Origin of the sequence: Laspinema palackyanum D2c (assembly GCF_025370875.1) — a bacterium.
GTDB lineage: Bacteria > Cyanobacteriota > Cyanobacteriia > Cyanobacteriales > Laspinemataceae > Laspinema > Laspinema palackyanum.
Map to the genome: position 1 here is coordinate 86053 of NZ_JAMXFD010000011.1, position 57671 is coordinate 143723.

At 47.5% G+C, this 57671-nt stretch carries 49 protein-coding genes (2 of these 49 only partly in view); 26 read left to right on the forward strand and 23 right to left on the reverse strand.

What is annotated here, in order from left to right; genetic code table 11:
- Nucleotides 1-511 carry the 3' end of a histidinol dehydrogenase gene (gene hisD / locus NG795_RS14725; protein ID WP_367289417.1) on the forward strand. The gene continues 791 nt to the left of window position 1, outside the view, so 511 of the gene's 1302 nt are visible here — the last part of the coding sequence; the start codon falls outside the window, past its left edge; it ends in the stop codon at nucleotides 509-511.
- Nucleotides 512-877: 366 nt separating this feature from the next.
- Nucleotides 878-1321 (forward strand): universal stress protein, encoded by a 444-nt coding sequence (locus tag NG795_RS14730; protein WP_367289418.1) that lies wholly within the window; start codon nucleotides 878-880, stop codon nucleotides 1319-1321.
- 54 nt (nucleotides 1322-1375) lie between these two features.
- Here NG795_RS14730 and NG795_RS14735 read toward each other — a convergent pair whose 3' ends face one another.
- Nucleotides 1376-1771 (reverse strand): hypothetical protein, encoded by a 396-nt coding sequence (locus NG795_RS14735; protein WP_367289419.1) that lies wholly within the window; start codon nucleotides 1769-1771, stop codon nucleotides 1376-1378.
- Nucleotides 1772-2054: 283 nt separating this feature from the next.
- Here NG795_RS14735 and hslO point away from each other — a divergent pair, with 283 nt between their 5' ends.
- The 4 genes from hslO (at nucleotide 2055) to NG795_RS14755 (ending at nucleotide 11546) form a co-directional block, all read left to right on the forward strand.
- Entirely contained in the window at nucleotides 2055-2951 is an 897-nt protein-coding gene (gene hslO / locus NG795_RS14740) for an Hsp33 family molecular chaperone HslO (RefSeq protein WP_367289420.1), read from the forward strand.
- A gap of 603 nt (nucleotides 2952-3554) precedes the next feature.
- Nucleotides 3555-5864: a hypothetical protein gene (locus NG795_RS14745; RefSeq protein WP_367289421.1), complete on the forward strand. Its 2310-nt coding sequence runs from the start codon at nucleotides 3555-3557 to the stop codon at nucleotides 5862-5864.
- A gap of 992 nt (nucleotides 5865-6856) precedes the next feature.
- A complete protein-coding gene (locus tag NG795_RS14750) occupies nucleotides 6857-9718 on the forward strand; it encodes a zinc-dependent metalloprotease (RefSeq protein ID WP_367289422.1) in 2862 nt (953 codons plus the stop codon).
- Nucleotides 9719-10028: 310 nt separating this feature from the next.
- A complete protein-coding gene (locus tag NG795_RS14755) occupies nucleotides 10029-11546 on the forward strand; it encodes an MBOAT family O-acyltransferase (RefSeq protein ID WP_367289423.1) in 1518 nt (505 codons plus the stop codon).
- A gap of 230 nt (nucleotides 11547-11776) precedes the next feature.
- On the opposite strand, the gene NG795_RS14760 is transcribed toward NG795_RS14755, so the two are convergent.
- The 4 genes from NG795_RS14760 to NG795_RS14775 form a co-directional block, all read right to left on the reverse strand.
- The gene (locus NG795_RS14760; protein ID WP_367289424.1) at nucleotides 11777-12241 is read right to left on the reverse strand and encodes a hypothetical protein; all 465 of its coding nucleotides are present in this window, start codon (nucleotides 12239-12241) and stop codon (nucleotides 11777-11779) included.
- Nucleotides 12207-12440, reverse strand: coding sequence for a toxin-antitoxin (TA) system antitoxin (locus NG795_RS14765; RefSeq protein WP_367289425.1), 234 nt, complete (start codon nucleotides 12438-12440; stop codon nucleotides 12207-12209). Before NG795_RS14765 ends, NG795_RS14760 begins: the two co-directional genes overlap by 35 nt.
- A 228-nt stretch (nucleotides 12441-12668) precedes the next feature.
- Nucleotides 12669-12761, reverse strand: coding sequence for a hypothetical protein (locus tag NG795_RS14770; protein WP_367289426.1), 93 nt, complete (start codon nucleotides 12759-12761; stop codon nucleotides 12669-12671).
- Between the two features lie 29 nt (nucleotides 12762-12790).
- A complete protein-coding gene (locus NG795_RS14775) occupies nucleotides 12791-12997 on the reverse strand; it encodes a type II toxin-antitoxin system HicB family antitoxin (RefSeq protein WP_367289427.1) in 207 nt (68 codons plus the stop codon).
- A gap of 635 nt (nucleotides 12998-13632) precedes the next feature.
- On the opposite strand from NG795_RS14775, the gene NG795_RS14780 reads away from it, so the two are divergent.
- The 6 genes from NG795_RS14780 to NG795_RS14805 all read left to right on the forward strand — a co-directional run bounded on the left by NG795_RS14780 (nucleotide 13633) and on the right by NG795_RS14805 (nucleotide 22096).
- Nucleotides 13633-15156: a SulP family inorganic anion transporter gene (locus NG795_RS14780; protein ID WP_367289428.1), complete on the forward strand. Its 1524-nt coding sequence runs from the start codon at nucleotides 13633-13635 to the stop codon at nucleotides 15154-15156.
- Between the two features lies 1 nt (nucleotide 15157).
- On the forward strand, nucleotides 15158-16021 hold the full coding sequence (locus NG795_RS14785; RefSeq protein ID WP_367289429.1) for a universal stress protein: 864 nt from the start codon (nucleotides 15158-15160) through the stop codon (nucleotides 16019-16021).
- 49 nt (nucleotides 16022-16070) lie between these two features.
- Complete coding sequence (gene bicA / locus NG795_RS14790; RefSeq protein WP_367289430.1) at nucleotides 16071-17783, forward strand: bicarbonate transporter BicA; 1713 nt, start codon at nucleotides 16071-16073, stop codon at nucleotides 17781-17783.
- A gap of 41 nt (nucleotides 17784-17824) precedes the next feature.
- Complete coding sequence (prfC, locus tag NG795_RS14795) at nucleotides 17825-19453, forward strand: peptide chain release factor 3 (protein ID WP_367289490.1); 1629 nt, start codon at nucleotides 17825-17827, stop codon at nucleotides 19451-19453.
- A 122-nt stretch (nucleotides 19454-19575) separates the two neighbouring features.
- Nucleotides 19576-20886: a RuBisCO small subunit-like domain-containing protein gene (locus tag NG795_RS14800; protein ID WP_367289431.1), complete on the forward strand. Its 1311-nt coding sequence runs from the start codon at nucleotides 19576-19578 to the stop codon at nucleotides 20884-20886.
- Nucleotide 20887: 1 nt separating this feature from the next.
- The gene (locus NG795_RS14805) at nucleotides 20888-22096 is read left to right on the forward strand and encodes an anion transporter (protein ID WP_367289432.1); all 1209 of its coding nucleotides are present in this window, start codon (nucleotides 20888-20890) and stop codon (nucleotides 22094-22096) included.
- A 151-nt stretch (nucleotides 22097-22247) separates the two neighbouring features.
- Here NG795_RS14805 and NG795_RS14810 read toward each other — a convergent pair whose 3' ends face one another.
- The 10 genes from NG795_RS14810 to NG795_RS14855 form a co-directional block, all read right to left on the reverse strand.
- Entirely contained in the window at nucleotides 22248-23489 is a 1242-nt protein-coding gene (locus tag NG795_RS14810; RefSeq protein ID WP_367289433.1) for a glycosyltransferase family 4 protein, read from the reverse strand.
- 103 nt (nucleotides 23490-23592) lie between these two features.
- Nucleotides 23593-24360, reverse strand: coding sequence for a class I SAM-dependent methyltransferase (locus NG795_RS14815; RefSeq protein ID WP_367289434.1), 768 nt, complete (start codon nucleotides 24358-24360; stop codon nucleotides 23593-23595).
- A gap of 64 nt (nucleotides 24361-24424) precedes the next feature.
- The gene (locus NG795_RS14820; protein ID WP_367289435.1) at nucleotides 24425-25171 is read right to left on the reverse strand and encodes a sulfotransferase domain-containing protein; all 747 of its coding nucleotides are present in this window, start codon (nucleotides 25169-25171) and stop codon (nucleotides 24425-24427) included.
- Nucleotides 25172-25371: 200 nt separating this feature from the next.
- Nucleotides 25372-26625, reverse strand: coding sequence for a class I SAM-dependent methyltransferase (locus NG795_RS14825; protein ID WP_367289436.1), 1254 nt, complete (start codon nucleotides 26623-26625; stop codon nucleotides 25372-25374).
- Nucleotides 26626-26678: 53 nt separating this feature from the next.
- Complete coding sequence (locus tag NG795_RS14830; RefSeq protein WP_367289437.1) at nucleotides 26679-28556, reverse strand: glycosyltransferase family 2 protein; 1878 nt, start codon at nucleotides 28554-28556, stop codon at nucleotides 26679-26681.
- Nucleotides 28557-28690: 134 nt separating this feature from the next.
- Nucleotides 28691-30079 (reverse strand): glycosyltransferase family 2 protein, encoded by a 1389-nt coding sequence (locus NG795_RS14835; protein WP_367289438.1) that lies wholly within the window; start codon nucleotides 30077-30079, stop codon nucleotides 28691-28693.
- Between the two features lie 12 nt (nucleotides 30080-30091).
- Nucleotides 30092-31138, reverse strand: coding sequence for a sulfotransferase family protein (locus NG795_RS14840; RefSeq protein ID WP_367289439.1), 1047 nt, complete (start codon nucleotides 31136-31138; stop codon nucleotides 30092-30094).
- 127 nt (nucleotides 31139-31265) lie between these two features.
- On the reverse strand, nucleotides 31266-32669 hold the full coding sequence (locus NG795_RS14845) for an ABC transporter ATP-binding protein (protein WP_367289440.1): 1404 nt from the start codon (nucleotides 32667-32669) through the stop codon (nucleotides 31266-31268).
- A gap of 186 nt (nucleotides 32670-32855) precedes the next feature.
- Nucleotides 32856-33671 (reverse strand): ABC transporter permease, encoded by an 816-nt coding sequence (locus NG795_RS14850; protein ID WP_367289491.1) that lies wholly within the window; start codon nucleotides 33669-33671, stop codon nucleotides 32856-32858.
- Nucleotides 33672-34173: 502 nt separating this feature from the next.
- Nucleotides 34174-34710, reverse strand: a complete 537-nt coding sequence (locus tag NG795_RS14855; protein ID WP_367289441.1) for a sll1618 family protein — start codon at nucleotides 34708-34710, stop codon at nucleotides 34174-34176.
- 101 nt (nucleotides 34711-34811) lie between these two features.
- On the opposite strand from NG795_RS14855, the gene ruvB reads away from it, so the two are divergent.
- Entirely contained in the window at nucleotides 34812-35924 is a 1113-nt protein-coding gene (gene ruvB, locus NG795_RS14860; protein WP_367289442.1) for a Holliday junction branch migration DNA helicase RuvB, read from the forward strand.
- Nucleotides 35925-36049: 125 nt separating this feature from the next.
- On the forward strand, nucleotides 36050-36913 hold the full coding sequence (locus tag NG795_RS14865; RefSeq protein ID WP_367289443.1) for a tetratricopeptide repeat protein: 864 nt from the start codon (nucleotides 36050-36052) through the stop codon (nucleotides 36911-36913).
- Nucleotides 36914-37071: 158 nt separating this feature from the next.
- Here NG795_RS14865 and NG795_RS14870 read toward each other — a convergent pair whose 3' ends face one another.
- Nucleotides 37072-37881: a TIGR01548 family HAD-type hydrolase gene (locus NG795_RS14870; protein ID WP_367289444.1), complete on the reverse strand. Its 810-nt coding sequence runs from the start codon at nucleotides 37879-37881 to the stop codon at nucleotides 37072-37074.
- Between the two features lie 278 nt (nucleotides 37882-38159).
- Between NG795_RS14870 and NG795_RS14875 the strand changes: the two genes are divergently transcribed.
- From NG795_RS14875 to NG795_RS28500, 10 genes are all read left to right on the forward strand, one after another.
- A complete protein-coding gene (locus NG795_RS14875; protein WP_254567253.1) occupies nucleotides 38160-38459 on the forward strand; it encodes a 30S ribosomal protein PSRP-3 in 300 nt (99 codons plus the stop codon).
- Between the two features lie 175 nt (nucleotides 38460-38634).
- Nucleotides 38635-39354, forward strand: a complete 720-nt coding sequence (locus NG795_RS14880; RefSeq protein ID WP_367289445.1) for a Mo-dependent nitrogenase C-terminal domain-containing protein — start codon at nucleotides 38635-38637, stop codon at nucleotides 39352-39354.
- Between the two features lie 91 nt (nucleotides 39355-39445).
- A complete protein-coding gene (gene obgE / locus NG795_RS14885) occupies nucleotides 39446-40486 on the forward strand; it encodes a GTPase ObgE (RefSeq protein WP_367289446.1) in 1041 nt (346 codons plus the stop codon).
- A 305-nt stretch (nucleotides 40487-40791) separates the two neighbouring features.
- Nucleotides 40792-41445 carry an ATP-dependent Clp protease proteolytic subunit gene (locus NG795_RS14890; protein WP_261200323.1) on the forward strand — a complete coding sequence of 218 codons (654 nt, stop codon included), beginning with the start codon at nucleotides 40792-40794 and terminating at the stop codon, nucleotides 41443-41445.
- Nucleotides 41446-41522: 77 nt separating this feature from the next.
- Nucleotides 41523-42116 carry an ATP-dependent Clp protease proteolytic subunit gene (locus NG795_RS14895; protein WP_367289447.1) on the forward strand — a complete coding sequence of 198 codons (594 nt, stop codon included), beginning with the start codon at nucleotides 41523-41525 and terminating at the stop codon, nucleotides 42114-42116.
- Between the two features lie 147 nt (nucleotides 42117-42263).
- Entirely contained in the window at nucleotides 42264-42869 is a 606-nt protein-coding gene (locus NG795_RS14900) for a J domain-containing protein (RefSeq protein ID WP_367289448.1), read from the forward strand.
- Nucleotides 42870-43012: 143 nt separating this feature from the next.
- Nucleotides 43013-44764: an SUMF1/EgtB/PvdO family nonheme iron enzyme gene (locus tag NG795_RS14905; RefSeq protein WP_367289449.1), complete on the forward strand. Its 1752-nt coding sequence runs from the start codon at nucleotides 43013-43015 to the stop codon at nucleotides 44762-44764.
- A 100-nt stretch (nucleotides 44765-44864) separates the two neighbouring features.
- Nucleotides 44865-45239 carry a diversity-generating retroelement protein Avd gene (avd, locus tag NG795_RS14910; RefSeq protein WP_367289450.1) on the forward strand — a complete coding sequence of 125 codons (375 nt, stop codon included), beginning with the start codon at nucleotides 44865-44867 and terminating at the stop codon, nucleotides 45237-45239.
- Nucleotides 45196-46254, forward strand: coding sequence for a reverse transcriptase domain-containing protein (locus NG795_RS14915; protein ID WP_367289451.1), 1059 nt, complete (start codon nucleotides 45196-45198; stop codon nucleotides 46252-46254). The genes avd and NG795_RS14915 overlap by 44 nt, the downstream gene beginning before the upstream one ends.
- Complete coding sequence (locus NG795_RS28500) at nucleotides 46251-46403, forward strand: SUMF1/EgtB/PvdO family nonheme iron enzyme (RefSeq protein ID WP_495855881.1); 153 nt, start codon at nucleotides 46251-46253, stop codon at nucleotides 46401-46403. The genes NG795_RS14915 and NG795_RS28500 overlap by 4 nt, the downstream gene beginning before the upstream one ends.
- 320 nt (nucleotides 46404-46723) lie before the next feature.
- Here the strand turns inward: NG795_RS28500 and NG795_RS14920 are convergent, their stop codons facing one another.
- Together NG795_RS14920 and NG795_RS14925 are read right to left on the reverse strand one after the other, a co-directional pair.
- A complete protein-coding gene (locus tag NG795_RS14920; protein WP_367289452.1) occupies nucleotides 46724-47146 on the reverse strand; it encodes a type II toxin-antitoxin system VapC family toxin in 423 nt (140 codons plus the stop codon).
- Nucleotides 47143-47406 carry a hypothetical protein gene (locus tag NG795_RS14925; protein ID WP_367289453.1) on the reverse strand — a complete coding sequence of 88 codons (264 nt, stop codon included), beginning with the start codon at nucleotides 47404-47406 and terminating at the stop codon, nucleotides 47143-47145. Before NG795_RS14925 ends, NG795_RS14920 begins: the two co-directional genes overlap by 4 nt.
- Nucleotides 47407-47448: 42 nt before the next feature.
- Between NG795_RS14925 and NG795_RS14930 the strand changes: the two genes are divergently transcribed.
- Nucleotides 47449-47631: a hypothetical protein gene (locus NG795_RS14930; protein ID WP_367289454.1), complete on the forward strand. Its 183-nt coding sequence runs from the start codon at nucleotides 47449-47451 to the stop codon at nucleotides 47629-47631.
- Between the two features lie 83 nt (nucleotides 47632-47714).
- On the opposite strand, the gene NG795_RS14935 is transcribed toward NG795_RS14930, so the two are convergent.
- Both NG795_RS14935 and NG795_RS14940 read right to left on the reverse strand, forming a co-directional pair.
- A complete protein-coding gene (locus tag NG795_RS14935; protein ID WP_367289455.1) occupies nucleotides 47715-48728 on the reverse strand; it encodes a serine/threonine protein kinase in 1014 nt (337 codons plus the stop codon).
- A gap of 340 nt (nucleotides 48729-49068) precedes the next feature.
- Nucleotides 49069-50040, reverse strand: coding sequence for a RusA family crossover junction endodeoxyribonuclease (locus NG795_RS14940; protein ID WP_367289456.1), 972 nt, complete (start codon nucleotides 50038-50040; stop codon nucleotides 49069-49071).
- A 373-nt stretch (nucleotides 50041-50413) separates the two neighbouring features.
- Between NG795_RS14940 and NG795_RS14945 the strand changes: the two genes are divergently transcribed.
- Nucleotides 50414-52036, forward strand: coding sequence for an IS1634 family transposase (locus tag NG795_RS14945; RefSeq protein WP_367289457.1), 1623 nt, complete (start codon nucleotides 50414-50416; stop codon nucleotides 52034-52036).
- A gap of 246 nt (nucleotides 52037-52282) precedes the next feature.
- Here the strand turns inward: NG795_RS14945 and NG795_RS14950 are convergent, their stop codons facing one another.
- The 3 genes from NG795_RS14950 to NG795_RS14960 all read right to left on the reverse strand — a co-directional run.
- Complete coding sequence (locus NG795_RS14950; RefSeq protein ID WP_367289458.1) at nucleotides 52283-53410, reverse strand: hypothetical protein; 1128 nt, start codon at nucleotides 53408-53410, stop codon at nucleotides 52283-52285.
- 15 nt (nucleotides 53411-53425) lie between these two features.
- Nucleotides 53426-54898: an MBOAT family O-acyltransferase gene (locus tag NG795_RS14955; protein WP_367289459.1), complete on the reverse strand. Its 1473-nt coding sequence runs from the start codon at nucleotides 54896-54898 to the stop codon at nucleotides 53426-53428.
- A gap of 374 nt (nucleotides 54899-55272) precedes the next feature.
- On the reverse strand, nucleotides 55273-57671 hold the 3' portion of the coding sequence (locus NG795_RS14960; protein ID WP_367289460.1) for an SGNH/GDSL hydrolase family protein. The gene runs 538 nt beyond the window's last position; 2399 of the gene's 2937 nt are visible here — the last part of the coding sequence; its start codon lies beyond the right edge, outside the window; it ends in the stop codon at nucleotides 55273-55275.

Below are 57671 nucleotides of genomic sequence, written 5' to 3' on the forward strand. Positions count from 1 at the left end.
CCCCCTCGCCGCCGCCATTCTGATTACCACCGATGCTCAGATTGCTCGCAAGGTTGTCGCTGAAGTCGAGGACCAACTGATTGATCACCCACGTCGGACCCTCACCGAAAAGGCGATCGCCCATTACGGTGTCGTCATTGTGGTTGATTCCCTGCAAATTGCCGCCGAACTCTCCAATGAATTTGCCCCAGAACACCTAGAACTCGAAGTCAGCGACCCTTGGGATTTACTGGAGTCGATTCGTCATGCTGGTGCCATCTTCCTCGGAAACTCCACCCCTGAAGCTGTCGGCGATTACCTCGCAGGCCCTAACCATACCCTTCCCACTTCGGGATCGGCTCGTTATGCCTCAGCTTTGGGGGTGGAAACCTTTATGAAACACTCCAGTTTGATTCAATATTCTCCCAAGGCACTGCAAAAGGTCGCCGGTGCGATTGATGTGCTCACGAAAGCTGAAGGTTTACCCTCTCATGGGGATTCGGTCCGCAAGCGCATCAAAGATGGCCTTTAATTTTTCTCGTCGATGGTTTTCACCCAAACCCCAGGGGCGATCGCCTCTGGATAACCCGAACCATCGACTCTATATCTTTTAGATCCTTTAGATAATTTTCTGCCGACCTTGACAGGTCGGCTTTTTTATGGTGTAGACCTCCCGAACCCTAGGCGATCGGCCCAAGTCTTCAGGCGATCGCGCAAACCTCCCCAGATGACCGGGCTCTTAAAAAAAATTCCAATGGTTTCGGACTAAGCATTCCCACTCTAATGCCGCTAAACTAAGCGTTGAGGCCATTTTCTCCAGGAAATAGTTTTTCCCGTAGGATTGAAGCCGGTTGCCCAAACTTGAAGGCTGCGAATAGCGAATTAGGAGATCGGCATTGTGATTAATACCATTCTTGTAGCACTTGATGGCTCGGATTTATCAGAGCAAGTGATTGCCACCTTGCATAACCTGAAGCTCGAAACCATGACTCAAGTCATTCTGGCTCATGTCATATCCAAACCCACATCGGATTTAGATGTGGTGGCGGATAGACCCCAAGTCGAGACGGAAGATATCCCGTATCGGGCTATTGAAAAAAAACTTCAATCCTATCAAGAAAAAATTCCTTGTAAAACTGAACTCGAAATTGTCACCGGCGATCCGTCCGAAGAAATTGTGCGCTTGGCTAATATTTATCAAGCTGATTTAATTTTAATTGGCAGCCGAGGCTTAACCGGAATGAAGCGAATTTTACAGGGTTCGGTAAGTTCTCAAGTGGTAACGGATGCCTGTTGTTCTGTTCTAGTTGTTAAGCCAGTCTTACCTGCTCAGGAAAAATAAGAAACCGGATTTCTTGCCCAGAAACCCGGTTTCTGGGAGGACTAAAAGGAGGGTTTAGGGGGAAACAGCCTTAGTCTGAGCGACAAACTCTCGCAGACGCAATAAATTCATGGTATGGCTTAAATTCAGTGGGAGTAAAGAGACTCCTTCGAGGCGGGACTGTACCCACCCCTCCCCCCAGTACCATTCGTGGAATCCATCAATGCTGCCACTTAATAACAGTCGCAGACAATTCGAGTCAGCACGTTCTACTTGATGTCGAACCGCCAAGGGACCCACAGAAATGGTAAAGGTGGTACCGGAGTGCAACTCTTCCGGCAGGGGTGTAGAGAAGCGTTGGGTCCATAACCATTGTTGGAGGCGATCGCGACGCAGGAGACTGTCACGAATCACTGTTTCTGGTGCATCGACTTCGATTCTCAGATGAGCTTGTTGAAAACTGCCTAACATAGTTGAGGTTGAGTGCCTGTGGTGGTTTTCCCTTTCAGTATGGCAGACCAGTTGAGGGAAGGATGAGGGATGAAGGATGAAGGATGAACAAGCAAGGGAGGGGATAACGACTGAAGTCGTTACTACAAACATCGGAGGATTGCCAACTCGCTTAAAACATTAAACTGATACCCCATCTTCCCCATCTACCCCATCTACCCCATCTTCCCCATCTCCCCCATCCTCCCCATCTCCCTTTTACAATAAAGTTTAGATGAGTTGTTAAGAATTGTAAGGTTTTGGCATGGTAGATCAACTGATTAGAGCAACGGCAGCGGATGGAGGGATTAGAGCAGTTGGGGTGATTACGACGCGGTTGACGGAAGAGGCGCGTCAGCGGCATGGTCTCTCTTATGTGGCAACGGCGGCCCTAGGACGTACTTTGTCATCAGGATTACTCCTGGCTTCCAGTATGAAGCGACCGGGATCGCGAGTGAATATTCGGGTTAAAGGCAATGGACCTTTAGGCGGCATTCTGGTGGATGCGGGATTAGATGGAACAGTGCGCGGGTATGTGGATAATCCCGAGATAGAATTACCTCCGAATGCGATCGGGAAATTGGATGTAGGGGGGGCAGTCGGGAATGATGGCTATCTCTACATTGTCCGTGATGTGGGATATGGTTACCCCTATTCCAGTACCGTGGAACTGGTTTCGGGTGAAATCGGGGATGATATTGCTCATTATCTGGTGACTTCAGAGCAGACGCCTTCGGCCCTAGTGGTGGGGGTCTTTGTAGAGGCGGCAGGGGTCCAAGCATCCGGGGGGATTTTGTTGCAGGTGATGCCGAAAGCGGCAACGGATGAGGAACTTGTGGCGCTGTTGGAATCGCGGGTGGCCAGTTTGTCGGGATTTACACCGTTATTACAAGCGGGTAAATCCCTGCCAGATATTTTCGAGCAACTGCTGGGAGATATGGGATTGAATATTTTACCGGAGAGACAACTGGTGCGCTTCCACTGCGGATGCTCTCATCAACGGATGTTAGGGGCGTTGAAGTTGCTTGGTGAAGACGAACTGCTGGACATGATCGAGAAAGATGATGGTGCCGAGGCGATTTGTCACTTCTGTGGGGAAGTTTACACAGCCAGTCGCGATCAACTTACAGAACTGATTGGGTCCTTGCAAGCGGAGTCGTAAAAGGGGCGATCGCCTAATCATTACTAGACCCCCATCCATCAACCTCATGGCGAGTATGGGGGTCCAGTAACGGTGAGAAACGGGGTTTTTTGACAGAACCTGGGTTTCTAACCTCTAGAGAATGCAGTCCTAGGGGGAAGTTTTTTTAAAAGTGGGGATCGCCACTGAAAATAACATGAGAAGATAAGAAGCAAGGAATCAATCTGATTACCCACTCCACAGTAGAATTGATTGTTCTTCCTTGTGGGATGCGCTAACTCTCAAAACCTGGAATAAGCTGTTTTCCAGGATTCGATCTACTGTGTTAAGGTATCGGGGTGCTGGGAATCTACAGATTGTCAAGGACAAGAAGGATAGAGAAAACCGGAAAGGCGGGGGGTGCAGATGTAGATCCGCCTAGAAGGAAACGGTAGATCAGCGAACGGCGTTGCCAAAAAAGCTCTAGCACTCTTAACCTAAACAATTCTTGGTGCTAGATTTAGGAAAATATAACCGGCTCTTGTCGAACCTAATACTTAGGTTTTGGAACTGTGGCCGAATTGTTAAACCTGTCTTTCTAAAACAGCCAAGCAAGACTGACGCAAGAGTGTTTTCGGGTGGGCTATGACTAAAGATCGCAAATTTCCAGAGCAGTGGCCTAAAGCCCAGCCGTCGGAGTCGGGACAATCGGACTCGTCGGCGAAAATGCCTGCATCGTCCCTGTCTGGGTTCCGCAGGAGTGCTGCTGGGGCGGGTTCGCGGCAGGGTTCGGGTCTGCACCTGCCGTCTTCGAGATCGGATGTATTTTCCACAGGAGCCGCAACCGATCGCCCGGGATCTGGCAACCAGAAGCGCTTCAGACAGAGTAAGAGGGCAGACGAAATGTTAAATCCACAGGTTCGAGATAGTAGGTCGGGCGATCGCAGTCTGCATGGGTGGCTCAAATGGCTAACGAATTGGCAACTCTGGGCGCTGGTTACGTTTCTGTTGACGGGAGGACTGGGAGCAACAGCGTTACTGACGTTATTGCGCCTTCCCGAAACGCCCAATTGTGGAGAGAGTGCCTGGACTTCGGGTTCGGAACATCTGTACTGTGCTCAACAAGCAGCGAGTGAGCGAACGGTAGATGGGTTGTTGCGGGCGATCGCTGAGGTCCATCAACTTCCTGAAGACCACCCCTTACGTCCGGAAATCAATCGTCAGATTGAAAAATGGGCAGGACAGCTACTGGATTTGGCTGAGAAAATCTTTAATGAAGGCAAGCTCACCGAAGCGATCGCCTCCGCCCGTCAGATCCCCAGCAATACGACTGCTGCCGGTTTAGTCCAAGAGCGAATTACTCGCTGGCAGTCCATCTGGAATGAGGCGGAAAAGCTATATAAAAATGCTGAGTCTGAGTTAGAAAAGGAAAATTGGAACCAAGCTCTGGGCTATATGCGACAACTGCTTTCCGTGGAAAATACTTACTGGGAAACGGTGCGCTATGATAGCCTGAATGAACTGATCCGGGTGACTCAGCAAGAAGGTCAAACCTTGAACAAAGCCCGCAGTTTAGCGGAACAAGGAGAACTCAAAAATATCACCGAAGCGATCGCCCTGGTCGATAAAATTGAACCCCAGAGCAAGTTATATAAAAAATCTCGGTCTTTAGCCACTGACTTTTCCAAGCAAATGCTGGCATTAGCTCGCAAAAATGGTGAGGAGCAAAAGTGGGAAGATGCCATTTACATTGCTCGCCAAGTTCCCGGCAACAGTTCGGTTAAAAAAGAAGCAGAAGATTTCATCGAACTGACTCGGGCAAGATCCATTGCTACTCGGGTAACGGTCCGCTCTTTGGAAGATGCGATCGCTAAAGCCCAAGTGATTGGCCCCGATCGCCCTCTGCACTTGGAAGCCAAACGGTTAATCTCTCAGTGGCAAGATAGCATCAAAGATGTGGCCTACCTAGAACAGGCACGGAATCTGGCGATGGCGGGGAATGTTAACAATTTGCGCTCGGCGATCGCGCAAGCTCAACTGGTCAGTCGCACCAATCTGGTCTGGGATCGAGCGCAGGAAGAAATTAACGATTGGCAAAGTCGGATTGAGGAGACCGAAGACGGGCCCTATCTACGACAGGCTGACCAACTTGCCAGTTATGGCGATCGGGCTTCGTTGCAAGCCGCGATTGATACCGCTAGGAAGGTGGGGTCAGGGCGGGCCTTGTATGATGAAGCCCAGGAGAAAATTCAGGAGTGGAATCAGGAAATTCAACGACTTGAAGACCAGCCTATCTTAGACCGCGCCTGGAATTTGGCACAATGGGGAAATATCAATGGGGCGATCGCTACAGCCCAAGGCATTCGTCCCGGTCGATTGCTGTACAGTGAGGCCCAGTCGGCGATTCAAACCTGGCAGCAGGAAGGTCGCGATCGCCAACTCCTGGACCGCGCCTATCAGCTTGGAGATGTTTCTCAAAGCCCGGAACGGTTGATTCAGGCAATGGATTTGGCAAATCAAGTCTCTTCTAAGTCTAATTTACGCTTTAGCGCCGATGCAGCGATTCAAGACTGGAGTCAACGGATTTTGGCCCTGGCTCAACAACGGTCTTTGGAGAATCTTCCGCAGGCGATCGAAATGGCTCGGATGATTCCATTTTATTCCAATCTATATAACCAGGCACGGCGAGAAGTTGAGGCATGGGAAACCATTCTGAATCCGCCTCCGGTGCAAGTCCAGGAACCGAGTCCGGCGGCGACGGGCCCCAGTCCCACTCCTACGCCCTTCCCCCAAGAAAGGCCGACAGATTCGGTAAATCCGCCCGTCTCCCCCTCGGAACCTACAACGACCCCAAATGGTTTCCCGGCCACTTCTGCGCCACCTATACCCATCGAACCCATTGAGGCCCTGGGGAGAGATTCTCAGAATCCGCCCCTAATCCAACGAATAGAGTAATTAATCCATGAGGATGGGGTTACTTGTGGTCCTCTTCCCCCTATACAGGGGAGAGGAGCGCAAGTTGTTCGGGGCAGAAAAACCCACACCCATCCCGGGTGGAGGCTCAGAGGACTTCCTTCGTCCCACGGAGGCGATCGGGCGCTCTCCTGCCTCAGTGGGGGAATAGGGGTTTTCAATGCTTCCGGAGCTTTAAAAATTCTTTACAATAAAATTGAGAGTTAAATCGGTAAACTCGGGTATAATATTAAGATTATAGATAGCAAATTTACGGTTAAAATCTCACCTAAAAATCATAATGCCGCAGGTTGAATCAGTTAGAAAGCCTGCGGATTTTGCGATATAAAAAATAGGGGTGCTTCCGGTGGTGATACAGGGAGAGAAATCTAGTCCAGCTTAGGGGGATGTCGCTCATGTTGCAGCAGTTGGATAATAACGGTCTGGGGCTTTTCCACGGAAGAAGGCCCCTCTGTTGTCTGCGTGAATGAAACTCCTACTCACAGAGCAGAACAGAGTAGAGGGGAAGTAGGGAAGCGGGTGCAGCCCGGTTGAGGAAGGGTAGGGATGAGAGTCCTCAATCCACCGCGCGATCGCCATCTGGGTTGGAGAAGAGTGCAGTCGGCCTAAATCTCTCGCTATTTTCAGGCGCAACCGCTACCCTAGAATAATGAAGCACCGCTTTAGACCATTCTTGCCCATCGACCTCGTTGAGTCTTGCACGGCGCTGTTGGTGCTTTTTTCAATCCGCGATCGGGGAGTTCATGTTAGCCAAAATAACAGTTTATGCAGAATCATCCTGAGTACCATTCCAATGGTAAATCTTTCCCGCTGTGAATGTAGTGGCCACTCAACATACACCCTAAAGAGTAATGCATCGTCTGATGAGAAAATTCGCATCCGAAAGGAATTTCCTAAAGCGGTTCTTCCTGAAAATTAGCCAGAGTTTCAAGACATTTGTTTTGCTGCATTTCCCGTCAAACGGGAAGCAGAAAATGTCAAAAACTAAGCGATTATTGATTTTGTTTTTGGCATTTTTCATATTGCCTGTAAGCTTCGGACTATTTTCGGGTCAAGCCAATAGTCAAATGCCCGACACGAGATATTACAGCCAAAACATACCCGTACCGATACCCAATGAGTGGGGAGATGAAAACGGTAACAACGAGGACACCGAGAACAACGAGGAGAGTGAGGTAGACGAGGACAGCGATTCCCTGCAACCGTTTGATGAAGCGGTGAAAGATGCTGAAAAACTGCCCGGACTTTTCACCCTTTACCACAATAAGAAAACTGGCAAAGTTTACCTGGAGATTCAGCCGGAACAACTGGACCAAAACTTCTTATGCGTGATGACTCTAGCATCCGGGATTGGAGAAGGAGGATTGTTTCGCGGAATGCCCCTCCAGGATTTTCTGTTTTTCTTTAAACGGGTGAACAAAAACATCCATTTTGGGGTTAGAAATGTTTATTTCCGTGCAAATCCGGGAGATCCCATTGAGCGATCGCTCAACCGTTCCTTTAGTGATTCTGTTCTAGCTTCTTTACCCATCGAAAGCATTCATCCCGACCGGGAAAGCCTGCTGATTGACCTGAATAAACTCCTAATTGAGCGCCAGGATATTAGTGGGTTAACGTCCATTTTACCTTGGTTATTAGGAAGCGCCTACATTCGAGATACGGATAAATCCTATTTTGGGCGAGTTCAAACCTTCCCCGCCAATGTAGAAATTGAGTCCGTCTATGGGTTCAGTGGCGGCGATGATTTATTCGCCAATGTCGAGAGTTTGCCTGATAGTCGGGGGTTTTCCTTAAACGTGAATTATAGCCTTTCCGCACTGCCGGTTAACAATGGCTTTCGTCCCCGATTAGCAGATAACCGAGTCGGCTATTTTATCACTGCCTATCAAGATTTGTCCGACACTCGCAGTAAAGAACCGTTCCAGCGTTATATTAACCGCTGGAATTTGGAAAAAGAAAACCCCGATGCGCCCCTTTCTCCCCCGAAACAGCCGATTGTTTTCTGGATTGAAAACAACGTTCCGGTAGAATATCGGGATGCCCTGCGTGAAGGCATCGAAGTCTGGAATCAGGCATTTGAGAAAGCTGGGTTTATTAATGCGATCGAAGCGCGACAGATGCCCGATAATGCGGTTTGGGATCCGTCAGATGTTCGCTACAACACCATTCGCTGGTCCAGTTCCTTTGAATCCTGGTTTGCCGGAGTTGGTCCCTCTCGCGTCAACCCCCTCACCGGGGAAATTTTAGATGCGGATATTCTCATTGATGGGAATATCGTGCGAACTATCAAAAATGAATATCGCACCCTGATTCAACAACAACCCAATGCCTCAGAAATGACCTTCTTGGGCAAAATGTTACAAGGGACTCCCTGCTTCCCCGGGATGAGTGGCAACTCTGGCATGGGTAACGGGGAAGCAATGACGGGGAATTCCGGTGCCCCGGTACAGCAACCGCCCCAGGTGCACAGCTTCGTCCGCAAGATGATGGAAAGATACGACCTCTGCTATGGCATGGAAGCGCCACAACAGTTGGCGATCGGGGCAATGGGTTTGTCCATGCTTCATAATGCCTTTCCCAGTGGGGAGGAAATGACACAATATATCAATCAGTATCTAACATTTCTCACAGCCCATGAAGTTGGTCATACCTTGGGACTGCGCCATAACTTCCACGGCAGTACCATGTTATCACCGGAGGAGTTGCATAATACAGAGCTTACTCGCACAGAAGGTATGGTTGCTTCTGTCATGGACTATGTACCCGTGAACTTGGCACCCAAGGATCACAAACAGGGTGACTTTTTCCCGATGTTAGTCGGTCCTTATGATGAATGGGCGATCCAATATGGGTATAAACCGATGCCTGAGATGCTACCTCAACAAGAACAGCGGGAACTGGAACGAATTGCCGCTGAAAGTAGCACTAACCCCGATTTAGCTTATGCCCCTGATGAGGATTCGATGGATATTCTCAACCCAGCGGCGAATATGTTCGACCTCAGTGGCGATATGCTGCAATACTCCGAGTGGCAGTTGGAAAATGCCCGGGAAATGTGGGAACGCCTGGATACACGCTATCCCGTCAGTGGAGAAAGTTTCACAGAAGTTCGGCGGATGTTTGATACCGTGTTTTCCTATTATTTCCGACAGGCAATGAATGCGACTCTCTATATTGGGGGTCAATGGTTTAATCGCAATCATGCTGATGGCAATGGACGCTTACCCTTTGAACCTGTATCCGTGGAGAAACAGCGTCAGAGTTTGGCATTGCTGCAAAAGTACATTTTTGATGAAACAGCATTACAATTTCCGCCGCAACTTCTGAATAAATTAGCCCCCGATCGCTGGTATCACTGGGGTGCAGTTCCCGTAGTTTATCCCTTGGATTATCCCATTCATCAACGGATTAATTTACTCCAACGGGTCGTTCTGCGCGAGTTGTTCTCCTATCTAAGGCTAATGCGCTTACAGGATTTAGAATTAAAAACTGAACCCGGTCAAGCGTTGACCATGCAGGAACTATTTGACACCCTAGAAAAGGGAATTTGGACCGAGGTTGTTAATCGCCCCGATGATTTAAAAGTGATTTCCAGTGTCCGCCGAAGTCTACAACGGGAACATCTAGGGATGTTAATCAGTATGGTGTTGCGAACCTCTAATGTTCCTGATGAAGCCCGAACCCTTGCCCGATATAACTTAGGGCAACTCCGAGGGTCCGTGGACAATACCCTAAAACGGCGAGGACGACATCTGGATACGGCCAGTAAAGCCCACCTAGAGGAAACTCGCGATCGCATCGATAAAACCCTAGAGGCACAGTTCCAATCCGGTTGAAATTGAGGAGATAGGGAGGATGGGGGAGACGGGGAGGATCGGGAGGATCGGGAGGATCGGGGAGATTTCGACATAAATTCCTTCTTCCTGTTCGTAGTAACGACTTCAGTCGTTATCCCCTCCCCGTTCCTAGTAACGACTTCAGTCGTTATCCCCTCCGGTGTTCGTAGTAACGACTTCAGTCGTTCCCCCCTTCCCGAGTAGAGACAATGGAGTACAATTCTCTAAAAGCATCTGGAATTCCAGTGCTTTTGGTGAATCTTCCTTTCCTCCAACTCCTCCTAACCCTTTCTTCTATATAGACTGGCACATGACATTTATCTCGATTGTCTACGCCCTCTTTCTCCTAAGCATCCTGGGTATCTACTGGACCGTTAATAAACAGCGATCTCGCCTGTGGATTCTGTTAATCGCCAGCTTAGTCTTTTACACCTCCCTCCAGGTGGAGTACATTCCCCTGTTGCTGCTAGGGACTTGGATTAACTACCGCATCGGACGGGCGATCGCCAAAACCTCCGAACGTCAACCCAATCCCCAAACCTGGCAACTTGTCACCGACGACTGGCAAACCCAATTTGCCGCCTGGGAACGCCGCCGCCTCATCGGATTATGGGGCGGTATCCTCTTCAACATCCTGGTACTCGCCGGATTCAAATACATTCCCTTCATCTTCAACAGCCTAGGGACCTGGTTTGGCTTACCCGCCGCCCAAGAAACCGCCACTTGGTTTCAACAAAACATTCTCCCCCCATTAGGACTGAGTTTTTTCGTCTTTGAATGCATCGCCTACCTCATCGACGTTTATCGCGGTTCCCCCGCCTCCGCCCAATTTCTGCGCTTTGCCTCCTATAAACTCTTTTTCCCCAAACTCATCTCCGGACCCATCACCCGGTATCATCATTTCCAACGACAACTCAAAACCCTCATTTTTCCCTCCTCTCATGACTGGGTAGAAGGACTTTGGTTGATTGCCTGTGGCGCATTCAAAAAAGGAGTCGTAGCCGATCGCCTAGGAATCTTCGTCACCCTCAGCTTTGAAAACGTCCAACGCGCAGGCAGCGGTGACCTTTGGTTAGCTACCATAGCCTATGGATTACAACTATTTCTCGACTTTAGCGGTTATGTCGATATCGCCCGAGGCAGCGCCATCCTCCTCGGATTCAACCTCCCCAAAAACTTCAACTTCCCCTACTTCAGTACCAGCATTGCCGACTTTTGGCGACGCTGGCATATCACCTTGGGAGATTGGTTGCGAAACTATTTATACTTTCCCCTAGGCGGGTCGCGAGTTGGATTAGCCCGCACCTGCCTCAACCTCATCATCGTCATGTTAATCGCCGGAATTTGGCATGGTGCCGCCTGGGGATTCATCCTCTGGGGTGCAGTCCACGGCATCGCCTTGGCAGTCCATCGCCTCACCGACATCCTCTCCAAACGAGTCGAGGGGTTAAAACTCCTCTGGAAAAGCATTCCCGGCATTCTCTTCAGTTGGTTTCTCACTCAAACCTTCGTCTTTTTAGCCTGGATTCCGTTCCGCCTCCCCAACCTCAGAGAAGCCGGATGGGTGATGCAGCACTTCTGGGGACATACCGGAGACATCCAATTCACCGAGAAAGTCTATCTGGAAAGCCTTGGGTTACAGCGCATTGAAGTCACCTTATTGTTGGTGTTAATTTGGCTAATCATGACCCTAAGTTACGCCATGAATCGGGGATTGAAATTGCAGCTAAACTGGCCGATTAAAATTGCCTTAGTTCCCCTTTGTTTGTACGCCGTGTGGATTTTTGCTCCAGAAGGGGGTTTACCCTATATCTACTTTGATTTTTAAACCGCACCGCAAATCAGCAAGACCCGGCGGGGGATAAATCCCCCGCCTAACAGCTAAAGTCGTCTAAAGACGACTGATCGTCTTATCCAGCAGTGTTTTTAGTCGGTTAAAACCCTTAGCGGTTGTTACCTCTGCTGCAAGATGTCAGTAGTAACGACTTCAGGCGTTATCTTCTCTTAGTTCGTAGTAACGACTTCAGTCGTTCTCTTCTTAAGTTCGTAGTAACGACTTCAGTCGTTTCTTACTCCTATCAAATAAGCTTTAAATAAACGATGAACTACCAAAAGAGACAATCCATTCCCGGTAATTTTTTCAATTAATCCCCGTTTTTTTAAAGACTGCACGACTTTCAAAAACTCAGCATCAGACAACGCCAACTCAGTCGGGTTTTGAAAAATATCTGCTGCTTCCTGGTTTGCCAACCACCGAATCACCAGTTTTTCCGACGCCGACAACCGTTGATAATACCCTTGCAAGCGGGATTCTAAATCTCCGAGAAAGAGACTGGGATAGGATAAGAAGCGATCGATACTACCATTAAATAAATCTTGAATCGTAGAAGCAATGATATTTAACCAGGAAGGGTTGCCGCCATAAATCTGGATGAGTTCCCCCCATTTATCCGGCTCAGTATAAAAGTATGAGTATCTAATAAAACTTTCATAGCCCCCAAAAATCATCCGGTAAAGGCTCATCAAAATCATTACTCATCACCATTGCCCCATAATTTAATCCGACTTTCGGTATCATAGGTTGCTGACTGGGCAAGGGCAGCACTTTGGCAAAAGGTACTCCCTCAGAAGTTAACAGGATCTCGGTCTGATTCTGAAGATCCGCCAATAATTCGATTAAGTTCTCCGGTAAGCTAGTAATCTCAAAGGTTTTCGGCGACATAGTTTCATCGGCGTTAACTTTCCCAGTTTTGTCTAGTATAATGCTATTTTTCTAACTTTCACAGTCCTAGAGCCGGATGTTTGTATCCACGACTCCCTCCTACTGCGCGCCTCCCTGCCTAGCCCCTATCGAGTCTGAATGCTGACGACCCACCTTTTCAGCACAATATGGGTATCAAGCAGGTATTTCATTCCCAATTTTGAACTTCCGCCTTATCGCCTTGCTTATTCATAACTTAATCTCGAATAAAGAGCGAGGCAAACCAGACTGGCGAATAATTGACTGCAACGTGCCAATTTTTATTTTTTTATAGTTAGGCACTGGAACGGTAACAGTTGATTCCAAATTATTTAAGCGGCACTCAATTTCGGAAGCCCTAGCCGTCTCAAAAAAAGTTCTAAGGCTTCAATTAAATTAGAACGGGCTTGTTCAACTGTGTCACCTTGACTAGCCAGAGCTAGTTCTGAACATAAAGAAACATATCCATTCCCTTCTCGTTCAATGATTGCGGTGAGTTGTTGAGTGTGGTTAATATGCTTTTTTGGGGAAAAATTCAAGGAATTATGTCCTGATTTTAGCCTATTTTATTTTGAAATCATAGCACGATTAAGATTAACGATTAATAGAGTAAAAGGTGAACCGAGGTTGTGCATTTGCAAAGCAGTAGGTTAGGAGACTCAAGCCGATCGCCTATGATACCCGAAACATATCCCTTTCTTAATTCCCCATTGCCCGGGACTGGATAAACCAAGCCCCGTTGACTTCTGCCATCGGGTCTAGGAGCTGTACAGCAGAGGCTGGTAGAATGGCCTAAGCCTTGCAGAATCAAGTTTTTGGGGATTTTTCCTGGAATCTCCATCGGGAGGGTTTTTGTGGGGAGGTTTCATGGTATGGTTTGGATCAGCAAAATAAGCGTACCCAGTTTAAACGGCCTACCCATTCTCAAGAGTTAATCATGTCCCTGTTCGTCAGTGTTTCTCGGTCTAGGTTTCAGCTAACTTGTCCACCGTAAGCGGTGGAGATGCTCTGCAATGGATGCTCGAACCCAGACGGTTAAGGCACTGTGGGATATGCATTAATGGGATTTGAGGCTAAAAATTATGCAGATTAAACCGATTGAGTCAGTTTGATTCTGGCTATATTTACGGCCTTATTGTGCCGCAATTTTTGTGATGATGTTAGGGGAGGAAATTTGAACAGTCGCAGACTCAGACAAGAGTGGTTTTCCAATGTGCGCGCGGATTTGTTGGCGGGTGCAGTGGTGGGTTTGGCGTTGATTCCCGAGGCGATCGCCTTTTCAATTATTGCTGGAGTTGATCCCAAAGTTGGACTCTATGCCTCTTTTATTATTGCCGTAATGACTGCCTTTTTAGGAGGTAGACCCGGGTCGATTTCGGCAGCGACGGGGGCGATGGCGTTGCTGATGATTGATTTGGTCCAGGATCATGGATTGTCCTATTTATTTGCAGCAACCTTGTTGACGGGAATTATCCAAGTTGTGTTTGGGTTTCTCAAACTGGGACGGCAGATGAAATACGTTCCCCGGGCGGTGACTATTGGCTATATTAATGCGTTGGCGGTGTTAATTTTTCTGGCCCAGTTGCCACAATTGACGGATGTTCCTCTGGCAGTTTATGTGCTTACAGGTCTGTCTTTGGCGATTATTTATATTTTGCCTCGGTTTACGAAAGCGGTGCCATCTCCGTTGGTGGCATTGGCGGTGATGACGATCGCCGCGATCGCCCTCAAATTAGAAGTCCCCAGGGTCGGTGATATGGGCGAATTACCCACTGCCTTACCCTTCTTTGCCTTGCCACAAGTTCCGCTGACTTTAGAAACCTTACAGATTATTTTTCCCTATTCTCTAACCTTGGCAATTGTCGGGTTATTGGCCTCATTTCTCACCGCTTCCTTGGTGGATGAACTAACGGATACGCCGAGTGATAAAAACCAAGAAGCTAAAGGACAAGGAATTGCCAATATTGTGACGGGGTTTTTTGGTGGCATGGCCGGATGTGGGATGATTGGACAATCGGTGATTAATGTCCAATCCGGGGGACGAGGACGGTTATCAACCCTCGCTTCTGGGGTGTTTCTCTTATTTGCAATTCTGGTGTTGCAAGATTGGGTGAAGCAAATGCCGATGGCGACTTTGGTTGCCGTGATGATTATGGTCTCTATTGGGACATTTCGTTGGTCCTCGTTTAAAAATATTCCCCGGATTCCTCGCAGTGAAACCTTGGTCATGTTAACTACCATGTTCGTGACCATTTTTACGCGAAATTTTGCCTTGGGTGTGGTGACAGGAATTGTCATGAGTACGGTGTTCTTCTCCCGCAAAATTGCCGATTTGGTGTTTGTGGATAAGGTTCTGAGCACCGATGGAACACACCGGATTTATAAGGTGACAGGACAGATTTTCTTCTTATCTAAGGAAGACTTTCTGGCGTCATTTGATTTTACTGAACTGGTCGATCGCGTCACCGTAGATTTAACTCACGCCCATCTTTGGGACCAAGGGTCTGTGGAAATGCTGGATAAGATTGTGATTAAATTCCGCCGCAATGGAACTGACGTAGAATTAATCGGTTTAAATCAAGCCAGTGCAACGTTGTACGACAAATTGGCCACCTACAAACAACCGGATCTCTCCCCTAAATCTGACCTGGGGAAAGAACAGAACGAAGCCGAATATCTATCCCATCATTCCCAGTAACATGAAAAAGATTTTGATTTGCACTGATGGATCGCCCTTTGCGGAAACTAGCTATCGGTATGGCGCTTATTTTGCCAGAAAACTAGAGGCAGAAATTGATGTATTGTCTGTGACGGATATTCGCAGTCAGCAGGCTGTTTCGACGGGAAATTTAAGCGGCAGTATTGGGATTGATGCCTCGGAAAATTTGCTGAATCGGTTGGTGGAGTTGGAACATGAAAAAGCCAAAATTAACCACCAACGGGCCAAACTTATTTTACAAACTGCTGCGAGTTGTCTCAAATCGGAAGGAGTCGATCGCATCAATCTGATCCATAAAACCGGCTTTTTGGTGGATTGCTTGGATGAGTTTGAGGCGAGTTCTGATTTAATTGTCCTAGGGAAACGAGGGGAATCGGCGAGTTTTGCTTCGAGTCATTTAGGGGCGAATTTAGAACGGATTGTCCGAAGTAGCCGGAAGCCTTGCTTGGTAGTTCCGCTGGAATATCAACCGATTGACCGTGTATTGTTGGCTTATGATGGCAGTCCTACGGGGCAGAAAATGCTGCAATTTATTCGGGAATCCCCGTTATTTAAGGGGGTGGACCTGCATATTGTGAAGGTGGCTACAAGTAAGGACAGTCCCACGGCAAATCCCAGATTGCAGGAAGCAGAACAAGCTTTGCAAGGGTCTGGATTTAAGCCGGTGATTTGCCGTTTAGAAGGGGAACCAGAAAAGGCGATCGCCTCCTATATTACCGAACAAAATATCGGTTTTTTACTCATGGGTGCCTATGGTCATAGTCGGATTCGTCATTTAGTCATCGGCAGTACCACTGCCCAAATGTTGAGAAGTAGCAATATTCCGGTATTATTATTTCGTTAGTCCAAGTGGAATAAATTTAGCATCATTGTTTAATTGAGGAAACGCTTTCATGCAGATGATCAATACGATTCATTTTGGTAACGTCAAAGGCGATCTTTTTGGAGGGTTAACGGCAGCAGTTGTCGCCTTACCGATGTCCCTTGCGTTTGGGATTGCTTCAGGGGCCGGTGCTTCTGCTGGGTTATGGGGGGCGATATTAGTCGGCTTTTTCGCCGCTGTATTTGGCGGGACTCCCAGTCTGATTTCTGAACCCACAGGACCGATGACGGTTATTGTGACCGCAGTCATTGCCGAATTGATGGCCAAGAACCCAGAAAATGGGCTGGCGATGGCATTTACGGTGGTGATGATGGGGGGGGTTTTCCAAATTCTCTTTGGTGTGTTGCGATTAGGGAAGTATATTACCATGCTTCCTTATAACGTAATTTCCGGCTTTATGACGGGAATTGGCGTGATTCTAATTTTCCTGCAACTTGCTCCCTTTATTGGTCAAAAAACGCCTGCGGGGGGGGTGATTGGTGTTCTCAAGAATTTCCCGAATCTCATTGCAAATATTAATCCTTTGGAAACGATTTTAGGGATAATAACTCTCGCGATTCTATTCCTTTACCCGGCTAAACTGAAACGGTTTATGCCTCCGCAACTGGTGGCTTTAGTGATTGGAACGGGAATTTCTTTGATTTTCTTTCGCGGCATGGAGATTCGCACCATTGCCACGATTGGAGAAATCACACCGGGGTTACCCACACTCCAGATCCCGACATTTACTGCGGACAATTTGCGGTTAATGTTTGTGAATGCGATGGTTTTGGGGATTGTAGGTTCGATTGATTGTCTGTTAACTTGTTTGGTGGCTGACAGTTTGACCCGGACCGAACATAAATCGAATAAAGAATTAATTGGTCAAGGGATTGCGAATTTAATTACTGGTTTATGCGGTGGGATTGCTGGTTCTGGGGCAACGACAGCAACGGTAGTGAGTATTCAAGCGGGGGGAAGAACCGCATTAGCCGGGATTACTCGGGCTTTAGTATTGTTGATTGTTGTTTTGTGGGCGGCCCCTTTAACTTCGGTGATTCCCTTGGCGGTGTTAGCGGGAATTGTTCTCAAGGTCGGGATTAATATTATTGATTGGGGGTTCTTGAAACGGGTTCATAAAATTTCTTGGAAAGCTGCGGGGATTGTTTATAGTGTCGTGTTACTCACGGTGTTTGTCGATTTAATGGTCGCGGTGGCCGTGGGGGTATTTATTGCGAATATTTTGACGATTGAGCGTTTGGATGAACTGCAATCTAAATCAGTGAAAGCGATTACTGATGCGGATGACCAAATTGTGTTGACGGAAGAGGAAAAACAGGTTTTAGATTTAGCGAATGGGCGGGTTTTACTGTTCCATTTGAGTGGACCGATGATTTTTGGGGTGGCGAAAGCGATCGCCCGGGAACATAATGCGATCGCCAATTATGATGTGCTAATTGTGGATTTGGGTGAAGTGCCGATTTTAGGCGTGACTTCTTCCCTGGCGATTGAAAATGCCATCCAAGAGGCGATCGATGCCGGACGGGATGTGATTGTTGTCGGTGCAACGGGTAAAGTAAAACGACGCTTAGAAAAATTGGGGATTGCCGGGTTAATTCCCGGGAACCACTGGATGGGCGATCGCCTAACGGCCCTCAAAGAAGGGTTATCGATGGTTCGAGAGAAACAAAGCGTTAGCTATAATGAACTTCAGCAACCCTTTTCACCCATTTCTGAGTCTTAACCCTGAATGCCCTTTGAGGAACGAATGTCATGCAACTAGAGATGCAACCTGAACAAACCCAGAGTAATTCCCCAGACGATCGCCTCAATTGGGAAGTGAATCGTCGCCGGAATTTTGCCATCATTTCTCACCCCGACGCTGGTAAAACCACCCTGACAGAAAAACTCTTGCTGTATGGAGGGGCAATCCAAGAAGCAGGGGCAGTTAAAGCAAAACGGGCGCAACGTAGCGCCACCTCAGACTGGATGGCAATGGAACAACAGCGGGGGATTTCGATTACTTCCACGGTTCTACAATTTCAGTATCAAGAACATTTACTGAATCTGTTAGATACCCCCGGACACCAAGATTTTAGTGAAGATACTTATCGGACTTTGGCAGCAGCAGATAATGCGGTGATGCTCATTGATGCGGCCAAAGGTTTAGAAACTCAAACTCGAAAACTGTTTGAAGTCTGCCGAATGCGGCAACTTCCGATTTTTACCTTCATTAATAAACTTGATCGCCCGAGTTTATCACCTCTGGAGTTGATTGATGAAATTGAGCAGGAATTAGGGTTAAGCACCTATGTGGTGAATTGGCCGATCGGGACGGGGGATCAGTTTCGGGGTGTGGTCGATCGCCGCCAACAAAAAATTCACCTGTTTGAAAAAAGTGCTTCCCACGGTAGCAAGAAAGCGACGGATACAGTCATTCCCATCGGTGACCCTCGCCTAGAATCCTTGATAGAACCGGAGTTGTATCAGCAACTTCAGGATGATTTAGAATTGCTGGATGGAGTCAGTCCGGAACTGGATTTAGGGGCGATTCATCAAGGCCAATTAACCCCGGTGTTCTTTGGTAGCGCCATGAATAACTTTGGGGTAGAGTTATTTTTGGAAGCCTTTTTAGACTATGCGATCGCCCCGGCCCCCCATGACAGTGACCAGGGAGAAATTCCCCCAACCTATCCAGAATTTTCCGGATTTGTGTTCAAATTGCAGGCGAACATGGACCCGAAACATCGCGATCGCGTCGCCTTTTTGCGCGTCTGTTCCGGTCAGTTTGAAAAAGACATGGTGGTAACCCATACCCGTACCGGCAAGACCATTCGCCTCTCCCGTCCGCAGAAATTATTTGCCCAGGACCGGGAAACCGTAGAAGTCGCCTATGCTGGGGATGTAGTCGGATTAAATAATCCAGGTAGCTTTGCGATCGGGGACACAGTTTGCATGGGGAAACCAATTCGCTATCCGGAAATTCCCTCCTTTTCTCCAGAACTGTTTGCCTTCCTCAAAAATGCTGACCCGACGAAGTATAAAAACTTCAACAAAGGCGTGTCAGAATTGCAAGAAGAAGGGGCTGTACAAATCCTCAACTCCACCGATGAAAGTAAGCGCGATCCGATTTTAGCCGCCGTGGGACAACTCCAATTTGAAGTCGTCCAATTCCGGTTAATCAATGAATATGGGGTAGAAACTCGACTAGAAATTTTACCCTATTCCGTTGCCCGATGGGTCGTGGGAGGTTGGGAAACCTTAGAAAAAGTCGGTCGCCTCTTTAACACCTTTATCGCCAAAGACCGCTGGGACCGTCCTGTTTTATTGTTCAACAATCAATGGAATTTGGACCAAAACTTGGCCGACCATCCTGAACTCAAAGTTAGCCCGATCGCCCTACCTCCCACCTAATAGTTTACAGGGGAGTTAAAATGTTTGACGGTGCGTCAGATGTTCAGGGGATTGCTTTAATTAAAGCAGGATCGGGCTGACGCAACCGTTATCTAGCCTTTTGTCCAATTCATTCTAATCTCATGACTTACTATATTGCTCCCAGATTCCTCAACAAATTAGCGGTTCATATTACCAAGAATTTCCTGGATTTACCGGGTATTAACGCCCCACTAATTTTAGGAATTCATGGTCACAAAGGAGAAGGAAAATCCTTCCAATGTGAATTAGTTTTCAAACGGATGAAAGTCCAAGCGATTCATCTATCCGCTGGGGAATTAGAAAGCCCGGATGCCGGGGACCCTTCTAGGTTGGTGCGTTTTCGGTATCGAGAAGCAGCGGATATTATTAGCAAACATGGCAAATTAGCCGTCTTAATGATTAATGATATTGATGCCGGTGCCGGACGAGTGGATAGCGGAACCCAATACACCGTTAATACGCAATTAGTCAATGCCACATTGATGAATATTGCCGATAATCCCACCAATGTTCAACTTCCAGGTAGCTACGATAGTGAACCCTTGCCTCGGGTGCCGATTATTGTAACTGGGAATGACTTTGGAACCCTGTATGCACCCTTGGTCCGCGATGGACGCATGGACAAATTTTATTGGGAACCCAATCGCGAGGACCGATTAGAAATTGTCAATGGAATTTTCACCCCCGATGGACTGACCCGAGGGCAAATTGAACAACTGGTGGCTAAATTTGAAGGTCAATCTATTGACTTTTTTAGTGCTTTGCGCGCCAGTATTTATGACGAGCAGATTTTGGCTTTTATTGAACAAACCGGCTTTGATAAAATTGGCCTAAAAGTTGCCAATAGCACGGAAAAACATAGCTTTATTAAACCTGATTTCCGTCTGGAACACCTGATGGAGAAAGGGGAACAAATGGTGAAGGAACAGCAACATATTCAAGAGTTGCGATTGGTTGCGGCTTATAACCGTTCTTTGGCAGAAAGTAACACCGCACAACGCTATGGATTTATGCCGGGACAACCCCCTGCCTCGGGGAATGGAATCCGTCAGGAAAATCGGGGTTCTAACACTCAACCAACAGCATCCAACGGTTCTCCCTCTGCGGAGTTGTCTCGTCCCCAAAACAAACCTCAATCGGCTACTGCCGCCTTAGATTCGGATGCGGTGCAACAAATCCGACAGTTAGTGTCACAAGGTTATCCCATTGGTATCGAACACGTCGATCGCCGTCGGTTTAGAACCGGGTCCTGGCAAAGTTGTGGATGCATTCAAACCGGAAATGAATCCGAGGCGATCGCCGCCTTAGAATCCTGTTTAGGAAACTATGCCGGGGAATATGTGCGCCTATTTGGGATTGATGGAAATAAGCATCGAGTAATGGAAACCATCGTTCAACGTCCTAATTCCTAACATGATTGAGGGGATAGTAACCGGAATTCAAGGATTAGTAATTGGGTTAAGTTACTTAGGATTGGGATTGGGTTATGTCCCCGGTTTCCGGATGAATCGCGCTACCCTTGCCTTAATTAGTTCTGCTGTCTTAATTGCCTTGGGGACATTAAGTTTGGAACAGGCATGGGAGGCGATCGACCCAGGAACCATTGTCTTTTTATTAAGCATGATGGTGATTAATGCATACCTGTCCTATTCCGGGTTTTTCAACCTCGCCTTACTCTACCTATTGCGCTTGACTCGCAGTCCTTTTGGGTTATTGGTGTTACTAACTGGGGGAACGGGGGTATTATCCGCCTTTTTTCTGAATGATACTTTGGCCCTAGTTAGCACTCCCTTAACCTTGCAGTTAGCGCGGAATTTGGGATTAAATCCCATTCCTTACTTGTTGGCGATCGCCGGTGCCACTAATATTGGATCCCTCGCCACCCTGAGTGGCAATCCTCAGAATATCCTCGTCGGTTCCTTTTCCGGTATTAGCTACCTCGATTTTGCCACCGCTTTAACCCCCATTGCGATCGCGGGAATGGGGGTACAAATTGGGCTATTATGGTTATTATATCCCGAAGTGAGGTCTCTGGCACCTTGTCCCCCTAATCCTCTCCCCCGGTTACGCCTCCATCGACCCTTACTCATCAAAACCCTAATTGTTACCAGCTTCCTGCTGATAGCATTTGCCGTTGGACTCCCTCTAGCTGAGTCGGCATTTCTCGCCGCAGCAGTCTTATTAATTACCCGACGCATCAAACCAAAACGAGTGTTAATGCAGGTAGATTGGTCTTTATTGGTGATGTTTTCAGGGTTGTTTATCCTCACCCGTTGCGTTCAATCTCTGCAATTATTAGAGGGATTTTCCGGTTGGGTCGTTCATCCTGCCGGATTGTTAGCCGTAACCGCAGTGCTTTCTAATTTAATTTCCAATGTACCCGCCGTATTGCTGCTACAATCGTTGATTAACCCTGATGCTACCGAAAGTTGGTTACTCTTAGCCGCAGGCGCTACCTTGGCGGGAAATTTGACTCTATTCGGTTCCGTTGCTAATCTAATTATGGTAGAAGCATCGGCGGGTTTGGGATATCGCCTCTCTTTTGGAGAACACCTGCGATTTGGATTACCCTTAACTTTAATTCTGCTTGTTTTCACCTATCTCTGGATTGGAGGGCGGTAGAATTGTAAATATCCAGAATATTTAAGCGGAAATTAAGCAGTTAAAACGTAGAAAATGGGTCTAAAAAATGTCAGGATATGGAAAGATGAAAAACCTATTTTCTTATCTTTCCATACCGGGGCTAAGACTTAAATTATAGGGTTTTCACCGATTAACCCGTGAAACTTTTGTTATTTAACACCCCACTGGCGACATCTTCAATCAGTTGAATATGGCGCTTGAGTAAGGTAGGCATGGCATAGCGTTCGATCGCCGTTTCTCGGGCTTTTTTGCGAATCTCTGCCATACGAGTGGGATGATTGAACACTTCATCCACGCGATCGGCGATTTGTTTGGGGGAGAAGAAGTCTACCAGTAATCCATTTTCCCCATCGGTAATCACTTCTCGTACAGGTTGAGTATCGGAACCCAAGACTAAGCAACCTGTGGAGAGGGATTCAATCATGGACCAAGATAAAACAAAGGGTCGCGTGAGATAGATATGGACGTCCGATGCTTGAATGACTTTTAAATATAATCCATAAGGCAAGGAACCGACAAAGTGAACCCGGGTTAAATCGAGGGGGACTTTTTTGAGCATATAGTCTTTGTAGGTTTCCCCATTGGGGAGGGATTTGCCATAGCAAACGCGATCGGAACCGACAACGACAACATGACAATTGGGACGACGTTCCTGAATGTAACCCACTGCTTCGATAAATTCAGGAAATCCGCGATAGGGTTCCATGCCTCGGGCGACATAAGTCACGAGTTCATCTACATGGGATAAATCCAGGTTGGGAAGAACTAATTTTACACCCGGGTCAGGTTTGAAAAATTCCGTATCAACGCCATCATGAACAACGGAGATTTTGCTATGAAATTCCGGGGGAAATTGCGATCGCTGCCAATAAGTTGGAGAAACGCCCCAATCGCAAGAGGCTAAGTCAATTAAAATGGGCGCATTTTTCACGCGAATTCGAGCCACATCATCCGCATTTAAGGGGTCGTTGGGGTCGAAGTTGGCATCGGACCCGTAGGCATGATAATACCATTCAAAGTAACACATTAAGGGAGTTTCCGGATAGATATCCTTGGCAAATGTCGTCGGACCCCAACCGGAATGACCATAAATTACATCGGGGACAAATCCTTGGTTTTTCAGTTGTTCCGCCATGCGATAAACCGCTTGTCCATAAATCACGGCACTTTCTAGGGGACGAACATAATGGTGAGTGCCAGGATGGGGGTCGCGACTGGGAGAAAATAAGGCTTTTTTGACCCCGGGAATCACCCATTCAGGGCGTTCATTTTTGGTGCCAAACACAACTTGATTGTTCGGATTGCTGCCTAATACGGTGGCTAAATGACGAAACTGGGCCGGAAAGTTAGGATGCAGAAACAGAATTCGCATGAGCTAGAGTTACAACGGTTATGGTAAACAATAAGGAGGCAAAAATTAAAATTAGGAACAAAAAGTTAACCACCTTTTGTTCCTAATCTTTAGGGCGGAGAAATTAAACGGCTGGGGCTTTGCAGACCCAAACGCAATCTCGGGGAACCGACTGAGTGTCTTTGACTAGAATTTCATAATTGAGATGGGTGAGAAATTTTTCCATGATGTGATCGCTCATCACGGAAAAGGCTGAACCATGCCGTTGTCCTTTTAAATTGAGATGCCATTCACTCAAAAACTTTTGCCAACCTAACTCGCTGAGAATGTTGGTATGGTGAAAGACACAGAGACGATCGCCTCGGAGTAAGGCCGGAATTTGAGTCAAATAATTGAAAATATCGCGCGGTTCTAAATGCACCATCGTATCGTAACAGAAACAGACATCAACGGAGTGGGCTTCGATCGCACTGAGAGTCAGTCCATCGAGTTTGAGATAGGTGACGCGATCGTCCCCGAGGTGCGATCGCGTGGCCTCTAGCATTTTACTAGAAATGTCCGCACAGATGAGCGTTTTGCAGTGTTTAAGCAACAATGCGCCGGTTTTACCACCCCCCACACCGATTTCTAAAACCCGATGTTCCCGCCCGATATAAGGCTGAATGAAGCGCCGTTCAATCAGGGTTTCATATTCGGCTAGGGTACGGGCCGCGCCTGCCCCTTTGCCAATCCATTCATCGCCAATGCGATCGAGTTTGGGATGCAACTCTTGCCACATTTCAGCGTAAGCATCCCAGGTCCCTTCATAGTCAATGCCGTGATTGGTTTTTTCCATTGCGGTGGCATACACCTCCGTTATGAGACAACATTCAAGCGAACTTTGATGATTCATCCTTCACCCCGGTGTTCTACCGGGATGACCATCCCCCCGCATTCTTTTACCACAGTATGCTGATTTAATCCCAAGAAAAATTGAGGGAAAATTCATCCACAAGCTGCTGGTTGTGGGGCTGAAAATATTGATTCAAGGTGGATTTGAGTCCCTCCGGCAGGGTGGCATACTCTCCCGCATTGTATTTGGGATAGTCGGCAATTTCCATCGGGGTTAACCCTAAAAATGCCAAAGTTTCAGCAAGGATGGCCGCAGGATTGGCATAAAAGGCTTCGCTTGAAAGAATTAAGAATTGCTCTTTGGGGAAAAGTTCCATCCAACTTTTGAGTTGATTCGCATACATTCCCCGGGATAAATAGGTATAATGTTGATGATTGTAACTATAATAGTTAGGGTCAGCCCACATTTTGTCCACTTCCCCGGCGAGTCTTGCGGGTTCTTGGGCGATCGCCTCGGCAAAAGAAAGGGTCTCAAATCCCCAGCGCACTTCATGATTATAATGAGACCAGGCTCTTTCTACAGGATTTCTAAGCAACACAATCAGCTTAACCTGGGGAAATAAATCCTTAACCCGGTGGGGAACTAAGGGATGAAATAAATAATAAGGACTCGCTTCTCCCGTCAGCATCAAGGGTTCCGATTCTCGGGGCGGAAATTGTGCCTGATACCATTCAATTCCCTGATGAAAATTGAGGTCAAAAAAATGGACTTCTTTTTGAGCAGCGGGGAGAATTTGCGGATGTTGCGTTAAGTAATGATAGAGAGAAGTTGTCCCTCCTTTTTGGGTTCCAATAATCAGAAAATCTGGCATAATTGAATTTAGGTGCGATCGTCAATGACATCGTTTCAGGACTAGGACGCCGGTAGAGTCGGGTTAGAAACCGGGTTTTTCACCGAATTGTTGCCACTTAGAACTGAATCGGGACTAAAAACCCGGTTTCTTATGCCTGGGATCTCCAACTGTACCCCGGATCTAGGGCGTCGGTGAGGTTTAGAAATTACCGGGATAAATTATAAGGGTTTCTTCGCCAGCAAATAGTTACAAGAGGCTAACTCTTCATTGCTTTGGGGTTGTAGAAACGTGACAAAATCTCGGTCCATATAACTGTTGGGATGCGCCAACAAATCCCCAATTTTCATTTTTTTGAACGATTCTGCAATGGGTTGAGGTAACCCTTTAACATAAGAGTTGAGAAACCAAGTTAAAGCCGCAATGGGTAATCCAGGCAGTTGGACGGTGCAATCTAGGTCTTCTAATTCGCTAAATAGATTTTTGAGACCACTGCTGGTCATATTATAGTAATGATCCGGATAGCCATGAAAAGGCTGGAGAAAAGGCACGACGGCATAAAGCGTCCCTCCGGGTTTGAGAACGCGCGTAATTTCTTTGGCGCATTCAAAGGGGTTTTTAACGTGTTCTAATACCGCCAGGGAAAATACGGCATCAAATGAATTAGATTTAAACGGAAGTTTTTCCCCGATACTAATGACATCGGTGGTGGGATAATCTACAATATCTAAATTAACCACATTGGGGTAATAGAAATTTCTCAACCCGCAGCCATTATCTAAAATTAATCCATTAGTAAGCTGTTCGATTAACTGGAGGCTAATCGGGTCATAATCATTAGCGGAAATAGAAGCGGTTGATTTAACGTTGCCATATTCTGTTAATTGGCAATTCAAAAAGTTATAGTGGTTGGAACTCAGTTGAAATTCTGAACCACAGTCCGGACAAGAGAGAACGGGTTCCTGAATAAGTAGGCGATCGCTTTCGCAAACTGGACATTGCAAAATCGGTCGAATTTGGGCTAATTTTGCTTGTTTTTGCTGCAAAAACTCCTCGCATAATTCCCCAGAGACAAACAAATCAATGGGAAAGCGATAAACTTCCTCATCCATCCAAAACTGAATAAACCAAGAGGTTCCCAGGGTAATCTGGCTGGTTAAAATAAACTTTTGGAAGCCGACTGCAGTCCGATTGGGATAAGCGGATTCCACATCCGGGCGATCGACCACCGGCAGGGGGTGAACTTCATGGGTTTCATTACAGAGAAGGACATCTTTAATCTGACTGGATTTATTCCCCACAATCCACCCACTGACAATCACAAAAGCCGCCGATATAGTTTCTTTAGGTTGAGGAGAATCAATGCAGTATAAAAAAGGCTCAGAAGGCGTTTCTATCTCAGGTAGGGGCAAATCTTTTCTACCCAATAAGGCATTGGTAAAAGACTTTAATTTTGAAGCATTAAACGTTTTCATCGGTAAGGCTATATCCTGATGCTCATGGGTTTCCTAACTCAAACAAAACTGGATTAAATCCAGATACTATAATCTTCGCGATCGCGAGTTAAATTGGGACTATAGCAGGGATCGTGGTCAATGATGGTTTTCCAGCGATGCCGCATATAGTCAATCTCTTTAGAAAACCGAGCAATTTTTTCCGGCGTATCCTCAAATCCCCGACTTTTTGATTCATAGTGATACAGAACCACATGAGGCAAGTAGAGATTGCGATACCCTTGTTCCCCCATTTTCAAACATAAATCCACATCATTAAAGGCGATACTTAAATCTTCCTCATTAAACCCTCCCACGGATTCAAAAACTTCCCGCCGACACATCAGACAGGCGGCAGTGACAGCCGAATAATTATTCACCGTCTTCAATTGATAGTAATATCCGGGAACCTGGGATGGGAAATGTTTATGACTATGACCCGCGACGCCTCCTAATCCAATCACTACTCCGGCGTGTTGAATCGTATCATCCGGGTACAATAACAACGCCCCAACTGCACCAATACTGGGGCGTTGGACCTGTTCGACCATTGCCGTCATCCATTCCCCATCCAGCACTTCGGTATCGTTATTTAAAAATAGCAAATACTGGCTTTCTGTTTGGGTGACGGCATAGTTATTAATTTTAGAAAAATTAAAGGGAACGTCGTAGGTAATGCAGCGAAATCGGTCCGGTTCTTTCGCTTGCCACTTACTGAATAACTCCAGAGTTTCCGGTTCATCACTGCCATTATCGATGACCAATACTTCATAATTAGGATAGGTGGTTTTCTCAAAAATTGAGGTGAGGCAAGTGTTGAGAATTGACCCTAAATTGCGAGTGGGAATAATCACCGTAACCCGCTGATAATCCTGAATATGATAGCGAACAATCCAGTGTCCTCCAGGAGTGGGGAGGACTCGTCCCGGTTCTCCGCGACGGACTAATGCTTCCGTGAGGGCTTTTTCGGCAGCATCAACGGCATAGTTTTTATTTTCTAACTCGCTGGCGGTGGATTGCGGATGAATGCGCCAGTGGTAGAGAATTTTGGGAATATGATAAATTTTATCGGTTTTTTCCGTAAATCTTAAGACAAAATCGTAGTCTTGGGAGCCTTCATAACCGATTCTAAATCCACCAATTTCCTCAACGATCGCCCGCCGATATAATCCCAAGTGGCAGGTGTACATTCGCGAGAGAAAAGAATCAGGACACCAGTCCGGTTTAAAAAACGGGTCCCGCAGCATATTGCTATCATCCACTTTATCTTCATCGCTATAAATCATATCCGCATCGGGATGTAGATTCAGCCATAAAGCCATTTCATATAAAGCATCGGCATTGAGCATATCATCATGGTCCAACAGGGCAATATAATCCCCGGTTGCCAAGGCGATCGCTGAATTAGAAGCTGCCGAAATATGACCATTTTTCTCGCGAAACACTAACTTAATCCGCGCATCTCGTTCCGCATATTCTTTTAAAATAGAGCGCACATGATCATCGGTCGAAGCATCATCGGCGATGCAGAGTTCCCAATGGGGATAAATTTGAGAACTCACGGATTCCAGTGCCATTCTCAAATAGAACTCCGGGGTATTATAAACCGGCATCACAATACTAATTAACGGCTGATATTGAAATACCTGTAATGTTTGTGCTTTGTGCCGCAAATCTGCTGCCCGAGATGAATTTTGCCCTAGCCAAAAATGATAATCGGCATAAGGATGAGTGACTTCCGGCGCGCCGGGACCCGGAAGCGGATTATCATCGAGTTTAAAATAAAGTTTACGAAATAATCGCGCCAGGGCATAGCGGACCCCTTGGGTTTTTACTTTTTCATAAAACCGCTTAGATAACCGCTGGGTGCGGGATAAGTTGTCGAGGGTTCGGGACAGAGGATGGTTTCGCATTCGTTCTCGATTTGATCAGGGTGCAGGGGTTTTCAGAAATCGGGGTGGGAGAGGGAAACGGATTAAAATTTCCCGCTAAAATTGACCAACACTTTTATGAATTCATGTTCCATCTCTGCGGTTTGAACTAACATTCATGATCCCTTAACCGGATTTGTCATCCGGAAAGCTTGTTTTAGCTTAAACCATTGGGTCCGTAATTTCCAGAATTTACTGGTGTGCATCGCTGCAATTTCCAGTTGAGCTTGTTCCAGGGTGGCCTGAGTCTGTAACATCTGGGATTGGAGTTGATGGTGGAGGCGATCGCGCTCATGGAGTTGGCCCTCCCACTCTGCCTGGATTTGGGCGATCTGCTGCTGGGACTGGTGGGTGAGTTCATCCAATTGTGCTTGCATCTGGGTCCGGGTTTGTTCCAGTTCCTGCTGTTGCCGTTGCGGCGATCGCAATGCTTCCTCCCGTTCCACCTCAAAATCAGCGCGAGTTTGCGCCAACTGCTGCTGTAAATCCTGGATTTGAGACGCTAACGATTGCTTTTCTCCTTGCGATCGCCCCAGTTCCCCTTGCAAGTCCTGAATTTCTTCCTCCAACTCGGCTATTTTTGCCCTCGGGTCCAATGCCTCAGTTTCTTGGACTCGGGCTCTGAGGACTTGCAACTCGCTTTCTGCTGCTTCCAATTGCGATCGCAAAACCTCTAATTTCACCTCAGTTTTGTTCAGAGTTGTGGCAATTTCCTCGTTTTTCTCCTGTTCTGCTAACCGTTCGCACTCTTTCTGCGCGAAAATATTCGCAAAATTCGTCGCATATAATCCAATATGCTTGCTACAAATATAGCGAAATAATTCCCGGCGATTCTCTGGAATATTACAAGCACTCACCATTGAATTTGACCGAGAGCGATACTCATACATCACTTCAGCAATATGGTGAAATTGCCAGCCTTTCTCCGCCACCCCTAACCAAAAATCCCAATCTTCATAGCCTAACTTTTGGGGAATATGGGAATCATATCCTCCACAGTCCTGCCAAACCGTTCTTCTAAATACTGCACAGGCATCAATATAATTTCCCGCCACCAGGCGATTGATATCAAACTCTGGAACCTCGACAATCCCGGTTTTTTCTCCAAATAATTCCGCATTGCCATAGACCACCCCCACCTCCGGCTGTTCATCTAAAATAGCCACGGCTTCAGTGATATAAGCCGGTTTAATTCTATTATCAGCATCTAAAGGTAAAATATAGCGACCCCGGGCCTTTTTAATGCCGGTATTGCGGGCAGCAGCGAGTCCTTGATTGGATTGATGAAACACCTGATAGCCCTTGTCTTGGAGATAAGTCAGCACCTTTTGGGTGACTGGGGAGGTGGAACCATCATTAATAATTAAAATTTCATAAACCTGCTCTTGACAGCTTTCGACACTGGCGATCGCCTCTAAAACAAACTCTCCTTGGTTGTAACAAGGAATAATCACCGATACCGCTATCTTGGATATTGCATTGTAGTCTGCTGCCGATTCCGACATATTACCCTGGTCCTATAATTGGCTTGATTTGAGATTGATAGTGCGGGCAAATGCCCCTTTCAATTCAGACCATTTTACCTTGAGTTTCCAGAACTTCGAGGTTTCCATCCAAGCGATGTGGGTTCGGAGGCGATCGCATTCAGCCTGAATCTCACCCACCCCAGAAGCCGAATTTGCCAGGATTTCTAGCTGAATTTTGGCCTGGACCGCTTCATGATGTAACCAGAGGGGATAAATTTCTAAAGGTAAAGAATCCGAATGAGGCTGTGGAGTAAAATGACTGGGCAGATCCGCCGTCCAATCCAGTTCTTCTAAAATAGAAAGATAGGGCAGTTCCGGATGTTGGAGAAACCGCACCAAGGGGCGGTCAATGGGCAATTGCTGGAACAAATTCGGGTCATAAATGGTTTGGAATGCCCGGTCATCTAACCCTGATTTGACCGAAAGATTTAACTTGGTTTCTAAAAGCTTGACTAATTGAGTCGGTTGTGATAGTAACGCATTAATATTCACCAACAAACAGCGATCGGGATAGCGGCGATAGAAGTCCAAAATATGGCGATTATAATAGGCCCAACTGCGGATCGCATAATCGGGACGCTGGGAAAAAATCCCACTATTTAAACGCAGAATGGAATCCACCACATCCCAGGGGAGACGATACACGAATAGATAACGCGCCTCGGGGAGTAACTCCTGCCAAAAATCGAGCATCAGGGAGGTCCGGGGGTCCTTCCAACCCCAGAGTCCTCCCTGAGCTTTTCGCGAGTCAATTAACCCTTGTGCCGTTGCCAAACCCGTTTGAAAGTGGTCAACATTGAGGGATTCCTGTTCAGTCCAACCCCAATCCGGCCAACCGGGGTCCCCTGGGGGACAACTCTCTTGGAGAAGCGATCGCTGAAACTCCAGAAAATCCAGGTCCTCGAAATACCCCTTCACATTAAAACAGTCCGCTTGATAGAGGCGATCGCCAAGTTCCACGCCGATGACTTTCATCAACGAAGCGATTAGAGAAGTTCCCGAACGGTGCATTCCGGTTACGATCAGGGGCAACGACATGATTCCTTGTATCCGTATCAATTAAAGGACATTTCCCCAGTCCCATCCTCCCCCTCGAATCCGGGTTAACTAGGAGAGTTGGGTGGAAATTGTGGGGTCATTCAGCCAAAAGTCAAATCAAATTGAATCAAATCAATTCAATTTCTTTGACCATTTCCGGGACCTCTGCATCAACCGTCACGCTGGGTTTAACCAGTAAATCGACAATGCCGGTGGCGGATAAGCTTTGTTCCTGTTGAACCCGAAACATTGCCACATCAATACAACGGGCTAAATAGGTAAAATCTCCATTGACAATTCCTGAAACCCCAGCATTTAAAAAATAGACTCCCGGATTGAGCAAACATTTAAACCGGAATTTTACAACAACTTTGCTCCCCGGTTCAACTGTTTGCAGAGAATGTTCCGAAAATGAATGAGACGCCCCGCCCAGTTCCAAACCGCTAATCGTTTTCACCAACATTCCACAGCGGATTTGAGAAGCAGCCTCCAAAAATTCCACCGTATAAGTGTAGATATATTCGTGACGACCCACCAGATGGTTAACTTTTTTTCCCGTCGGAGTCATGATCTGCGGATCGATAATCTTCGCCCCCCGGGATTCATAATGTAGGGTATTGCTCGGTTGCAGGTCTTCATCGTAATAAGCCCGCGCTGCCTGTTCTACTGGACCCGAGGAGGGAATGGCAAATTCAGTGGAAGTGGGGGTAAAGAACGGCAATTTTGGCGCGTCTTCTGGCTCATCTTTTTCCTGATTGAGCTTGCGAATTTCGTCGCATAATGCCTCTACTTTATGAGGGGGAGAGTAAATCAGTTTTTGATATTTATCCACCACAATTTTTGGCGTATGATAGAGCAGCAATTCCCCATCATGCATGAAAATTGCGGAATCACATAACTCAATAACCATCGCAGCAGCGTGGGAGACAAATAAAATCGTCCCGCCTCGTTCTTGGATAGTTTCAATCCGCGCAAAACACTTGCGTTGAAAAGCTTCATCTCCGACGGACAGGGCTTCATCCACGATCAGAATATCCGGGTCAACGCTGGTGGCGACGGCAAAGGCTAACCGGACAAACATCCCGCTGGAGTAGGTTTTGACGGGTTGGTCCAGGAAATCGCCGATATCTGCAAAGGCGACAATTTCATCGAATCGATTCTCGACTTCTTGTTGAGAAAGCCCGAGTAATTGCGCGTTAAAGAAGACATTTTGCCGTCCGGTAAATTCGGGATTAAACCCACTGCCGAGTTCGAGAAGGGCGGAAATTCTGCCTTTGACTTCGACTTCGCCGCTGGTGGGAGAGAGAGTCCCCACAATGGTTTGGAGGAGGGTACTTTTTCCAGATCCATTGCGACCGACAACGCCGAGGGTTTTGCCTTTAGGAAGTTCTAGGGAGATATCGCGTAAAGCCCAGAATTCATCGGATCGGACTTTGCCGGGGAGGAGAATTTCTTTGAGGCGATCGGCGGGATGCCGATAGCGTTTGAAGCATTTGGAAACATTTTTTAGCGAAATTGCAATTTCACCCATGAGTTTACTGGTGTATGAAACGTCCTAGCAATTTGTGGAGAAGGGAAAAATAGGGATGGGGGAGATAGGGAGGATAGGGGAGATGGGGTGGAGAAATTAGTAACAACAGTTTGTAGTAACGACTTCAGTCGTTATTTCCCCCATCCTTCATCCTTCATCCTTCACCCTTCATCCTTCATCCTTAACTTAAATGACATCAGCAAAGGCGGGGCGTAAGCGCCGGTAGGACCAGAAACCGAGTGCGAAGATGACTAAAGAAATCAAGGTAGCAACGGCCCATTCTCCGGGGTGGTTGATTTCTCCAACGAGGACAATATCTCGATAGGTTTCAGCGATCGCCGCCATTGGATTCAACCAAAATACTAATTCCCGCCATTGTTCAGGAATCACCGTTGCTGGATAGCAAATGGGAGTCAAATAAAACCACAAATTTACCAGCACAATTAAGGATTGAGGAATGTCTCTCAAAAACACGGTGAATCCCGAGGTTAAATATCCTAATCCAGCGGTAAACAGTAGCTGGGTCGCCCACACCAAGGGGAGGAGGAACAGAGTGGGATGGAGGGTATCCGAAGAAATCGCCAACATCACAATCAGTGCCATTAGTCCAAAGGTACTTTCAATAAACGCGGAAAGGACGGGTACTAAAGGCAGTAAACTCAGGGGGAAAACCACTTTTTTGACTAAATTGGGTTGTCCCACCACTACATTAGCCGCTTGCATAAAGCCAGTGGTAAAAGCAATCCAGGGAACCAATCCGGCAAACAACCATAAACCAAAGGTAAAGCTATTTTCCGGTAAGTTATTGGCCGGAAGCTTGACCTTTAAGATAACCGAGAAGACATAGGTGTAAATCAGCAGTTGGGAAAGCTGATTGAGTAAGGGCCATAAATTGCCCAAAACGGATCCTTTATAACGAGCGGCTAAGTCTCGTTGGACCAGGGTTTTGAGCAGGTTGAGCTTGATTAACAGTTGTTCATCGAGCAGTGACCTTTGGGAAATGGAGTTTGCCTTGTGAAAGGCTCCTTTGATTGTTCTGACCAATTTTCACATCCTCACCCACAACTACAAATAGGGGGCTACATGGCGGCGATTGCGAGGGCAACGCTCAGGCGATCGCTCCCATTGAGGATCATCTGACACCATGAGCCGGGAATTCACTAGACTTAGAGGCGATCGCCGGAATGGAGGGTTCCCCTCTCCAATGGCGATCGCGCTTAGAGCTTAGGATAACCAATCCCCAGTCAGAATATCCCAACGGGGAGAGTTATAAGCATATTTTCTTAGTCTTTTTGCAAAAACAGTATATCCTGATAGCTTGTCAGATACGGGCCTCCACACCATCCGCCATAATATTTCCCCAGGACACTAAATCCGCTTTTGGAGCTCCACTCTAACAGCAGTCCCTTTCATTTTTAATGATTAGAGCAACGATCGCAGCGCGGTCCAGATAGCCCCGAGTCGGGTCAATGTCGGTTCATTTCATCAAAAGTGGTGCTTTTTCCTATAAAACAGCTTGCAACGCAGTGGCGATCGCCGCTTTTTGCTCGGCATCGTACTTCCATCGCTCTAAAAATGACTGATAACTTCCCGTTCCAGTGCGGATGGTTTCTAACAAAGATGCAATTTTAGCTTGCATTGTCGGCAAGGCTAGAGTTTGAATGATCACTGTACTGCGATCGCGCACTCGTTCGGATCCTTGAGCCGTTGTCTCATCCCCAGAACGGCGGTGAGCAATCACCATTGCCGAAGACATGGCGAGATTTTTTACCATTAGTTCCGAAACAATCTCCTCAGACGACCCTAATCCTTGGAAAATTCCGGGAGAGGGGCGATCGGGCAAAGTCCCCTCATCGCTTAAATAGGTCACAAAAAACCCCCGCGCCCCATTTTGAGTCCGCACTAGATTTTCCGTTACCTGAGCAATCTGAGCTTCTGAAAGCGCCCCTGTAGCCATTTGCTCTAAGAACGATTCAGTTAGGGCGATCGCCTCCGCGAAGCTGACCGAATCCGGTACGGTTAAAGAAGATAAATTAGTCATAACTCATAAAATAGCCTGTTTAAATCCGTTGCAGCATCCTGACTAAAAATGGCACTTCGCGCCATTCACATTCGCACTATTGTCTACGAACAAAGGCACTCATGGCAATCATCTCTTCCCATAACCCCACCGATCCACCGAAGAAAGAGGGCAAAACTGCTGAAAAAGCTGCAACCTACAATCCCTCAAACCCCGGACTGCTCGAACCTCAAGCCACCCCGGAAGAACAAACCAACATTCAGCAGGAAGAAAGCATTCGCCCCCACCGATTGGCGGATTATATCGGACAAAAAGACTTGAAAGAAGTCCTGGATATTGCCATCAAAGCGGCCCAATCGCGATCGGAAGCCCTGGATCATTTATTACTCTATGGTCCCCCCGGTTTGGGCAAAACCACAATGGCTTTAATTTTATCCAGTGAAATGAAAGTTGGCTGTAAAATTACCTCAGCCCCCGCTTTAGAACGCCCCCGAGATATCGTCGGGTTACTGGTGAATCTGCAACCGGGGGATGTGCTGTTCATCGATGAAATTCATCGCCTGAGTCGGATGAGTGAAGAAATTCTCTATCCGGCATTGGAAGATTTTCGCGTAGATATTACCATCGGCAAAGGACAAAGTGCCAGAACTCGGAGTATTCCCCTGCAACGGTTTACCCTGGTAGGAGCCACCACCCGCATTGGTAATCTCTCCTCCCCCCTGCGCGATCGCTTCGGATTGATTCAACGGTTACGCTTCTATGAGGTAGATGAACTAACGGCGATCGTTCAGCGTACTGCCGAACTCCTGCAAACCCCAATCACCCCCGATGGTTGCGAAGAAATTGCCCGTCGTTCTAGGGGAACCCCCCGCATCGCCAACCGCCTCCTCAAACGAGTCCGCGACTACGCCCAAGTCAAGGAATGCGGAGATATTAACGCCTACGTCGCCAATCAAGCCTTAGAATTGTTTAACGTAGACCCGATCGGTCTGGATTGGACCGACCAACGCTTATTAAAAATGTTGATTGAAAACTTCAACGGCGGCCCAGTCGGATTAGAAACCCTCGCTGCCGCTGCTGGAGAGGATTCTCAAACCATTGAGGAGGTTTATGAGCCTTATTTATTACAAATCGGCTATTTGAATCGCACCCATCGCGGCAGAACCGCTACCCCAGCGGCTTGGAGGCATTTCGGCTACAACCCACCCCCGGAACAATTGTCTTTGAGGATTTAGATTTAATCGCCCGCAGGCTGAAGCCTGGGGATACACGGACAAAGCCTGCCTCCGCAGGCTAAGAAAGAAAAGTGACTTTTGACAACTGGATTTGGTGTCAATCTAATTTTTTAACAAAATACCCAATGGAGAAACGATTGAGAACAACAGCGAACCCTTGGCAACGGCAGGTAATCAGAATCGCATTGCTTTGTTTAGTCTGTTTATTCACTTGGATCGGAACTCTTACCCCAGCTTACGCCCAATCGGAGGAAGTTGAGACCCGAGGATTGGGGACCGAAGCCCTCTTACAATTGGAAGAACTGGGAACTCAAGCCTTTGCGGCGATGAATGCAGGGGATTTAGAGGGGGCCGAAAAATACTGGACGCAGTTTTTAGAACAGGTGCCGGATAATGCGGCTGCCTGGAGTAATCGCGGGAATATCAAGGTGAGTTTGAATAAACTTGAAGAGGCGATCGCGGACTATAATCAGGCGATCGCACTCGCACCGGATGCTCCCGATCCTTACCTCAATCGCGGCACCGCCTATGAAGGGTTAAAACGCTGGGACGATGCGATCGCCGATTACAATCATGTCCTCGAACTCGACCCCGAAGACCCCGCTGCCTACAATAATCGCGGCAATGCCGAAGCGGGACGAGGAAACTGGACAGAGGCGATCGCCAACTATCAAAAAGCCAGCGAACTCGCCCCAGACTACGCCTTCGCCCGCGCCAATTATACCCTCGCCCTCTATCAAACCGGGGAAGAAACAGCCGCCATCCAGTCCATGAAAAATATCCTCCGCAAATATCCCAAATTTGCCGATATGCGCGCCGCCCTCACCGCCGCCCTCTGGACCCAAGGACATCGCGGCGAAGCCGAAAGCAATTGGGTTGCCGCCGTCGGTTTAGACACCCGCTACAAAGATTTAGACTGGGTTGCCCACACCCGCCGCTGGCCCCCGGCAATGGTCAGCGCCCTGGAGAAGTTTCTCAAAATTGAGTGAGGGGTCATTGGTCATTGGTCTTTGGTCATTGGTCTTTGGGGGAGATGTTCGTAGTAACGACTTCAGTCGTTTCTTCAGTTCGTAGTAACGACTTCAGTCGTTTCCCCTCCCATCCTTCATCCTTCATCCTTCATCCTTCATCCTTCATCCTTCATCCTTCATCCTTCATCCTTCACCAACTCCCCAATCAACCCCGGTGTCAACTCCTTAACATTCCCTAAAACGATCGCCGCCCCTGCTTTTTTCAAACTGGCACTATAGGCGTTCTTTCTCTCTTCACTCTCTTGCACATGAGGTGGTAAAACCCCCACCCCAATCCAGGTACGGTTCGGCTGCTGTTCTTTAGCTTGACTAACCGTGTACAAATCCGCCACCGTATCGCCCACATACACCACCGGAGCATTTTCAGCACTGGAATATCGAGTTTCTAATTCCTTCAAAGTGGCAAAAAGCCCAGTCGGGTCGGGCTTCCCCGGCGCATCTTCCATCGCAATCACCACCGGATCCGCTAATCCCAAGGCACCTTCTAAGACATAAGCCGCTTCCGCTCTCATGGCTCCACTAAAAAAGCCCCAGGGAATTCCCGCCTGGGTCAAACTGTCCAAATAGGCTGGATTCACCAACAATGGCTCTTGACAAATGTAGCCAGTCATGGTATTGGGGTCGGGACCCCGATAGCGGGATTGAAAAAACTCAACCAGGGTATCGTAATCCAAAGACAGGCGATCGCGGCTTTGACCCTGACTCTCTAAATACCGACAAACTAACTCAAACGAGGCATCCCAGTCATTATTCCAGACCCCTTCGGACTTGAGACTGTCAATGTCTGCCGACGAGGGCCGATAGGCAGTTTGGGTAAAGTGTTCCACCGTATCCGCGATCGCCCTGCGGTAAGAACCACTGACATCCCGAATCACCCCATCAATATCAAAAACTGCGATCGCCATCGTTGTCATGTTCCTATCCATCGTAAATAGCTCCCCTCCATAACCGCTTGAAAGTGCTGTTATTCAGAATATAGGCCCTAGAGCATCGATAGTCCCAAAAGAAAAAAGATTGCGATCGCCTTTCGTCAAACATCAGCTATAATTAAAAACTGGCCTATTCCCAAAAAATAGGACCCGGAAAAATTGAGATTTTATTTGAGCCTTTATTTTTCCAATCCTCGCCCAAGTAGCCCAAAGATGCGCTACAATAAAGCGTTGTACCATTACCAGAAGATTACACAAACCTCAAGGAGGTGTGATTGTCAAAGTTCATTTTAAAAGTTCTCTGGTTAGAGGACAACGTCGCGATCGCAGTTGATCAAGTTGTGGGTAAGGGAACCAGCCCATTAACCCGTTACTTCTTCTGGCCTCGGAATGATGCCTGGGAAGAACTAAAAAATGAGTTAGAAGCGAAGCACTGGATCTCCGAAACTGACCGCGTAGAGTTGCTCAACAAAGCCACTGAAGTCATTAATTACTGGCAAGAAGAAGGCAGAAGGCAGCCAATGATGGAAGCTCAGTCCAAATTTCCGGAAGTCGCCTTTACAGGTAGCAGCTGAAGCCCTGAGTTATCAAGCCTTCAAAGCAGCGGATATCTCCACAAAGATATCCGCTGATTGTTTTTGACTAACCCCGGTGATCAAAATCACCCGAGATCAGCCAAACAATCAACCCCATCCCAAAAAGAACAGTTACCATAGAATTGAGCACTTACACTCAACAGGTTGACAGTTTATGACTGGTGTTGTTCAATCTCCTCTAAATGCCGAGCAAGTTTATGTCTGGCTGAGGGGACTATTAACCATTGCCTGGGCAGATGGTCACTTCGACCAAGAAGAAAAAGACTTAATTGCGGAACTGACTCAGGAAGAATTAGAACCCTCAATTAACTTGGGTGAACTCCAACCCATCAAACCCCAAGAGTTAGCGGCAGTTTTAGGCAACGAACCCATCATTGCCGAAAACTTCTTAAGAACGGCGGTTATGGTTGCCATAGCTGATGGAGTTTATTCCCCCAGTGAAGAGGAAAAATTATATGAGTTTTGCCACGCACTCGGACAAAACTCTAAAGTTTTAGAAGCCCTCCGCCATACCCTCTGGGATGGAAGAAATGCCCAAGTCCAAGATTTCGAGGCGATTGCTTCTCCCCAGGGGAACGGGGCAGTCGGTCTGCACCCGGGTCCCAAACAGCAGGGGGATGTCCTCTCCCCAGTGCGCCATTGGCTGGATGATTTGGAAATCCATGACCCCCGACTGGCTAGATTTCTCTGCAAAATGATTCCACCGCAATGCCCATTTGAACGAGATATCCATTTATTCGGCAATAAGGTGGTCCATATTCCCCCCCTGTGCCATATCAACCCACTCTATGAGCAAATGGTGGGTTTACGCTTCCGCGCTTTATCCTACTTAGCCGATGAGTGCGGGGAAGATGTCACCCCCTATTGCCAATAATCCCGACCACTCGCCAATGGCTCCAGAGTCCTTTGTTGAGGGGTTCAGGATGTAGAACGAACTTACTTTTAACAAAGGACCAAGGACAATCATGCAATTTATCGATCGCGTAGAAATAGAAGTCGCTGGTGGTAAGGGTGGCGATGGCATCGTCGCTTTCCGCCGGGAAAAATATGTCCCGGCGGGTGGCCCCGCTGGAGGCAATGGGGGTAAGGGCGGTTCCGTCATTCTCCGGGCTGTAGAACATCTGCAAACCCTGTTAGATTTTAGATACAACCGCCGAATTGAAGGAGAAAACGGACAAAGAGGCGGTCCCAATAATCGGACTGGGGCTTCGGGAGGCGATCGCATCGTTCAAGTCCCCGTCGGCACAATGGTTTATGACGCCACCACGGAAGAAGTCATCGGGGACCTCATCGAACCCGAGCAAACCTTAGTCGTTGCCGCAGGCGGAAAAGGCGGACTCGGAAACAAACATTTTCTCAGCAACAGCAACCGTGCTCCCGAATATGCCTTACCCGGACTGGAAGGGGAACAGCGGTTTTTGCGCCTAGAACTCAAACTCCTAGCTGAAGTTGGCATCGTCGGTAAACCCAATGCAGGCAAATCCACCTTAATTTCCGCCCTCTCTGCCTCCCGTCCCAAAATTGCCGATTATCCCTTTACGACGTTAGTCCCTAACTTAGGAGTCGTCAGAAAACCCAGTGGAGACGGCACCGTATTCGCTGATATTCCCGGATTAATTGAAGGGGCGCATTTAGGGGCCGGTTTGGGCCATGAGTTCTTACGCCATATCGAACGCACCCGAGTGTTGCTGCATCTGGTGGATATCACGGCAGAGGATCCGATTGAAGACTATGAGATGATTCAGCAGGAGTTAGCCGCCTATGGCCGGGATTTGCTGAATCGGCCCCAAATTGTGGCGTTAAATAAGATGGACGCTTGCGATCGCACGGAAGAAGAAATCGAGGCGATCTCGACTCGTCTAAGTGAACTCTCCGAGTCCACCACCCCAATTTTTCAAATCTCCGCCGTCTCCCGCCTAGGACTCGACCCCCTCCTCCAAGAAATCTGGACCACCATCGATCGCCTAAAAGAAGAACGCGACCTCATCCAGAATCTCATTTCGTAGTAACGACTTCAGTCGTTCTCTTATCTTAGTTCAACGTCCCGACTTCAGTCGTTAACCCCTTCGTAGAGACGCCCCCTTTCGCGTCTCTACAATCATTTCCGGCTATTTAACCGTCCCCACTTGCTGAGGGAAACCCAATTCCCACCCTAATCCAAAGACCTACACCCCACAGACCCAGGCCCCTACTCCAAACCTCCCCACTCGTAAAATTACGAATCAATAATCGAGAATCTACCCCCGTGCCCCGTCCTGCAACACGCTACTATTGATAGAGAAACCGCCATGAATTCGAGCTGAAACTTGACATGAACTCACCCATACAGGCAGTTCAATCTCCCTACTACGGAGATGGATATCAACGGACACCCCCCCCAGATTTACCCTCCTTGTTACTCAAGGAGCGAATTGTCTATCTGGGTATGCCCCTAGTGCCGCAGGTTACTGAACTCATCATCTCCGAACTGCTGTATTTGCAGTATGATGACCCAGAAAAACCCATCAACATCTATATCAACTCCACCGGCACCTCAAATGAAAGCGGCCAACCCGTAGCCTTTGAAACCGAAGCCTTTGCCATCTGCGACACCATCAAATACATCAAGCCGCCAGTCAACACGATCTGCATCGGCATGGCAGTGGGAATGTCAGCAATGCTGCTCTCGGCGGGGACCAAAGGATGCCGCACCAGTTTACCCAATGCCACAATCGTGCTGCATCAACCCAAGAGTTATACTCGGGGTCAAGCCTCAGATATTCAAATTCGAGCCAAGGAAGTCCTGGCCAACCGCCAGACCATGATCGATATCCTCGCCGAAAATACGGGTCAGCCCCACGAGAAAATTATCAAAGATATGGATCGGGTGTTCTATCTCAACCCGCACGAAGCGGTAGAATACGGACTCATCGATCGCGTCTTAGAAGCAAAAGACTTAGCGCATCCCATACCCGCCATCGTCTAATCCATTCAGAGTTTAGATTTTGAGAACTCTAAACTCTCACCACTTAACTCTCACATCTAACATCGGAGTCTCACATCATGCCTATCGGTTACCCAAAAGTTCCCTATCGTCTGCCGGGAGATTCTTATACACAGTGGATTGATTTAGAAACCCGGTTGTATCAAGAACGTATTATTTTCCTGGGTAGCGAAGTCGAAGATCAACTGGCAAATAAAATCATTGCCATCATGCTTTATCTGGATTCTGAGGAAGCAGGCAAAGATATCATTCTTTATATCAACTCTCCTGGGGGTTCCGTCACTGCGGGTATGGCGATTTACGATACCATGCAGCACATTAAATCGGATGTGGTCACCATTTGCGTCGGTCTAGCCGCTTCGATGGGTTCCTTCCTCTTAGCGGCAGGAGCACCGGGCAAACGGCTGGCCCTCCCCCACTCCCGAATCATGATCCACCAACCCTCTGGCGGAGTCAGGGGTCAAGCCTCGGATATTGAAATCGAGGCCAGGGAAATTGTGCGAATTCGTCGTCAGCTTAACCAAATCTACGCCAATCGCACCAATCAAAACCTGGAAAAAATTGAGAAAGACATGGACCGCGACTTTTTCATGTCCGCACAGGAAGCCAAAGACTATGGCCTGATTGACCGCGTGATTGAAGAACGTCCGTAACTGCGAGTGTAGGGATTTCCAGAGGGGACAAGGGGAAAATTTGCTCCTTGTCCCCTCCTCCTTACTCCAAATTGGGTAATATCCTAACTATCCTAACTTGTGGAACAATGGCAGAATTTCTATGCGAATCTGCCATTTTTAATCAGAATGACTATCGAAGAATGCTATAGCGTATTAGGTTTGAAAGTAGGTGCGACCCTAGAAGAGGTCAAGACGTCGTACCGCATATTGGCGCGGCAATATCATCCGGATGTGAATCCCGGGGACGGGCGATCGCATGAGAGATTTATCCAGCTTAATCAAGCCTATCACCGCCTGCTAGAAGTTGCCAAACCTGCGGCCCAAGTTAAACAACCCAGCACCCCCTCCACCCCCGCAACGGCCCCAGAAACCACGGTCAAAACCCGAGTCACTCCCAAAGAACCCGAGTTTCGGAATAATCCCCGGTTAACGGACCTGGAACAACTCCTCAAACAGCGGGGGTATTTACAATTACAGGGGTTTTTAAAAGCACAACGCTTCCCCCGCGCCGTAGCATTAGTCGATGCCCTCGCACAACGGCTACCCCAAGACCCGGAAGTGAGACAATGGCACGCGATCGCCTATCAACGCTGGGGACGCCATGCGATCGCCGCCGGAGACCTAGATAAAGCCAGAATCTACTTAAAAAAAGCCCTCCGCATCGACCCCCACAACCGATCGCTCTGGATGGAAGTCGAACGAGATTTTCGGCGTCTGGAGCAAATTTTCTAGGGCCATACGGGTCTTCTACTTGAGTTGAGAGAGAACCCCTTTGCGGTTCTCCCCCGTTAGGATCAAACAGCCCTACCTTGGAAAAAGAGGTTCCCAGAGGGGAGTTGCTGTAAACTAGGGAGGTAGTCTCTCCTCCTGTCATCATGGTTTGGCAACCGGGTACGAAAATTTTTGGAAACCGCTACACTATTCAAAAGAAGCTCAAACAGGGCGGTTTTGGCATCACCTACTTGGTCAAAGACAATAAGGGTCAACAGTGGGTGCTAAAAACCCTGAACGATAAGGTGATGACCGACCCGGAGTACATCCCCTATCGGGATAAGTTTATGCGGGACTTTGACCGGGAAACCGCTAAAATCGCCATCTGTCGCCATCGCCACATTGTCCAGGTGGTCAATCACTTCTCCCATGAAGGGCAGCCTTGTATGGTGATGGAATATATTCAGGGGCAGGATTTAAAAGACCTTGTGGTGCACAGGGGGGCCTTGTCCGAGGCGGTGGCGTTACGCTATATCCGGCAGGTGGGGGAAGCGTTGAGCATCTTGCATGATAAGGGTTTGCTCCATCGGGATATTAAGCCTGATAACATTATGGTCCGGTTGCCTGCGGATGAGGCGGTGCTGATTGATTTTGGCATTGCGCGGGAGTTTATCCCCGATTTGACCCAAACCCACACCTCTACCCTTACGCAGCATTATGCGCCGGTTGAGCAGTACGACGAACGGGAACACCGGGGGGAATTTACCGATGTGTATGCCTTGGCGGCAACCCTGTACTACTTGCTGACGGGCATTTTACCCCCGATTTCCTGGATGCGGGTGTTGCGCGAGAGCCTGAATATTCCCAGCCATTGGTCCCCAGAACTACAAAATGCGATTAAGCAGGGGATGGCAGTGAAGCCAGAAGACCGCCCCCAAACCGTGGCCGAGTGGTTGGCCCTATTGCCTAATAGTGGGGGGGGTTTACCATCCTTTAGTTTTGAAACCGTGCGGGTCAACCGTCAGGGGAAAATTATTGAGAAAATCCCGGGTCAGGCGCGGTTTTATCCCCAGGATTTGGGTCAGGGGGTGCGGTTGGACATGGTGCAAATCCCCGGGGGAACATTTTGGATGGGGACAGAGGAGGCGGAAATTGAGCGCCTGTGTAAACAGTATGAGTGGGAAGGGTTTAGGCGAGAAAGTCCTCAGCATTGTGTGCAGGTTTCTTCTTTTTTCATGGGCAGAACCCCCGTCACCCAAGACCAATGGCGCACGGTAGTGGCACAAGTGGGAACCCTTCTCCGAGACCTTGACCCGGACCCCTCTGCCTTCAAAGGCGGGAATCGTCCCGTTGAATGCGTATCTTGGTATGATGCGGTAGAGTGGTGCGCTCGACTAAGCAATCTGACGGGGAAGGAATATCGCCTCCCCAGCGAAGCAGAATGGGAATATGCTTGCCGTTGCGGGACGATGACTCCCTTTGCCTTTGGGGAAGCAATTACCACTGACCTGGCTAATTATGATGGCAACTACACCGTTGCTGAGGAAGCTGAGGGGGAGTATCGAGCAGAAACCACCCCAGTAGCGAGCTTTCCCCCCAATGGCTTTGGGTTGTATGATTTACATGGTAATGTTTGGGAGTGGTGTTTCGACCCCTTTCATGAGAATTATCAGGGTGCGCCTAGGGATGGTAAGGTATGGGATGAGACTCTAAAAGAGAATGAGAATCGTTATCAAAATCCTTTGGCAAATCTGAAGGTTTTGTTAGAGGAAAGTGATAAAAGCTATGTGCTGCGGGGCGGTTCTTGGGGCCACCTCCCGATTATCTGCCGTTCCGCCCGCCGCCTCGCCTACGCGCGCGTCCTCCTCATCGGCCTGGGGTTTCGGGTCTGTCTCGTTGGCGCAGGACTCTTATAGCCCTTTACCCTTTAGCCCTCTTGCCCTCTGCTCTTTTTTCCCCTTTACCCTCTTAAAAAGCGACCGCAGGGAGCTTTTTTTTATTTTTTTTTGCTGTTTGATGAAAGAACTACCGATTATCCAGAAAACCTACGACTTGATTCAGTGGTATGTCCCCATTTTAAACCGATTGCCCAAAACACATAAGTTTACATTAGGCGATAGAATCATCTCCAATCTCTATGATATCCTAGAAATGCTCATTCGGGCAAGATATGCTCACGAAAAGTTGAAAATTTTAGAGGAAATTAACACTCAACTCGATATTTTACGTTACCAAACCCGCCTTCTCCTAGATTTTCAGCTCATTTCCGTAGACCGTTACCAATACATCAGCCAACTCCTGCAAGACATCGGCAATAACCTAGGAGGCTGGATTAAACAACAAAAAAATGAAACGCCACGGCCATCTTTATCCCCAAATCACAAACTTTGAAAATCTTCTCCTCGCTGCCCGCAAAGCCCAAAAAGGCAAGCGATATCGGGATAATGTGCTGGAATTTAACTACAACCTGGAATCAGAATTACTGCAAATTCAACAATCTTTAATTGACAAAACTTATCAACCCGGGGAATACCGGACTTTCTACATCAAAGAACCCAAAACCCGCATGATTTCCGCCGCTCCCTACCGCGATAGAGTGGTTCACCATGCCTTATGCGCCATCATTAACCCTATCTTTGAGCGGACTTTTATCACCGATTCCTACGCCAATCGGATCGGATACGGAACCCATCGCGCCTTAAAAAGATTCACCCATTTTTTACGGTCCTCTCCCTACGTTCTCCAGTGCGATATTGAGAAATATTTCCCCAGCATTGACCACGAAATCTTAAAATCCCTCATTTGCCGGAAAATCAAATGTCCCGATACTCTCTGGCTAATCAACACCATCATCGACAACAGTAACCCTCAATTCCCGGCGATTCATCACTTCCCGGACGATGACCTGTTAACCCCCCTCGGACGTAAACGTGGCCTCCCCATTGGCAACTTAACCAGTCAATTTTTTGCCAATATTTATCTGAATAGCCTAGACCATTTTATCAAAGAAACGCTCAAAATTAAAAAATATTTACGATATGTGGATGACTTTGCTCTATTCGCCGATGATCGCGAGATTCTCGTCGATGCCAGACCCGCCCTTGAAAACCATTTAGCCCAAATCCGCTTAAAAATTCATCCGATTAAAAGCCAACTATTCAGCACTCGCCAGGGCGCAAACTTTGTGGGATTTCGGGTGTTTCAGACTCACATTCGCGTTCGGACCGCCAATCTGCGGCGAGGAAGACGTAGGCTCAAACAATTGCAAAATGATTTGGCCCAGGGTAAAATAACTCAGGAGCAAGTGAATCAATCCTTGCAAAGCTGGCAAGCTCATCTGAATCACGGTGATACTTGGCAGCTACAACAACAGCTATTCAGTTCCCTTGCTCAGTCAAGGCATTGAAGAAGGGACAGGCAACCCGACTGCGGGGCGGTTCTTGGGACAACAACCCGATTAACTGCCGTTCCGCCCACCGCAACGACAACACGCGCGACAACCTCAACAACAACCTGGGGTTTCGGGTCTGTCTCGTTGGCGCAGCACTCTTCTGAGTCAGAGTTGAGCAATGGGAATTGCTCAAGGGTATTTTGAAGAGTCCAGTCCTGTTCCTGCGATCCGGGTAACCGTCTCCAAAAATCAACCCCAGCCAGGTAGCTTAGTAAGGTTTTCCTGAACCGTTACCTGGCTTACTCTCCAAGATGATCAGCACCATTGTGGTCGGTAAAAGCTGTCAGATAAAGTCGGGAGTCTGACAGATTGCGTTTCTTTTAAAATAATGGAAGAATACTCAATTACAGAAGCCCTCGCCTACGATCAACATTTTGAGCAAGCGGGTTTTATTCCTTTATTACGCGATTGAGTCCGGATTTCATCAACTCAGCGAATCTGGAATTCGGAGGGGAATTTGTTGATTCCGGTGTTTGCGATAGATGTGGAAGTCACTATCTAACGTGAGGATTTGAGCGGTTGGATACAATTCGGACATTCTCACTAAGCAAGCATCAGCCAAGGACATGGGTACAGATTCATATCGTTCTAAGAGTTGCTGAATAGCTTGATATTCCAGGCTGAGAGAGAAATCTAGCCGCAAAATATTTCTAGCCAATAACTGCATAATGGCATTGCGGCCCCCGTAAATGTTTCGCAGCAAAAAACAGGCTTCTGTGATCACGGGTTCACAGGTAAGCAATGGAGGGTGAACGGTTTGCCATTGATCTAATACCCATCCATGCCACGAATCACGAACATTGAGGAATGCGACCAAGGGACCCGTATCAATGATGGTTTGGGTCATTTGCCAAAGTCCTCAAAGTATTGGGGGTTGGTTGAGAGATCTGGGGGCCCATTGAGGCAGCCAGCCAGATCCCTAGCCAGGTCGAAGGCAGAGGGGGAAGGGTCTGGGGCAGGATGGTCGGTGGGGGTTAGGAGTTCTTGGAGTTGCGGGGTGAGGTGAGTTGGATCGGTACGGAGGGGAGGAATCAGTTGGAGTAAAAGGTTCACCAATGAATCCGGGGCCAGGAGAATTTCTTGTATGAGTTGTTCGCGGGGGGTCATGGTTGGTAGGAGGGTAAGATTTTGTTTTTATTTTAGCAGTGGGTGAGTGGGCGTGCGGTTGTGGTGCAGGATGCGGACAGCTATCAAAATTTGCTCGATCGCGTGGCACTTTTTGAGTCTCTGGCAGGGATTCGTAAGAGTATAGCGGAGTTTGAGCAGGGCCAAGGGATGCCACTTGATGAGGCGTTTACTCAGTTGCGAAAGAAGCATGACCTACCGGATTGAGATTTTTCCAACAGCGATCGCAGAGGTTGAGGCAATCTTCATCCGGTGATTCATGCTGCACAGGAGCCATTACAAGAGATTGATCAATTGTTGGGGGATGAGGGTTCGGAGTTGTCCTCCACTCCTGGCGAAGAGAACCAATTGATAATACTTTGGCGGATATCTTGACCAAAAATCGTCACAATAATTGTCACAAAAATCGCCAGAATCGCTACAAAGAGCATATAGAGATTTAGCCGAAAATTCGGATCACGAGGGGGCTGCGGTGGCAAGGGTTTGACCCCTTGGGGAACCGGCAACAAGGCTAAAAACTCCTCAATGGTTTGAGGGCGATCGCCATAATCCAACTCCATCCCCTGACGAATTGCCCAATTCGTTTCAGCACTCACCCCGGGGATGTCCGGCAACTTCTGATCCTTTCGCTGCAAATTCACCCGCTTTTGGGCATTAGGGGGGACATCCCCCGATAACAGATTGTAGAGAGTCGCCGCCAAACCATAGACATCGGAATAAGGTTTCGCCTGCTCATTGGGATCATAAAGCTCGGGTGGGCTAAACCCATCGGTATTACTGGAATCAATCGAGGTTAGGGTCTCATCAAACCCTTTCGTCACGCCAAAATCAATCAGCACTGCCTCGAATTTTCCCGCCCGAAGCATGATATTGGCGGGCTTAATATCCCGATGCACCCACCCCTCCCGATGCACCACCGTTAACGCCTCTCCCACTTGGCGGATATAGGTCAACGCCTCCTCCTCCGGCAGGGTTTTCGTCGGCAAGCTGGCTAAATCATCCCCTGCCACAAACTCCATGACAATAAACGGCTGACCCCGTTCCAGAAATGAATCGAAACACCGGACAATGTGGGGATGATGGCAACGCGCCAACCGCACCGCCTCTTTTAGCAGCTTGTTATTTAACTTGTCCCGTTTGTCTAGGGTCAGTTGCGCCAAAACGTCATCCCGCAAGGTTTTGATCACGACGCGATCGCCTCCTTTGCGCTGCGCCAGATAACTAATCCCCACCCGCCCTTGATTGAGCGATCGCAGCACCTGATAGTCTCCCCCGTGCAGAGTCTCACCCGCTTGCAAACTCATGAATTCTCCTCGACCTGACTCACCTCCTCTATGTTAATCGGAAGTTGGAGCATCGGAGCCAATCAATTCGTGGAGTTGGCGGCTGATTCGTTATCACTGGGGGAACCGCTATATAGCTGTTAAATGCCGAGAGGTTTTACAGACTCTCGCCAAGTATCTTAACCTGATGGCTCTGCCTTTAAAATTTTGTGAGATTTTAAATCGTGGATGAAGCAGTTGGATGGGGGGGAGTGCTATATAAACTTTGTCTAAAATGAAGCTTTGCTATTTATACTGACAACATTGTATCTAATTTAAAATATAATTAATACCAAACTAATGGCCTGAGTCTCAACTCATGTCATGCGGACATTAGGTGTTCCATAGCCTCGATTTGAATTTTGACGCCGGTTTCTCCGTCGGGGATGTGCCGCCAACTGCCGAAGGGAATCTGTTTGAGGCTGTCGGATGAGAAGATTCCGGCACCGACTAAGGCATCGCACACACTGCCGATCGCATTGTCGCCATCCCCCCGATGTTTACCCCGTAAGATAATCCGCACGGCTGCTCTTTCAATGGGTAACTGCGGTAACGGATTCATCTGATGCACTTGCATGAGAATCTCACCTTCTGCACGAAGTCTCCATTCCCGATATCGTTTGGGTAAAAATGTTCCATTGGAGGTCACCCGAGGACGCGCTTTGGGGGTGACTGACCCGGGAATCCATAAGGTTAGAGTTCTCACGGTCCGTTGAGCATCGGGTTCCGTGGGTTGCGGTGTCTCTTGGGGTTTGGCTTTGCGCGGTTCGGTTCGCACAATTCGCGATCGCGGTTCAGCTTTGGGTCGTTGGAGGAGGGACACAAAGGTGAGTCGCTGTGCTGACTCGGACAGGAGTTGAGCATTCACAACTAAAGGCGGTTCTAACTCCTCTTGCCTCAATTCGGTCCAGGTGGGCGAATCTTCGGTTTCCTGAGTTTCCTGTCTTGGACCGATCGCCGCGTCTTGTTTGACTGAGGGCCATCCCTGCGCCATTTCCATATAGGTTTGTGCGGTGGCCTCGGGAACGTTACAATAACCGGCTAACCATACGCGCCATTTTTGCGCGGGGACGCGCTGTTTCGCCTGGATCAGTAGTTTTCCCGCTGTGCAAGCGTGCAGGAGTCCGATCGCCACCGACTGTTGACAGCGTTCGTGTTCGCGATGAATTTGGGCCGCTAGTTCGGTCAAGGGGACCATTCCTGGGGTGGATTGTCCCTGGCGATCGCCTTCTAAGGGCAGCGTTTGGCGGGTTTGCGAATCGATCGGGTGGAAGATGGAGGTCGTCGGTGGCATGAGGAACTAGCTTGGGTGGTTAGGGGCATCGGTTTCCAGACGCATCCGGATATCTTAACCTAGAGTTGAGATTCCTTCCAGAATTTAACCCTAGAATCAGGGCGATCGTCCGGGGGACTCTCCTGAATTGACCGGATAGACTCTGGTTTTTCCGGAGTCGTTCCATAGAAGTCTTCCACAGTTAACCCCAGAAATCCGCACATTCTTTAGGACTTATGGAGATTTCAAGAATCCACCCTATTCTTTTGTCATTGGTCCTTTGTCTTTTAGCCCGCGTAGGCGGGCTTCGTTTGTATAGCCCCATCCTTTAGTGTGCGGGGTTTTACCCTACATTCCGCAGGTAAAATAAGACAGTTCGGAATATTCTAAAACCATGACAGACATAGCATCTGATATCATAGTACAAGATATTGACCACTGTGGCATAGTCTCCGGCATCATTGATGAGATAGGGCTCGTCGAGCTGATTAACCGAGAACTGGAGCCTCACCCCCTGACGCTGGTGAGTCCAGGAATCGTTGTCAAAGCAATGATTCTCAATGGTTTAGGGTTGGTGAGCGCCCCATTGTACTTATTTCCCCAATTCTTTGTCGGCAAAGCCACAGAACATCTTCTGGGAGAAGGGATAACGCCAGAGCTGCTCAATGATGACCGATTAGGTAGAGTCCTAGATGAACTCTATAAAGTAGGCATCACCCAACTATTTGTCAAAGTGGCCTTGGCTGCGGCTAAAAAGTTCCGAGTAAATACCCAGAGCAAGCACCTTGATTCAACATCGTTTCATGTTCATGGGCAATATCTGAGGGAACCTAACCTCACAGGAGAACCCCTTCCGATTGAGATTACTTATGGATACTCAAGAGACCACCGTCCAGACTTAAAGCAATTTATCGTCGATTTGATTTGTAGTTCAGATGGAGATATTCCGCTCTATTTAAGAGTAGCCTCGGGCAATGAATCCGACTCAGCTATTTTTGCAAAATTGATGAAAGATTTTAGAGAAAACTGGGACATGGACGGATTATTCGTAGCCGATGCCGCCCTTTATAATCAAGAAAATTTAAGACAAATTAATCATTTGAAATGGGTGTCCCGAGTTCCGGCTTCTTTAAAAGCAGCTAAAGAATTGTTGAACGAACCCGCCGAATTAGACCTGCAAAATTGTCAATTGGATGGATATCAGATAAAAAGTTGTGAAATCACTTATGAAGAAATTAAACAACGATGGGTGCTAGTCGGAAGTGAAAAAAGGAAAGAGTCTGACTTAAAACAATTAAAGAAAAAAATTAAAAATTTGGAAGGGAAAGCCCGCTCCGAACTTAAAAGCTTAAGCCAACAGAAATTCGCTTGTCAACCTGATGCAGAGCAAGCAGTTGAGCAATTCAATAAGAAGCTGCGCTATCATACAATCACCGGGGTTAAAATATTAACAGTTCCCTATTATACCCAACCCGGAAGACCACCAAAGGGAGCCAAGCCCGCTGGGTATTCTTATCAAATCCAAGCCGATTTTGTCGAGAATGAGTCAGCCATAGAACAAGAGAAAATCCGAGCCGGAAGATTTATCCTGGCTACGAACGTCTTGGATGTTAATGAACTGAGTGATGAACAGGTATTACAAGAATACAAAAACCAACAATCGACAGAAAGAGGATTTCGGTTTTTAAAAGACCCGATGTTTTTTACCGATAGTGTTTTTCTAAAAAATCCGGAACGAATAGAAGCCCTAGCAATGGTGATGGGATTGTGTTTGTTAGTGTATAGTTTAGGTCAAAGAGCATTAAGAGAGGCTCTGGCTAAAGCAAAAAAGTCGATTAAGAATCAAGTAGGTAAACCCACCACTACCCCAACTCTACGATGGGTTTTTCAATGTTTTCAATCCATTCATTTGCTGACGGTTGATGGAGTCAAGAAAATCACCTATTTAACGGATGAGCGGCGATGGATCCTTCAGTTCCTAGGGGCCTCCTGCCAGAAATATTATTTACTGACTTGATTCAACCTGCGGAATGTGGGTTTTACTACAACACCCAATTTGTATATAAAACTAAGTATATAAGTAATAGAAAAAACCAGCATTTTGCTGGCTTTTTCTATAAAAAACTCCTCCAAAACTGGTTATATATACTTGGGCTACTTTGGTATGGGCGGAGGACCAGGGACCTGGATGCAGGATTGCCAGCCGATCGCCCTTTTCCAGGCTCACAGTCTTCTGTCCAGGTTCCCCCAAATCCAGCTATTCTCAAGGTTTTAACTCCTCTACGAAGGCGATCGCCTCTGCATTGGCATTGGCCCAGGATTCGCGATCGCCCCGGATTTGGACGAGGTGTTCTTCTATGGTTTCAGGAGTCATTAGGACGCCGAAATCTGGGGGAACTGAGGCGGTTTCATAGTCAAATAGGCGATTGAGGATGAGATTGCCGACTTCTTGTCGATAATGGGAACTGTCCCAATAATAGGTCATCTTCTCGCTGATGGGTTCGCTAGAAATGGAATGATAGCCGGAAAAGTCCCAAACTGGGGCAATGGCAACCAGTTCCCGTTTCCATTGTTCAAACTCCTCCCAATGTCCTGCCATCCGTAATGCTTCCCATTGCGTAGCATGAGAGGGAGAAATAAAGATTTGTAATTCAATATTTCGACTGCGACAAATCTCTACTAACTCTCGAAAATCATTTAAAAAACTTTGGGATAATTGGTAGCGGGGATAATAGCCTTCTTCTCGGAAAAACCCATGAATCATGTTTTTAAATTCCTGGGGTAGGGGATGCTCCGCTTCGTTATTATGAACGTATCGAAAGCCATTGTCATGGTAGAGAAAATTGGCTTGCGATCGCCAGCTATTTTTGATTGTGCCTAAACTCGATCGCGTTACTCCAAGGGAAAGGGTAACATTCAGCCATTCTTGGGGGGTGAGGCTATCTCGTTCTAAGCGAGCTTCTTCAAAGTCCGCAGGATTGGTTTTATATTCATTGAACATAAAGAAATCCACCCCGAGGACGACGGTTTTTAAATTGGGTTGGTTGGCGATCGCATGGTCAAAATATCGTCTGACTTCATACATATTCGGACCCACCAGCCCTAAATTGTAGGTGGGTTTACCGTCAGCCAAGGCGGGATGTTTCGGGTCCAGTCCTAAATCGGTGCGGGATGAGCCTAATAACACGGTTTTCGGGGCGATGCGCTTGACTGAACTGGCTTTAAACAGGCGAACATGATTAAATTGTTCGGTTCTTAAGCGATTCAGTCGCCATTGCGGGCTATTCATTACCCCGTAGGGATCAATGCCAATATTGAATAAGCCCACGGCTAATAATCCGGGTATGGTGAGGCCAAAAAAGGCGCGGTTAAATTGACGATAATTTTTCATGAGAAGCCCCCTGGATTAAAACTGGAAGTAGAGAAATTCAGAAATTCTGTTGAGGGAAAGTAGACAGGCGATCGCCACTGCACTGAGTCCCACAGCCCATGCGGTGGTCGGTTTAAAGCGTTCGACTATTTGTTGGGTATTGGGTAATAAAACCGCTCCCATTAATACCACTGCCAAAATCACAAAACTTTTGCGGTAATTCGGAGGGAGAGCAGGGAGTTGAGCCACTTCTCGAAACTGCACAAAGGATTGGGGTAACCAGCCTAATAAGGGTTGAAAATCAGGGGTTAAAACAATGCCTTTTAAGCCCACAGCGGCTTGGATAATTTGTCCGGCTTGGGTGATATTTTCGGCGCGAAAGACGACCCAACTCAAGACGACGGCGAGAAAGGTAATGACCCAGGCGATCGCCCCGGGCATTTTCAATCCCAAGCGTCGCCACCCGTGATTGATGACCAGGAAAGTGCCATGCAACCATCCCCACAAAATATAGGTCCATCCCGCTCCATGCCACAATCCCCCGAGTAGCATGGTAATCAGCAGATTGAAGTATCGGCGCACTTGTCCCCGACGACTGCCCCCAAGGGCAATGTAGAGGTAATCTCGCAGAAAGAAAGATAAGGTAATGTGCCACCGTCGCCAGAAGTCTACAATGGAGGTGGATTTATAGGGAGAATCAAAGTTGATCGGCAGGCGGAAGTTAAACATCCATCCTAAACCGATCGCCATATCGGAATAGCCAGAAAAATCAAAATACAGTTGGAGAGTATAGGCGATCGCTCCCACCCAAGCTTCGATAAAGGTGACGGAATCCGCCTGTTCAAATACTGCCCCCACCCAAGGGGAGACGGTATCCGCAATTAGCACTTTTTTACCCAATCCTAGGATAAAAAAGCTTAAGCCAATGGCGACATTTTTATGAGAAAAAACGAACTTACGAAGCTGGGTAAATTGCGGAATCAGTTCGTCATGGCGTAAAATCGGCCCTGCAATCAGTTGAGGAAAGAAGGTGACAAATAGGCTATAGGACACCAAGTCATATTGATAATCTTTGGTTTGTCCGCGATAAGCATCGACCAAATAAGCAATTTGAGTGAAGCTATAGAAGGAAATTCCTAACGGCAGTTCGATGGCAGGAACGGGAAACTGGGTTTGAAAGAGTCCATTGATAGAGGCAATCAAAAACCCTGCATATTTGTAATACCCCAGAATTCCTAAATTAAAGAGAACCCCGGCCCATAATAAAGTTTTGGCCTTTTTTGTTCCGGGTTGCACCCCATCTATCCACCGCCCAAAGTAATAGTTACCCAGGATAGAAATGAGCAAGAGGGGAATGTAACTGATTCGCCAGTATCCATAAAAGACGAGGGAGGCTAATAGGAGCCATAAGGTTGCAGCCTTGACCTGACGATAGGCGCTTAAACCGAAGAAAACAATCAGGGCAAGGGGTAAAAAGATAAAGATGAATTCGTAAGAGTTGAATAACAAGGTCTTTTCCGATGTTTTATTTCAACAGGTTTAGTGTGCCGGAAACTTTTTAGATCGTCATCTGCTCTCAGGGGTTGTTTAATGGGTAAATTTGGAGTAAAATTTCACTTTTGTGGCTTTAAAGTTATATATAAGAATCCTTAATCAATTGTGTTAGGTATCCCAGGTCAAAACCCTCATCTATGCCTTCGCGTAGGGTGCCGTCGGAGCATCACATCTGGCTCCCTGGGTTGGTTACAACTCATTTAGGATTGCGATCGCACGCCTATGAGCAGTAGGGAGCAAGATGCTCCCAACCCCTCCATGAGAAATTATCCAATTCATTTAGATTCCCTATGGTTTGTCTGTGAAGTGACAAAACACCAGGGTATTGATTAAACGAGGATAAAATCATCCGCGTTAATCATGCTGGCATCGATGCCGAGAAGGAGGGCTAAGGATTCCCCGGTATCGGCGATCGCAATCTGAGTCTGAGTCGTCTCACTGCCGGAAGAAATCACAAGCTGCTCAAACTCTAATCCGTCTGTGAGTCCGATGCGATCGATGCCGCTTTGAAAATCGGCGATCGTATTTGTTCCTTCCCCGGAAGCTAAAATAAAGGTATCTTCACCCGCACCCCCGCTCAGCCAGTCATTCCCCTCACCGCCTCGGATCTCGTTCGACTCATCATTTCCTATCAGAGTATCATCATAAGCGGAACCAACAATATTGTGAACATCCGTCAGGGTCTCTTCACCACTGGGTAACATCCGGATCTGGGAATACCATTCATCCGCTAATTTATCATAGCCACTCGCCGTGAGGTGAATGCCATCATTATCATAGTCTCCGGTGACAAACGGCAGATTAAACATATCGACAAATCGGATATTGGGGTTATTATTGGCGCGCGGTTCAACAACAATTTCCTCAACTTTTTCACTAAACTCAGTGGTCCGTTGTTGCCGAATTTGATACTTCGATTTATTGGGAATAATCGAACTGACTAGCACTTGGGTATTGGGCAAGGTTGCGACAATCCGATCCACCATAATTCCCAAATCGGTGAGGGCTGTTCCTACAGGTTTGTCCTGAAGAATGTCATTAGTACCCGCCATCAATAACACCGCATCGGGTTGAGCATAATTTAAGGCATCTTCTATGGTGGTATAAAGAGGGTCTGTTGGCTGATTAAACCCAGTAAAAGGATTGGTCCTATTGTCAATGAGTTGAGTGATAGTAAATCCTCCCCTGCCTTCATGGTTTCTATCCATGTTTGCTGGACCACTGTTGGCCTGACCTACAAAATCAATATTAAATCCATTATTTTCCACTAATCTTTCCCACAACCGAGTTCGATATCCACCCAGACTCGCCTGATTCGGATAGCCCCTTGTATTGGAATCTCCTAAAGGCAAAATCTTAAAAGGAACATCCTCATCAGTGGTAAATAAACGGGTCACACTCTCTTCTGATAGGTCCGCAATAATTCCACTCGTGGCATCGGAATAATTGGCGGTGACGCGGATTTGACTGTCCTCCCCACTACTATCATCCGCGTCCTCATCCACAGGTTCATCCTCTATTTCGCCACTGGTATCATCCCCCTCTTCATCCTCAATAGGGGGAATTTCATCCTCATCAGGGATGGGTTCCTCCTCTTCTTCTTCTTCAGTTTCGGCAGGAACATCCGGTTCTAAATCAGTATTATCTTCCTCTTCTATTTCTGAGGAAACATCCGGTTCTAAATCAGTATCCTCCTCCTCTTCTATTTCGGAAGGAACAACGACTTCTAAATCAGTATCCTCCTCCTCTTCTATTTCGGAAGGAACATTGGCTTCTAAATCCGAGGGTTCCTCTTTTTCTATTTCCGAGGAAATATCTGGTTCCAAATCTGATATTTCCTGCTCTTCTATTTCGCTCAAATTCTCGTCTGTCAAGATAATTGAGTCGGGTTTTTGTTGTTCGGGGAGGGTGACAACAACGGGATAAGGTATCTTGATTGTGGCTTCTCCAGTTGGGTCGCTTAAAATTATAGAAAAGGTATTTTCCCGTTCTATACTGTTATTTTTACCCAGGGGAATTGCAATAGTTTTCTTGGGTTCTCCATCGGCAAATTTGACAATAATAGAAGTAGTTTCAGGATTCCCAGAATCTGTGGTTGTGCCATTGTGGAGAGTAACCGTAACGCTGACTTCTCCCTGAACATCATTCTCGCGAATTAGGGTGATTTCTCGGGCGGGGGTATTATCGTCTAGGACGGTATAGCGAATCGTACTGAAGGCAATTGTCGCCGAAGACTGATTGGGTTCAACGGGAGAAACTTCTTCTTCTTCAACGGGAGAAACTTCTTCTTCAACAGGAGAAACTTCTTCTTCAACAGGAGAAACCACATCGGCAGGAGAAACTTCTTCTTCAACAGGAGAAACCACATCGGCAGGAGAAACTTCTTCTTCAACAGGAGAAACCACATCGGCAGGAGAAACTTCTTCAACAGGAGAAACTTCTTCTTCAACGGGAGAAACCACATCGGCAGGGACAGGGGGGTTTATCGGCGGATTCTGAGGGGGTGATGATGGCAGGGGTGGTTGAGAAGTTGGCCAAAAATTATCTTGAACGATCGCCTCGGGAGAGATATTTTTGAGGATGGCTAAATACTCTTGAGTAATTGTATCTTGAATGATAGCATCCCCTGCATTTTCCCCGGTTCCTGCAAAAATATTTAACTCATCAAAGGTCAGTCCCCCCAGCAGTGCAATTAAGTCTTGACCCGGGGTAAAATCCATAATCCAGT

Bases quoted from the DNA above. Each gene is read 5' to 3' on its own strand.
- NG795_RS14915 (WP_367289451.1), top strand. From the start codon at position 45,196: ATGAAACGCCACGGCCATCTTTATCCCCAAATCACAAACTTTGAAAAT.
- NG795_RS14735 (WP_367289419.1), bottom strand. From the start codon at position 1,771: ATGTTAGGCAGTTTTCAACAAGCTCATCTGAGAATCGAAGTCGATGCA.
- NG795_RS14845 (WP_367289440.1), bottom strand. From the start codon at position 32,669: ATGGGTGAAATTGCAATTTCGCTAAAAAATGTTTCCAAATGCTTCAAA.
- ruvB (WP_367289442.1), top strand. From the start codon at position 34,812: ATGGCAATCATCTCTTCCCATAACCCCACCGATCCACCGAAGAAAGAG.
- NG795_RS14825 (WP_367289436.1), bottom strand. From the start codon at position 26,625: ATGAAAACGTTTAATGCTTCAAAATTAAAGTCTTTTACCAATGCCTTA.
- NG795_RS14870 (WP_367289444.1), bottom strand. From the start codon at position 37,881: ATGGATAGGAACATGACAACGATGGCGATCGCAGTTTTTGATATTGAT.
- NG795_RS14880 (WP_367289445.1), top strand. From the start codon at position 38,635: ATGACTGGTGTTGTTCAATCTCCTCTAAATGCCGAGCAAGTTTATGTC.
- NG795_RS14815 (WP_367289434.1), bottom strand. From the start codon at position 24,360: ATGAATCATCAAAGTTCGCTTGAATGTTGTCTCATAACGGAGGTGTAT.
- NG795_RS14810 (WP_367289433.1), bottom strand. From the start codon at position 23,489: ATGCGAATTCTGTTTCTGCATCCTAACTTTCCGGCCCAGTTTCGTCAT.
- hslO (WP_367289420.1), top strand. From the start codon at position 2,055: ATGGTAGATCAACTGATTAGAGCAACGGCAGCGGATGGAGGGATTAGA.
- NG795_RS14945 (WP_367289457.1), top strand. From the start codon at position 50,414: ATGACAGACATAGCATCTGATATCATAGTACAAGATATTGACCACTGT.
- NG795_RS14855 (WP_367289441.1), bottom strand. From the start codon at position 34,710: ATGACTAATTTATCTTCTTTAACCGTACCGGATTCGGTCAGCTTCGCG.
- NG795_RS14820 (WP_367289435.1), bottom strand. From the start codon at position 25,171: ATGCCAGATTTTCTGATTATTGGAACCCAAAAAGGAGGGACAACTTCT.
- NG795_RS14925 (WP_367289453.1), bottom strand. From the start codon at position 47,406: ATGACCCCCCGCGAACAACTCATACAAGAAATTCTCCTGGCCCCGGAT.
- NG795_RS14760 (WP_367289424.1), bottom strand. From the start codon at position 12,241: ATGAGCCTTTACCGGATGATTTTTGGGGGCTATGAAAGTTTTATTAGA.
- NG795_RS14900 (WP_367289448.1), top strand. From the start codon at position 42,264: ATGACTATCGAAGAATGCTATAGCGTATTAGGTTTGAAAGTAGGTGCG.
- NG795_RS14865 (WP_367289443.1), top strand. From the start codon at position 36,050: ATGGAGAAACGATTGAGAACAACAGCGAACCCTTGGCAACGGCAGGTA.
- NG795_RS14800 (WP_367289431.1), top strand. From the start codon at position 19,576: ATGACTTACTATATTGCTCCCAGATTCCTCAACAAATTAGCGGTTCAT.
- NG795_RS14835 (WP_367289438.1), bottom strand. From the start codon at position 30,079: ATGTCGGAATCGGCAGCAGACTACAATGCAATATCCAAGATAGCGGTA.
- NG795_RS14895 (WP_367289447.1), top strand. From the start codon at position 41,523: ATGCCTATCGGTTACCCAAAAGTTCCCTATCGTCTGCCGGGAGATTCT.
- NG795_RS14935 (WP_367289455.1), bottom strand. From the start codon at position 48,728: ATGAGTTTGCAAGCGGGTGAGACTCTGCACGGGGGAGACTATCAGGTG.
- NG795_RS14765 (WP_367289425.1), bottom strand. From the start codon at position 12,440: ATGTCGCCGAAAACCTTTGAGATTACTAGCTTACCGGAGAACTTAATC.
- NG795_RS14830 (WP_367289437.1), bottom strand. From the start codon at position 28,556: ATGCGAAACCATCCTCTGTCCCGAACCCTCGACAACTTATCCCGCACC.
- NG795_RS14755 (WP_367289423.1), top strand. From the start codon at position 10,029: ATGACATTTATCTCGATTGTCTACGCCCTCTTTCTCCTAAGCATCCTG.
- NG795_RS14840 (WP_367289439.1), bottom strand. From the start codon at position 31,138: ATGTCGTTGCCCCTGATCGTAACCGGAATGCACCGTTCGGGAACTTCT.
- avd (WP_367289450.1), top strand. From the start codon at position 44,865: ATGAAAGAACTACCGATTATCCAGAAAACCTACGACTTGATTCAGTGG.
- NG795_RS14905 (WP_367289449.1), top strand. From the start codon at position 43,013: ATGGTTTGGCAACCGGGTACGAAAATTTTTGGAAACCGCTACACTATT.
- NG795_RS14950 (WP_367289458.1), bottom strand. From the start codon at position 53,410: ATGAAAAATTATCGTCAATTTAACCGCGCCTTTTTTGGCCTCACCATA.
- NG795_RS14940 (WP_367289456.1), bottom strand. From the start codon at position 50,040: ATGCCACCGACGACCTCCATCTTCCACCCGATCGATTCGCAAACCCGC.
- NG795_RS14920 (WP_367289452.1), bottom strand. From the start codon at position 47,146: ATGACCCAAACCATCATTGATACGGGTCCCTTGGTCGCATTCCTCAAT.
- obgE (WP_367289446.1), top strand. From the start codon at position 39,446: ATGCAATTTATCGATCGCGTAGAAATAGAAGTCGCTGGTGGTAAGGGT.
- prfC (WP_367289490.1), top strand. From the start codon at position 17,825: ATGCAACCTGAACAAACCCAGAGTAATTCCCCAGACGATCGCCTCAAT.
- NG795_RS14750 (WP_367289422.1), top strand. From the start codon at position 6,857: ATGTCAAAAACTAAGCGATTATTGATTTTGTTTTTGGCATTTTTCATA.
- NG795_RS14785 (WP_367289429.1), top strand. From the start codon at position 15,158: ATGAAAAAGATTTTGATTTGCACTGATGGATCGCCCTTTGCGGAAACT.
- bicA (WP_367289430.1), top strand. From the start codon at position 16,071: ATGCAGATGATCAATACGATTCATTTTGGTAACGTCAAAGGCGATCTT.
- NG795_RS14890 (WP_261200323.1), top strand. From the start codon at position 40,792: ATGAACTCACCCATACAGGCAGTTCAATCTCCCTACTACGGAGATGGA.
- NG795_RS14745 (WP_367289421.1), top strand. From the start codon at position 3,555: ATGACTAAAGATCGCAAATTTCCAGAGCAGTGGCCTAAAGCCCAGCCG.
- NG795_RS14805 (WP_367289432.1), top strand. From the start codon at position 20,888: ATGATTGAGGGGATAGTAACCGGAATTCAAGGATTAGTAATTGGGTTA.